Genomic DNA, 46599 nt, shown 5'->3' on the forward strand with positions numbered 1-46599 from the left:
CTTTTTTCGCATCTGAAGCATAGAAAAGTCACCTAACACAGTAGGTGATACATATGTATTTGATAAAACTGGCTTCTGGCGTGTACTACACACGTATTGCCACCCCTGTTTTTCTACAAAACTCCCATGACTATCCAAAGGAAGTTCGCTTCTCTTTGCTTACCAAAACGCGCCGTGAAGCGATTAAATGTAACACTCGGTTAGCCAGTGCTATCTGTTCTCTCTTCGACAGAGCACTAAATGGCATGCTCAACGCCTTGGTCATTTTCTTGCTCACTTTTCATCATCGCGAACGTTCAATTACGATCTGATTGCATTTATTAGATTCCACTCTATTTTGTGAGATCCAAGTCATATAAAAATGACACACTTCCGACTATACCCTTTAGGAACCTCTACAACAAAAGGGATAAATATGGATAGGACCACCATACTTGTATATGACACATTGATGGATCTCACTAAGACCGCGCCAGATGAACACGCTAAAATTCGTCAGAACCTATACGATCAACTTAACTTGCCATTTAACAAGCAACTGACGTTATACGCACAAGTTCTGGCCCCAGCGAGCTCAGGAAAACTTGAAGACAGTAGCGATATTGATAACGCGCTAAGCATTGCAATGAGAGTAATTGAAACACCTGAGCATTAAGTCATTCATCATTTTCGCTTTGCTGTCGCATGATTTAAGCGTTCATTAGCCACATCTCTAAAATCAATATAAGAGTCCATGATGGCTTCATTGACTCTTATCTTATCAAAGCAAAAGCTCGCTTAATCCGTATCGCATTGTGACCCTGTCTGCCATATGCGCCAGTTCCCGATATAAATGATTCTCCGCCGTGTTTACTTAAGTAAGTTAGGAAGCAAAGAATAAGTTGCCCATCAGACAAACATAAGCCCTTACTGCGACAAATGTACCGATAATTTGTCCCTGTCGTTTGCGATGTAAAAAAGCCCGCTAATGAGTCGGCGGGCTTTTTCATTTCTGAGCGACTTAAAAAATCACTGAGTTACTTCTTCATAAGATAACTAGCAACAGCTTGATACGCTGGCAATGACGTTGGATCTATCTTTGAGTTTGCGGCCGAAGGAAAAGATGAGAATCGTACAATAACCATTTCAGCGGTCGGATCGACGTATATTGTCTGCCCATGAACACCACGAGCAGCGAAAGCACCATGCTCGTTGTGCATAACCCACCACATACTGCGATAACTGCCGCCTTCAAGTGTTTTGTACCCAGCCTTTGCAAACGCTTTTTTATCTCCACCGGCCTGTATGTTTGTTACCACCTTTTTGGGGAACAGCTGTTGGCCATTGATTTCTCCACCGTTCAACATCAATAGACCAATTCGTCCTAGGTCACGTAGACCAGCACTAAGACCACCACCCGCGAAAGGAACACCCTTGGCATCCACCGTCATGTACCCATCTTGCTCTGCACCCATTTTTAACCAGATCCGCTCTGACAGTAAGGTCGCCATATCCTTTCCAGTGACTTTGGATATGATCCAACCTAAAGTGTCCGAATTAACGGTTTTGTAGCCGAAAGCCTCACCATGACTAATAGTGTCCTTTTTAACCGTTTTCAGATACTCAAAGTAACCGTTAGGGCCATCATAATCTTTTGCTTTTGGCAACGGGCTCGCAGCCTTTGAATAAACCCAGATATCTGCGTTTGGATCAGCATAGTCCTCACTGTACTTGAGCGAAGTAGTCATATCCATGACTTGCCTTACCGTGGCACTAGCAAACGCACTCCCTTTGAGGTCTGGGACAATCGTCTCGACTTTCGCATTAGGATCCAATTTTCCTTCGACAACAAGAATTTCAGCAAGCAGACCAGTGAGGGACTTGGTCATCGACATCGCGGCGTGCTTTCCCATATCGTTAAGACAGCCAGAATAGGTCTCGTATACAATCTTACCCTTGTGAAGAATGAGCATACCATCAGTATAATTAGCCGATAACGAATCTTTCCAACTCATTGTTTTTTCGCTACCTAATGGTTTGAACTTCACCTCATCGATAGCGCTATCCAGAGCATAGGTCATTGGAACCGGCGCGCCTATTCCGCGACTGACTTCTTTCGTCGGCATCAATTCACGAATATGACAAACAGTCCAACGCATCTTTGGAAAACTGAAAAAGTCTGACTCTGGCTGCATAATGAGCTTATCATCAGGGACTGGAAATCCCTGCATCCAACCAAGCTTGACAGGGTTGGATTCGCTAGCGCTCAGAACAGGCGCCCCCTCCCCACTCGCTGAGATGAATGGGGAAAAAGTAGCGGCCAATGCTGCGAGGGTGGTCGCAGCTTTAGTAGTTGAAGACGACATTAATGAATCCTCCTTTCCAATTTGGGGCATATCCTCCTGCGGCACTTTTTATGCCCTCACCAGGAATTGAGATGCTTAATCCTGCGGTTAGATAAATGTTAGGGGTGACAATACGATTGTATTCAATAAAAAAATCATCCGATAGGTGCGCATTTGTAACGCCAGATACCACGGTTGATAGCCCATCAGAAAAATCTAACCTGGTGGCTTGTCCAAACTGTAACGGACTTCGAAGTACAGCCGCACGTACATGTGCATAACGCAATGTAACAGTATCTCGCATTGTTGGCATGATTCTAAAGCTCAGGTTATGTGACATTACGTTCGAGTTGATAAACACCATTGCGGACTTTGAACCTGTAGCCCAAGTGCTTGGTGAGCCATCGTAATAAAGTGGGTCGAAGCGTTCAATACGAGTGGTGTTTGGGTCATCACCCGAGAAGATCTGATAAGAGTAGCCTAAAGTAGGTTGCCACGAGTCGTCCGATAACGTGTATTCGGACTTGATACGCCCCCCCCAAGCACGAAGGTCAATGCGGTCGTTCCACTCATAGGCGAGGTCTAGCGCTAAACTTAAGTTGCTCAACGCACCGTCGAAACCATCCATTTTCCCATAGAAATTAAGCGCGTTCAGTTTAGCGCGCGCGTTAGGAATAATTATGGGAGCTCCGTTGCCGCCTGGTGCAGCCTTGGGATAAGCCGCGTCAGATTTAAGAACATGAATATAGCTAAGTCCAGCATACTCACCTTGTTCTCCATCCCAACGCAAGTCTAACCCATTGAGTAAGTTTTTAGTGTCATTGGAAGGTAGTTCATTTGGAGCCATGTAGAAGGCCGTTGTTGTGATGCCTCTTCCGGTCAACTTTGCAATAGCGGCTTTTTCCCATGCTTCTCGCGGACCGAACTTCAATGCGCCACGCTCAAAACCATCGGAGCCACCATTGGCTATCAACATTCCCGTCCCAAGTTTGAGTATTCTAGGCCCAAGCGAAACCTCTAAATTCCAATCACTAGAAAAGTTGGTCCGATAACCGAGGTAGAGCTCCTCTGGAGTGACTTTACCTGTGTTGCTTGCATCGAACGCGTCCGTTCCTGCGGTATAAGACCCGACTGCCGAGATCTTTCCGAACCAAGCGGATTCTGATGCGAAACGTCGCTCAAAACTGATGCCGGGCTCAGTATAAACTTCTAACCATTTTTCGTTTGCATTGTATTCCGTGTTTCCAGTTGCCAACTCTGCAAGGTCCCAAAAGAGGTTACGCTCAGCCACTGCGTTCACACCAAATTGAAAGTGCCCACGAACAGTCAACTGTTTAGTGTCAACAAACAACATGGGATCTGACACTGTCGATTCCGTTGCTATCGCAGGCGGACTGAGTAGTATTTCTGTCGCCATCACAAAGAATAAAAGTGGCTGACATACTATTTTGCTCTTACGAAATACAGAGGCATTACGCCAGAAACTTGCGCTATAGGGGTATTGATTATCGAGCATCCAGTGCATTCATTTTCCTTACAAAACAATAATTTGAATTAAGTGAAAAACGATATACCTATGACCTGAAGCGGTTGACTAAATTCTATAAATGGCTCATACGAAAACTATCATGTCCTTTCTTCCATTAGCCCTTACCTCTCAGTATCATATCTAGCGAGTATGAGAAGTCGGTTTACATCCCTTTTTTATCTTACATCTCAAGTAATAGCACAAGAATGATTTATAAGGCAAAGTTATAGCTTATCAGTTAGCCTTACATCAGCGCATTTCGCCCTACCTTAATTACGCTTAAAAAGCGTCCGTGATAACTTTATGGCTTTTTCTTATTGACGCGTTGTGACGTACATTCCGACAAAGCCCAAGAATGCCCTTGTTAGTTGAAGTTGTTTGGTAATCATTGTTATAACTAGGCGTATATAAATCATGGAAGATACACAATGCCTATTCATTTTCAGCAACTTGCAGCAAAAGGGAGTGCCTCTGCGCTCTCGATCGAATCCTGGCTCATCGACACTGGACACTCTTGGGGCATATTCAGCTCAGAGGGAGACATCGGCTCTTTACTCGGTGATTTAATCTGTGGCGAAATCAAACCCGAATCTGGCATACTCGCTATCAAGGGTTTCCGTGTAGCACAGGTTTCGTTATCAGAGCAGCAACGCTTGCTCGAACAAGAAATTGAAAAAGATGACTCTGATTTTTTAGATAGAATTGACCAAGGTAGCAGCGTATACCAGCTCGTTTTTGATGTTTGTCAGGATGAGGCATTGGCTCTCCAACTGCTCGATGAACTTGACCTTGTGCACCTTAAGTCAAGTGGATTTCGCGTGCTATCGACAGGTGAAACACGACGATTAATGCTGGCAAGGGCACTCGCCACCAAACCCAACCTCGTGCTATTAGACAATCCCTTTGCTGGTTTAGATATCGCGCACCGTGCTTCATTGGCTACCTACCTAGAATCTCTGTCCAAATCAGTGCAGATGCTGATCACCTTCTCTCGAGAAACAGACATGCCTGTTTGGATAGATCGCATTGCGCTATTCAACAACGGCAAACTCGACAGCACGATGGACAAAGCAAGTTGGGATAAGCACCCAATTATTGCTCAAATTAAATCTCAGTCTGAAAAACAGAGTGAAGAGATGATAAGCCTGATCCGTCACCACCAGCACTCAACGCATTTTGATAACCCACTATTCAAACTGGAGAACGGCAAAGTCGAGTATATCGATAAAACCATTTTTACCGATCTCAACTGGCGTATCGACAAAGGCAAACACTGGCAAGTAAAAGGACCAAATGGCTGCGGAAAGAGTACCTTACTGGGTCTAATATTTGGTGATCACCCGCAGTGCTACAGCAACAACATTCACATTTTTGGTAAAAAGCGTGGCAGCGGTGAAAGCATTTGGGAGATAAAGCAGCACATCGGCATGGTCTCTTCTGCTTTGCATTTACAATATCGAGTAAATTGCACTGCGCTAGAAGTCATTCTTTCTGGTTTCTATGACTCAATCGGCTTGTACTCGAAACCGAGTAAGAAAGAGATCAATATAGCTAAAGAATGGCTAGCGATTTTACATATGACTCAATACGACAAAACGCCATTTAAACAATTGGAATATGGGCAACAACGCCTACTTTTAATCGCTCGTGCAATCGTCAAGCAACCTACCCTACTGATTCTGGATGAGCCATACCAAGGTTTAGATTACTTAGGCCGTATTTTAGTGAAAAATACACTGGAGTTGATCGCGAAAGAAAACCTGAGTCAGCTCCTCTATGTTTCTCACTATCAAGAAGATGCGTTATCTAGTATTCGTAACTTTTTAGAGTTTAAATATGACAAGGATACAGGGGCTTATAAAGGCTACATTACATCCCAATAAACTGAACATGGCTGACGCCAGATATCGAATCAAACAATGAGATCGCTTGATTCGTTTCTTGTTTTTCTCATTTTCAACCGTTTGCTACCTAGACTAACCGCACGATAACACCTCTGATTAAGCAAACGAGTGCGGTTCGTTTCTAGGGATTCGTTTTCATTTCCCACTTTCTCATTTTATGAGAATATCCTGATTTAATTATTTTCCTTTTCTCAGCAACTAAGAATTATAGTTGTTGCATACTCATTATCACGTTACAACACTCTCATGACGATAAACAAAGCCAACGCTAATCAGGTAAATGAAAAGGCGCTGCAGTTGCTAATGCAAGTTGCGGTTAGCTCATTCCCAGTCTCAGCAAAAACGCTCAGTGAACAACTGAACGTGCCTCTTAGTAGTCTTTATCGGCACTTAAAACTACTAAAAGAGTGGAACCTGATAGAGGAAAGCGTACACGATAAAACCTTTGTCGTCGGCCCGGCGGCTTTACTATTGATGCACAGCTACGAAACTGCGCAACATGGCCTAGATATGGTCGAAACCATTTTGGCTCGATTAGTTCAGCAGACCGGTGAAATGGCAGCCTATATGGTGCCATCAGGTTATCGTGCACTTTGTGTCAGACAAAAAGAGAGTATGCAGGCGCTTCGATGCAGCTATGTCCAAGGACAAAGTCAACCATTGCTTCGTGGTGCCTCATCTAAAGTGATGTTGGCTTTCATGCCTCAAAGCCGTTGTGAGAAAATTTTACGCCATTTTGGCCAAGATCATCGCCTCAGCGATTGGGAGCAGGAGCTCAACATCATAAGAAAAAACGGATACGCGGTTAGTACATCAGAAATCGACCCGGGGGTTTCAGGCATCAGCGCACCAGTCATGAAAGGAAGTAAATTGATTGGAGCGGTCTCAGTGATGGCCCCGGCTCACCGAGTCGAAAAAGACAAACAACGTATTATTTTACATGTGTTGCAGGCAGCAAGGGCGTTGCCACCAGAAAGGTAATTCATCATGTTGAGCTTTTTCAAACGCTACAAACTTCATCGAGAAAAAAAACAGATTCACCACTACCCTTTTTCATTTATGACGGTATGTGAACGCATAACACCGATGACTAATAACGCGTTTGAATTAGCGGACCAGAGCCTAGAAAATGCCAGTGACTGGCTATACCAACAGCATGATCAAAATTGCGCGGCTAACCTAGGCCACTTTTCCCATAAGCAGATCGAGCAAGGATACTTCCAAGAAGCGCTGAGTCTTTCACTCTCGCGCCATTCCATCCCTGTCATATTGTCCAACTGTACCGAAGCTATTCTCTCTATGCTACCGATTGTGGTATCTGACCAAGATGAGATTGGCATCATCAATATCGGGCATAAAATGAACCTTAAGCCAACGCTTGAGCCTTGCCTTGGTTCTGCTTATCACTTTGCCCTATCACGATATCAAAATGTTCGCCTGTTTTTCGCAGGCGTCAGTACACAACACACCAAGCAGTCAACGTTGGAATATGCAGAAGATCAAGGATGTGACTGGGTAACCGATCGTGAGTTTACTTTTCGTCACCGCAATCATTTAAAGCAGCAGATAGCCAACTACCTTGATCACTGTGACAGTGCAATCATTACCATCGATCTTGCCTCGTTACTGGTCAAAAGTAACCTAGATGGAGCCCCTGCTCTCGACTTGCAAATGATGCTTAGAACTATTCGTCTCTGCTTAGTATCCGGGAAGGTAAAAACGATTCAGCTCGTTGGAGATAGTGAGCACCTTGTGTACTCAAAGCAAACCAAGGCGATTTTGGAAGAGCTGTACCAAATGGCGTCGCTGATTGATCATGCCGCTTAACACTTTCTAAATTGAGCAAAAGTCGGCACACTCCGTGCCGACTCCAAAAACACATACTTTAGAACTACTTATAGCCAGATAAATAGACCATAAGTGCGACGCAGATCCATCAGAAACTATTGAACTAAGATCACACTTGAGCTCTAATGCTTTAAGATTATGACTTGAGAACTAAAATGAATAACAATCAAGTCGACAGCGTGGGCTGCAACACAATAATAAAAACCCTCGCCTTGTTCATATTTCACACGCTTGCCGCCATTAAGAACAATCAGAATTAGGATTCTTAATGAAGCTATTACACACTTTCATGGCATTGTCGCCAATCAAATTGATTCTGCACGGGAGCAAGTTCGTTTCCATCTTGATTTAAGCATCGCTGGGAACAATTTACCTTGGCTCAAATATAACTGGGATAAAAACAGCATTGAGGAAGATAACCCGCCGACCGTTGTCACGTTTGGCATTCACCGAGGCAATGACCGAATTATCTATCGAGGTGAACCGAACTTTATAGGTATGACCCGCTAAACTAGAGCCCCTGTAACCAACGCTGCAGAGATGGCATGGCTAGTCCACACTTTGTTGTCGGCTTACCAGATAAAGCGAATGCTTTTCACGGCAATCAATGACCGTCAGAAGTAGCGTTAGGAATACGCCTCTCATTTGTAAGAGGCGTAGATATTTTATGAAAACCGCCTCAGTCCCAATGTGACATAGATAGTGACTCAGCCTCTTCCACGAGTTGTACGCCATCCTCAGCTAAAAGATATCGATTGAGAACTAAATAGATTACGGCACTGCGAACCTTGTTCACATAATCCTCTTTGCTAGGGTAGCGCTGGGCAAGTTCTTCAGATGAAAATGGCTCAAACGTCCCTCCATTAGCAAAGAATATTCCGCCACCTCCCGCATAGGTGAAATCGATTCCTCCATACTTTCCTAGCGGCCCTCCCACACTAGTCAATAAACTCTGTTCGAAGGTCGTGGACATATGAGGTAAACGAATACCTCTGTCTGCGTTTCCATCACCATTTTCATCCGCTGTATAGATATCCCCACCGCTCCAACTCATCGCCGTAGCATCATTTCTTAAATCCAAAAATGACACTGGTGCAGCGTGCACAGGAGATGAGTGCATAAGTCGGCTCTTGGCTGGTGTCACCCCATGTTTAACCTGTAAATACAGGTTCCAAAATGACGCTCTGACAGCAGGAACGACAGAAATAGGGTTTTGCTTAAAATCAAGCCCTAAACCACCAAATAAAATATCAAATGGTAAAAAATTGGCGTCAATGTGAGCGAGACCAGCATAATCATAAATAGTAAGGGACTCGGAAGGCTGCCTTAATGCCCCGCGGCCTAAAGAGAGTTCAATCTCACTTTGAGTGTTAAATGCTACAGTCGGGACATGCTTCTTCGGTGGTTCCGTACAATCTCGGTAAAGCCAAGGAAAGTCGGCGTCTTGAAGTGATCGACAAATGCCTCCGGCAACGCCCAAAAACAGGCCATCAAAGATAGGATCCGACGGTTTGCCATTGAGCTCCATGGTTAACATATCCGCAAGTAATTTCCCAGTTTGAGACCAACCAAAGCCGATGGTCTGATGGATTTTACAAGCACGTATTGAGGGAAGGTGCTTGGTAAGTTTTCCTTTGCGAATCGCTTCAGAAAACGCTTGCAAGACGATATATCCATCTGTGCCTCGCTCCATATAACCGTTTGAAATATGGTCAATAACATTTTTATTCCACTGGATACCGAAATAAGTAAAACTCTGGCCAGTGCTTCTACCAGAGATTATGTCTTCCCCTAGGAACAATTGAGCAAAGTTAAGTGGTGTATAGCCAAGGGGAGTAATAGGGAATTCAAATAGTACGCTATTAACGACATCGATTATGGCCGTGTTATTACACTTTCCCCTAGGCACTAACGCTGTAATAGGAACCGTAAAGTAACCTTGAGAGCCATCGGGACGAACAAAGTCAGACGAAAAATCAGCACTAATTTGGAAATAAGGCTTATCGACCAAATTGGTCTCATTAATATCAATATTTGAAAATGGCGAATTTGCGTAAACTGAAAAAGTGAGTGCATAACACAGACACACTGCGTATTTCATGAGGGTTGATCGTTTCATAGCGGCACTCCTATACTGAGGACGCTCTTTGTTAATGACATAGTTATCACTAACAGTCTAGTTGAGTCATTGGTTGGCGCAATACGCTGACGGCCTACCCTGATGGCATCACTAAACTGCAACCTGAACGATTCACAACCAAAAAAAATGCCCCTCAACTTGAGGGGCATTGTAAATAAACTTTATTTAACGTCGCGACGTGCTTTAAGTCGTTTCACCATCGCTAAACGACGCTCTGCTGAGCCTTGGTCTGTCGCCGACTGGTTTGGATTATTGCGGCGGCCTTGGCGATTCTTAAACGCAGGTTTTGAATTCAACTTGTCAATGTATGACTCACGCTGTTTAGGCTCATAGCCTGCAAGCTCAATGCGACGAATACGCTGTTGGATCAGGTTTTCAACCTGAACTACCGTTAGCTCTTCTTCTCGGTTAACGAAAGAGACCGCATGACCTTGTTTGCCAGCACGACCAGTACGCCCAATGCGGTGAACGTAATCTTCCGCTAGGAATGGCATGTCGTAGTTTACTACGTGAGGTAAGCTTTCAATATCCAGACCACGAGCAGCAACATCTGTTGCCACCATCACGCGTACTTTGCCTGTTTTAAATTCTTCTAGCGCACGACGACGAGCACTTTGCGCGCGGTCACCATGGCACACTACTGCCTTGATTCCATCCAGCTTAAGCTCTTTTACTACGTCGTTCGCCGTTTCTTTGTAGTTCACAAAAACCAACACTTGTTGCCAGTTTTTACGCCCAATCAGTTCAGAAAGTAATTCGGTTTTACGCTCTTGATCCACTGGGTAAAGAACGTGTGCAACCGTGTGTGCAGTGGTGTTTGCACGCTCTACTTCGATACGCTTTGGCTTACGCAGAATATCTTTTGCCAAAAGGTTAAGTTGGCTAGAGGTTGTTGCAGAGAACATCATGATTTGTGGATCTGTATCCACATCTAGCATGATCTTACGAACAGCGTGGATGAAACCCATATCCAAAATACGGTCTGCTTCATCAAAAACTAGGAATTCTAGCTGAGCAACTGACACGTTACCCTGTTCAATGTGTTCTTCCAAACGTCCAGGTGTTGCTACCAAAATATCAACGCCATTTTCTAATGCGGTAACCTGAGAAGACATCTTACGACCACCAAAGATAGCCGCGACAGAGAGATTGGTGTATTGGGTGTACGCCTTAATATTGTCAGCGATTTGTTCCGCTAGTTCACGAGTTGGTGCCAAGATAAGTGCACGCGCGGTTTTGCGAGAAGCACTACGACCACTATCCAACAATTGTTGGATCATTGGTAAAGAAAAGGCTGCGGTTTTACCTGTACCTGTTTGTGCGGTAGCGAAGATATCATGGCCTTTGCGAGCCATTGGAATCGCCTTCTGTTGAATTGGCGTTAACTTCTCATAACCGCATTCTGCCAGTGCTTTAACCACTTCTGGCGCAAAACCTTGAGATGAAAATGACATTGAGCGTATTCCTTAAACAAACCACTTAAATAGCGTTAAAAATTTTAGCCGTGCACTATAACTGAATTTAAGTGATTTATCTCACTTTTTCATCTGTTAGCGCAAAAACTATTGGGACGACAAGAGAGCAACACCAAAGTCTCTCTATTAAGCGCTCTCCCCTCGTCATTCATCACGTTTAGAGAGCATGAGATGCCGGACTAAATCCCGAGCAGTGACTCGGGGCTTCGGCTATTTGATACCGCACAGCTTTAACAAGATACCTTCTAATTGTTCCCAAGGCATAAGTTGTGAGTCAATGACCTCTAATCGAGATTCAAAACCTTCAAGGCTAATCTGATTCACTGATACTACCCCATTGGCAACGTTGAATGCATAGCAGCCTTGGTCTGTATTAACCACCGCTTTGACACGTTCAGCAGTCAAATCAGAAAGCATTAAGAACAGTTGGTCAAAATCGAATTGGTACTCCGCACCAACCAACCAACCACAACTAAAGTAACCTTGGCCTTTATTTTCCTTTCGGATGAACGCTTTACCCGGCGGCAACTGGAACTGTGGTTCTTGCTCTGCATGTTCATGATGATGGGATTCAATATGCGAAGACGCACTACCGTGCACACGTTCAATATCCAACACTTCTATTGGCAAGTCACCATCGTGAATCAATTTGCTGAACACTTTTGCCGGAGATTGTTCGATGATCCAATCGTTAAACACGTCAATATCATGACTAGAACACAAGTCAACTTTACTGCCGATCACCACATCGGAACTGTCTAGCTGATCAACAAAATTTTGGTTTGATAAGTACTTTTCATTACTCAAGTTGCGTGGGTCCACCAGCGCGATCGTAGCTTTTAGATCAACATAAGGAAGGTATTGTTCTGAAGTCAGTGTTGCAACCACCTGTTTTGGGTGACCTAAACCTGTTGGTTCAATAAGCAGGCGATCTGGTTTTTGACGTAGCAATGCAGTAATACCAACTGACATCGGCACACCTGCAGTGCAACACATACAGCCTCCTGGCACTTCTTTGATCAACGCACCTTGGTCTGTCATCAAGGCACCATCAATACCGATTTCACCAAACTCGTTGACCAATACCGCCCAATTTTCATTCTCTGGTTTATTTTTCAGTAAATTGAGAATAGTGGTCGTTTTACCAACGCCTAGAAATCCCGTCAGTATGTTGGTAGGAACTCGATTTGACATGCTTTTCTCCGACACGCTTGCGCATTAATACTCTGCGGAAGTATACGGAGAATGTCGTTTGCTTCAACGCTTTTTCTTACCAGGATCTAAGCCTTTTCGTAGAGCACTTGCTTTCGTTTGTTGATATTGCTCATAGTAACCCAATGCATCCACACTTTTCACACCAGACAAACACACACTGGTGTGAATCACACAGGTAAAAAACGCCACGATGGCAATGAGAATAGGAAACAGCCCAAGCGTATCTTCATATTTCAGGCTAGCAATAGCCAAAGCAAAAACACCGAGCTCTCACTCGGTGTAATCTTATGTTATGGCAAGCAATGATTAGCAAATTTGCCCTGCCATGATGGCAAGGTCTTTTTCATTCTCTAACGTAGCCTGAGCAACCAAACGCAAACCTTCAACAATCACATCTAAAGACATAGTTGGCTGATTTCCCGTCGTATCTTGTTCGGGCAACAATGGGATATGCACAAAGCCATGGCCAATATTTTTATCACGTAAGTAATGCTGAATGCCGTAAAAAACGTGGTTACAAACAAACGTACCTGCTGTGTTTGATACCTGACACGGGATCCCTTGCTCTTGCAACGTTCGCGTGATTGCTTTTATTGGCAACGTCGAGAAATAAGCATCAGGTCCATCCATGACGACGGGTTCATCAATGGGTTGGTTTCCGCCGTTATCCGGAATTCGGAAATCATCCACGTTGATTGCAACACGCTCAGGTGTGATGCCAGCACGACCTGCGGCTTGGCCGATGGTAATCACATAGTCTGGTTGGTGTATCTCAATTGCAGTAATGATGGTATCTAAAGATTCATAACGTGTTACCGGGACTTCACACACAACGATCTCGCCACCATCAATCTTTGCGTTCGCCAGTTTATTCACTGCTTCTAGTGCAGGGTTAATTGACTCACCACCAAAAGGCTCAAAACCCGTAATTAGTATTTTTTTCATCATTATTCTCAAAACGCAAAGGGGGATATAACAAAAACCTTAAAGGTCACAATTGCCTTATTTGGCACAGCCATAAACCGCATCATACCAATACAATACGCAATAACGTTAACCAATTGCATGTGTTCTGAGAGCATCATCTTTACGATGGTGCACAAAGTACATAAATCATTTAGCGTTATTTATCCGCAAGATTATGCCCAAGTAACATCGAGATACTTGCCCTAAAAGAGTGAGTTGAGTATAAAATTGTTTGCGTGATAAGGTTATTGAGGGAGAGGTATTGGTTTATCTTAATAACTTCGTTAGAGTACGCGACCATTATGTATCTACAATCCGAAGAGATGGAATACAATGAACATTGATAACCACATTATCGAAACCCTAGAAGAGCTAGAAGCGTTTCTTCATTTGATAGAGAGCGGCGCACTAGGCCTTGACGGCGTAACTGGCGTTGCTCTTGCTACCAGCAATACCGATGGCCGACCATTTGTTGCGGTACTAGGCGACAAACATCAACTTCTACTTGGTCGCTGGGTTTCCCAACACGTTTACGACAACGGTAAAGATATCATTCGTAACGGTGTGAACAAAAAACATTAATCAATCCAACCACCAAGCTCAATCATCTATTTGAGCTTGGTGGTTATACCCTACCTTTACAACAGTAAATCCATTCCAAACAGCCTATTAATCGGCTTTAGAATCACATTTTTCCAGTTCCGCGTTAAAACGTTGGATAAACGTTCCTGTATCCTCGTACTTAGTAAACACCATAAAACCGTCACCCTGATTAACGAAAAACTCCAAGACGTCCCCCTCAATATTAAGTGTGAGATCACTATTGAATGAGGCATCAAGCATCACGCCATACAACACCGTCGATGGTGTCATATTAAGATAATTCGCCTTTTTCTCTGGATTTAAAGCGTTCTCGTATGCCAATTGTAGTGCTTGTGCGTTTACGTTATCGCCTAGATAGAGCACTCGCCATCCATTATCACGTTTCAGTACAAACGACGGCTGACCAAACTGAGTCTCTATTGCGGACAGTACCGCTGAATTACTCTCAGCAGTTAACTTAACTAAGCCTGAAAAATCCATGACAGACTTACCTTTGTAGAGACGAAAACCTGCGCGAGTTATCCCATCCTTTATGTCTTGCAAAGGTTGACTGTTATACGTCGTAATGCCATAGATAGGAAAAGGGTCGAGATCATCAGGAAACTTGTTGAAATCCGCAAGAGACGTAATTTTTACCAACGGTTGAGAGCACGTGACAATACTGTCAGTCTGGAATATACCCGCAGGACCAATGAAGCCATCATCATAACCTCTATCAAATTCAAACTTCCCCTGATTCATTGAGGTGACTACGCCTTTATCATTTTTTTCTACGACAAAAGCATCGACTTTGAACTTAAGGTTATTTATTGATGCCGCCTCAACAGTGTTACCAGTCAGTTTTATCTCTTCTGCTAATACTTTGCATGAGATCAAACTGGACATAACACCAATAATAAACATGACTCGATTCATCGTTACTGTCCTTAATTCGACTAATTGTATAAAAATGCCTTGCGCCCCATGCGAGCAGGCATGTTTTATGCGTGGATTTCCTAATTATAGTGGTAAACTAAAATTGACCACAGTTTTAGAATTTTCCCAATATAATCGTTCTGATTCATTGGCAGTTAGACCACCGTTATACTTATGTAGCCTGAGTTGGCTGTAATATCCAATAATGTATCTTGTTGAGCCTCAACGAAACTACGACAACCCACTGTTGGCACCCATCCTGTTTTCAGACTTCTAAAGAAACGATCCATCGGTGCATTATCATTACCCCAACAATTTTCTCTGCGAGATAAACTCTGTTTTATTTGAAACGCCACAGTAATTGACGGTTTTTACGGTTGGTATAGTGACTGTATTGATCGCTATGGAACATGACGCCTTTAGGCTTACCACAAGCCTCATACGCCATCAAAAGGGCTTTGCTTGTTAGTCGAGTATCAGGTGATAAAGGCATTGACCAACCAATTTTCGGGCAAAAAGGTCGATAACAACTGCTAAATACATCCAACGATTTCCCGTCCAAATATACGTCACATCAGCCACCCTGCTCTCATTCGGTGCTGTAACCGAAATCGGTCGACCGGTAGTGGGTTGGAAAACTTGAACACTTAGCTAAAGTGCTAGCATGAGGAAATATAAGTCAAATTCAAAGAATTTAGAAAACATGTTCAACCCCTCACTTTGGGGGAAAGGTCAGGTATTGTGAGTTGAACATTGTCATTTCACAGTGAATTAGTTTGGCTAGACTTCCCCTTTGCCTACTAAAAGCACAATCGAACTGGCTGCTATTGTCAAACTGCCTATTTTAAACCAAAATAACACTGTATATATAAACAGTGCCATTTATGAACGTTATTCCTATTTCTGCCAGTGCCGGTATCACCGGTTTCGAATCTCCTGCTGCTGAGTACCGCCAGCTATCTCTCGATCTCGATGAGTTATTGATCGAGCATCCAAGTGCGACTTTTCTAGGGCGTGCCAGTGGTGACTCGATGCAAGGCGTCGGTATTTTTGATGGTGATATCTTGATCGTGGATCGCCATGTAGCACTCAATAATATGGATGTCATCGTGGCGAACTTAAACGGTGAGTTTGTCTGCAAACTGCTTGATATAAAGCATCGCCAGTTACTTTCAGCTAATCCGGTTCATGCGCCGGTTCTGGTGCAAGATTGCGATACCTTTTCGGTTGAGGGTGTGGTGATTCGTTCTATTCGTTGCCACCGAGCAAGCCACTTATTAAGGCAAGAGTGATGTTCGCCCTAGTCGATGCCAATGCGTTCTATTGCAGTGCAGAGCAAGTCTTTCGACCTGAATGGCGTGGTAAGCCGTTAATCGTGCTATCTAATAATGATGGCTGTATCGTGGCGGCTAACCGTCAGGCAAAAGAGGCCGGTGTCGAGAAGTTCAAACCCTACTTTCAAATGAAATCTCTCTGCGAGCAGCGTGGTGTGGTGGCGTTGTCTTCTAATTATGAGCTTTATGCAGATCTCTCTTCAAAAATGATGGAGGTCATTGGGCGCTTTGCACCAGAGCAACATGTCTACTCAATTGATGAATCCTTTTTATCATTTCATCGCTGTGCTCCTGCGATCTCTTGTTTACGTGAACACGGGAAGTTATTGCGTAAAGCGGTTTGGCGAGAATGTCGATTACCTGTTTGTGTCGGTATGGGGCCAACGTTGACGCTGGCTAAAATCGCTAACCATGCCGCTAAAAAGATTGCCGGTTATGGTGGCGTATGTGTACTGGACAGCAAAGCCGAACGAGAAAAGGTGTTAGCGCAGCTCTCTGTTAATGATGTTTGGGGGATTGGTAAAAAGCTTACGCTGCATTTAAAGCACCTTGGTATAACAACGGCATTGCAGTTGGCCAACTACCCTGCCCCTTTAGCGCGAAAGGTGTTTAATGTGGAGTTAGAGCGTACGGTGCGTGAGCTAAATGGCCAAGTATGCAAACAATGGGATGAAGCAAGAGCAGATAAAAAGCAGATTTTCTCCACGCGCAGTTTTGGTGAGCGGATCATTGATGAAATCGCGTTACGTGAAGCGCTGTGTCAGCATGCCGGAATTGCGTCACGCAAGGCAAGGCAACAAGGTTCTCTGTGTAAGGTGTTGGTCTGTTTTGCTTCTAGTTCACCGTTTGATGATGTTCCCTACAGTAAACGCATGATCCATCGTTTCCCCTACCCAACTGCAGATGTGACGCAAATTTCTAAGGTCGTATCGGAGTTCGCTAACCAGTTATTCTCTGAGGGTGTGCGTTTTTATAAAGTGGGCGTTGGGTTGTTGGATTTGCTTGATGGGCGCCAAGAGCAAGCAGACCTGTTTAACCCTACCCCAAACAATGCACCACTGATGTCGATATTTGATGGCTTAAATCAGCGTTATGGGCAGAACACGGTGTTTTTAGGCGCCCAAGGGATTGAGCAGAAATGGCAAATGCGGCGTCAGTTTTTAACGCCGCAGTACACTACGCGCTGGGCGGATTTGCCCAAGGTTCAGTGTTGAGGTATTTCAGAAAACTCTTTGACAGAACCACTTCGGGAACTTTGCTAATTTAGCACCACATCAAATAGCTCAAGTATGGAAAATTCTTAATTGGTGTGTCCAACACTAGTGGTGCGGATCAGAAGCGCCCCCGTAAAGGTTCTGGACATAAACGTTTTATAGATTTTACTAAATTAGTGCTTAACGGATTACCAGAGGTATAGCAAAGCCTCTAATGAGCAGGTCGAAATCAATCATCCACTACATTTGTTATGTTTGAAAATTTGAAACCAACAGCAAAAGCGAACCATGACTTTTTATTGTTATACCATTTCTCACTTTCACTCACGACATCTGCTCCTCCAACAAAACCAAACTCAAAGTCTCTCTTCACAGTCCCAAGAAGAGCTATTTCAGAGGAAAAGTCAGCAAAGTTAGAAGATAGCCCACCTATATCGCTCTAGTTGGTCTATCTTTTGTTAGTGGAATGCTTCCTAACAAAACACAAGGAGATGCCAACAATGATTACCCCTCCGAACACCAACCATACCTATCCGCGATCTTTTAGCCATATTGGCATTTCCGTTCCTGATTTAGATGCGGCAGTAAAATTTTATACTGAGGTTCTAGGCTGGTATCTGATCATGAAACCCACCGAGATTCTTGAAGATGACTCGGCGATAGGTGAAATGTGTACCGATGTATTTGGTGCAGGATGGGAACGGTTTAGAATTGCTCACTTGTCTACTGGTGACCGGGTGGGTGTGGAGATCTTCGAATTTAAAGATCAAGAAAGCCCAGAAGATAACTTTGAGTATTGGAAAACTGGTATCTTTCATTTTTGTGTGCAAGACCCTGATGTAGAGGGACTCGCAGAAAAGATTGTCGCGGCCGGCGGCAAAAAGCGTATGAAAGCACCCCGCTATTATTATCCAGGAGAAAAGCCATATCGCATGATCTATATGGAAGATCCCTTTGGCAACATTCTCGAAATCTATAGCCACAGTTATGAGTTGCACTATTCTGCGGGCGCATATTAGAAGAGCGCCCATCCACTAAACGAAACAGTCACACTAGACAAAGTCGCTTAGGCGGCTTTGTTTGTGTATGCAGCTAAGCGAAAACATTGCCGATATGCTCGTACAGCCCACTTAGCAATTCAAGCATCTGTGCAAATTCTGCATAACTGATAGCCAAGTGTGGTTGTTAATCCGCCCCCGTTAAATTAGTAAAATTCATGGATTCTTTTTATGTTTATTTAAGCGATTACTATGAATCCAGTTAGAGAATTTTTTCAGGTTTTAACCGTTATTTTTCCGTTGACGCTAATCGTGTAGTGGCACAGTGAATTTGGTCACATAGTTGGATTAGGAAAAGTAAGTCAGATGAAGCTTTGGTGGTGGATGTGCTGAATCAGTCGAAACAAGGAATGGGGCAAAACCTTCTTAGAGTAATCACTTAAATTGGAAAAGTACGGATAACTTTTGGTATCGGAAAATCGCTTAGTGTAAGAGTCCAGTTTGGCTGGAGCAGATCATTGTTGAGCGCAGTCTCTCCCCTGTCACGGATTTGGATTCTTATCTGTTTTAAATGGAGCGTAAGACTTGAGTACGGTTATATGTTGAATGCCAATTTAAGAGAGTCATGGGCGATGTTGAAACGTGACCAAATTGAAGGTGACACTGCCTTTGAGCTATTTTACGTTCTAGCAGAATAATTGTGTGAGAAGGATGGCCCTGTTACGTCTTTAGCAAAATTTGCTACAGAACCCACAGAATCATTTACAGGGACTAGTAAAGACGAGGCGCTTCGTTTAGACAGCGCCTCTTTGCGATGGTTTAGTTGTGAGATATCATTTCGTTGAAGTATTCAACTTGCTCTTGCATAGAAAGGCTTTCAGTGTTTGAGCCTAGCGTCCAAATAAAGAAACCGCCGTATCCTTGAGCTTTCTGCCATTTTGCTCGTTCAATATTATTTGCACGGGTTTCAACAAAACGGCCATCTGGCCCCCATTGGCTATTGATTGTTGCACCAAGCACGATTTTTGATGGGTCACCAACGTGTTTGGCATAGTTTGCCATAGCTACATCGTACTTGAAGTTTTTACCCGCGTCGTATGCCATTACGTTGAAGAAATCAACGCTATCTTTCGTATTTTGAAGTAGTGATATAACTTCACCATGGTGGCTAGAACGATCTGTCTCGATGAATGAACAGTTTTTTATAACGCTTGGATTTGCGCACTCAACAGGGTCGGCACCTACATGGTAAGTTGTCAAAGAGACAAGCTTACTCTTACCGACTTTGGCACGAATCAAATCAATCAACGCTTCTAAGTTACGGTTCTCTTGTTCTGTAAGGCGTGCGGCTTTTTCGTAGTCGAAATCGATGCCATCAATACTTACATAGCCAGCAAGTTGATACTTGCTGTAATCACACTCACCAGACCAGTTCGTCGCAAGACATTCTCCAACCATCTCTTCTGGTTTAAGGTTTTTCTTATACACTGGATAAGGCTTGTTCATCATTTTAACAAGCCCATTGGCAATCGACTCGCGTGCAGCTGGAGAGTCCATATAAGCCCACATACTTTCATGCGTTTGACCACCAAATGCAACCATCATGGATTTATTGGGGTGGCTATGCTTTAGTTCTGTCCATGACTGGTAGCCTGGAGCCATCCAAGAGTCGTTGTAACTTGGTTCAATCATTCCATCCGTTACTTGGATATTACCGTTCGAGTCCCATTTACCAAAAGACAAGAAGTATGCATCACCTTGAGAGTTTTGCAGTTCTTCAATATTTGTCAGTCCCCACGACGTCAAATAAGTAATTGAGCGGTCTGGATTATCACGTAAACCTGTTTCTGGTTTCGCTTCCTGTACTTCAATCGTCGACACTGGGCTTGCTAGAGTGTCACCTTCAGTATTGATGGCAATAGCCTCAATGGTGTGGATACCTTCTTGTGCACCTACCCACTCATATTCGTATGGTGTTTTATTCAGTGTGACTAGCTCCGTTCCATTTACTTTGAAAGTCACTGACTGAATCGCTCCAATGAAGCTTTCTGCGTCAGCGGCAAGTTTAATGCTACGTCCCTGCGTGAATTTTGAACCATCAACTGGAGAAGTCAGTCCAACCACAAGATCTTGGTCGGTAATCGCTAATGTAATTGGTGCAGTTGCCGCTGATGCACCTTTGTCATCATAAGCTGCTGTTACTAATTCATAAGCACCTTCAGCCTGACCTGGAACTGTCAGTTTATATTGATTGCCTGATGTTGGTTGCGTAGCTGTTGCGACAACCTTACCGTTAAGCAGAGCTTCTACTTTTACGACTTCGCCATCTTCATCAACCGCATTGATAATGACATCAAAAGATTTATTCGGAGATAGGCGATTACCGTTGGAAGGCGTTTCTAAACCAATTTCAGGTAACGCGTTTGGATCACATTGCCCCTCTGATTGCCAAGCATCTTTCCAAGCATCAGGGTAGCTAGGATGTCCAGTTCCTGGAGCCCATACTGGGTTACCACACCAGCCAAATACCGTGCACGAGAAGACTTCGCCAACATTTGAAACGCGATCGCCAACTTGGTAACTGATTCCGTCTTGGTATGGTGAGACATCACCACAACTGCTGCTCGATTCCGTAACCGTAATTTGTACACTTGTCGTGTTCGTCAGCTTCTGGTCATCGGTGGCGATGGCGTTTAGTGTCACGGAGCCTGCTTGAGACGGTTGCCAATCACAAGCAAAATGCTCAGCTTGCTTAGCGTCAAATTCACAAATTTGAACGTTGTTAGCTTCGATAACAACAGAGGTTAGGTCATCATCAATATCGAACGCATCAACAGAGATAGATACTGTTTCTGTTTTATTAAAAGTAGCGCCATTTTCTGGTGTAATGAAACGAACTTCTGGTGCTGAGAAATCGTGATCAGATTCCACTTCAACCGTGACAGATTGCTGTTTGAGTTGTTGGTTTTTCTCATCAAACACAAGCACGTTGATGGTTGCAAAACCGAGTTCATTTGGTGTCCAAGATTGCGAGTAATCTGTTTTATCTTGCTCGACATTTTGCTCGGCAATTTTACTGCCATCGACCCAAAATTCGATTTTTGACGCGCTTTCACCAGCAACAGAAATCGTAATATCGGTTGCTTCATTGGATACCAATTTTTGTCCATCAATAGGAGAAAGAATTGATAAGTCTAATTCTGGCTCTGGTGTTGGCGGTTGTCCACCACCTGAGCCATTGAATTTAATCGAGTTTTCAAACGATTGGAAATCTGGAAGTTGGCTATTTAGTCCAAAGGAGAAACTGAAAGATCCATCACGAGGAAGAGTATTTTTAACCCATGCACCGTCATCAAAATTATAGGTGATAGTGTGATAAACACCTTCAGATGTGAATTCATGTTCAATCGTCCAGCTCGGATATGAGAGCGCGGAAGATACAAAACTAACATCGTTGATAGCATTAGGAAGTAGAAACTCAACGGTAGACTCTTTCATATCAATAGCTTGATTTGAAGTATTTTGAATTTCAACGCTATAAGTGCTCCACCACTGACTTTCATTTGCTGAAGTGTCAATATTTACATTTTCAGCAGCAATAGCTGAGGCCATAGGGCTTAAAGTAAACCCAGCAACAAGGAGCATTGCTGCGCCTAATGTTTTATTCATGGAATATCCTTTTTTATTGGTATTGTTGGTATTTCTTTTGGTTAGTATTAAACACTTGGTGGGGGGCAGCTAATGAACATACTATTGAGCATAGTGTTTCAATGTCTAATAAGTAATTAATTTTAAAGAGTATAATGCAAAGTTAAAGCAGGATAACTCCTACAAAATGCTGTTGTGTGAGTTTCCTGCAAAAAAATGTTAGGAATCAATCAGGTTTGGTGTATCGAAGCTGAAGGCATAGTAGGCCTTCTTGAAATTTGATGGGATAGTTACTCCCGCGCAACGAACCAAAAGTGTTCGTGGGTATTTGTCACCGCGTTTACTTATTCGCCCAAGTCGAGGTTGTTCTGCCCACTTCCCCCAACCAGAGGCAGCCTAAACTGGGCACTATGAAGTGTTAAAAGAAAAATCAGAAGATGCTCATCGAATTGATGCTGCGTCTAATGATCAAATTCTCTTTATAGCAGCCTAGCTTTCAAATTTTCACGGACAAACGTACGCTTTACTTCTCTCACTAAATGGATAAAAAACTTGATTTTCGGCGTCTTTGAGGCTTCCCCACAAATGAGTGTGGGGGGGGGGTTAACCATGAATGCTAATTGTCGTAAGCTTGTAAGATTAGTTTTAGTATTGCAAACCGTAGCGCTGTCTGTTTGCTAAGTTGACCACTCCTAGCTCGGAATGGGGCAAAACCTTGTCAGTGGCTTTGCTAATTTAGCTTTGACGAATTATCAGGGGTATGGCAAACCAATCTAGTCTCCCCAGCAGAGTTGGGAGGGTATCAATGTCTAATTATCAAATTCAATAGCGTTGATGTATGAATAATTGATACATACCAAAGTGAGTCTCGTTTTGGCGTTATATACTGTGACGACTATCAATATAACCCTGACCGATCTAACAAGTATCAGCTATGCAGCGACGAACGTCACCGTTGCGACAAGGAGTGTTGGCCGATGAAAAGACCACTTATTGCACTACTACTTTTTTCAGTTAGTTGCACACTACAAGCAGGCTATTGCACCACCAGTAATTGGGACAAAGGAGTGGATCTGTATAAAAAGTATGAGAACGCCTACAACGCTGTTATCGATCCACATAATCAACAAATCGATATTTACAATGAGTTCGACTTCGTTGGCCATATCATCACTAGCCCAATTACCGATGGCCAGCTCTACGACTCACTCCAGAAGCAGCTCCAATTGGTTCAACAACATCAGCAATCCTTGTTCGAGCTACAAAAACAGATAAAACGAACGGAAACAGGGCTCGATAAAGCTCGTCAGTTATGGGAAAAACTGGCTGACTATTGCTACGACGAAGACAAGTATGATGACTACAAGTCTGGTCGTAATAATATGCGAATGGCAAAAGAAACTAAGGACAAAGCGAATAACATAAAAGCAAGCCTTGATAGAATGCAGAAGAAATACCAAAAAGAGATTGAGACGCTCAAAGCCATTCAACTCAACGAAAAACTCAAAGGCGAAGCACTGACTTGCAACGAAGCATGGCAGAAAACCAATCACGTGGTAGTAGACGACACTCGCTCAATTTTCTTTCAGAACTTTCTTGTCTCTCAGCACCACTCAGACCGAGATCACTCTTTCACTACTCGACCTTTCGCTATCAGCGAGTATTTCCCCGTGAGTGAAACGTTTCCCATCCACCCTTACTATGACACCGAGAAAACACAGTTACGCCAAATAAAAAAGGTCAATAAACAGATTCAAGCCATGGACAAATTTGTCTACGGGCTGAGCCAACTCGAAACAAAAGAGAGTGAGTTTTTGCACAACTTAAGCCATGACGACGTCAAACAGCTCACATACTGGCTCTCTCAGAATGCTGATGCCCTTCCTAGTGCCGTCACAAAAAAAAATTTTAGTGGCGAGCAAAAACTATCAGACAGCCAAATTACAACGGTTAAAGCCTTGGCAAACCGCTCTCTAAGCGAGCTTTTGGCGGTACGCCATAAATTTGATGTTTTCATCGATCGAGATAAGCAAAACAACAAACGGGCTTTTATCCGTTTCAACCATAGTTGTAAGCCCGGTCAAGCTTGGGAAGGCATTGCTAGTCAAGTCAACGGTCAGCCTATTTCACTTCGTTATGAGTGTCTGAAATCAGCTTACAGTGACAGCACCAGCCTCTATGCGATCCCAGAGGATGCCCAAGGGATGGAGACGCTCGTCAAAGAGTTTAAGAAAAAGGTATGGGTGGAAGTTGAACTAAGTGTCGATAATAAGCCCCATCTCACCAAGTTTTGGGCGAATGGGTTTAGCAAAGCATGGCAGTCGTTGTAATGAGCAGCAATTGCGTAAAACACTTAAAGAGCAAGCGTGGATCGATCGCTACGGCTATGAAAATACCAAATGTTGGTAGTCTACCTTAGTCTTTTGTTATGTGGTTCTTGGGGCAAACATGATGATCGCCATTCCAAGCATAGCGACTGAAACACCCACAATGTCCCATAAACTCGGACGAATGCCATCTACTACCCATAGCCACAGGATTGCCACAAAAATATAGACACCACCGTAAGCGGCATAAACCCTACCTGCTGCTGTCGGATGTAAAGACAATAACCATGCAAATAAAGCAAGGCAGAAAGCTGCTGGTACTAACAACCAAACAGATTTGTCTTCTTTCAACCAAAGATAAGGCAAGTAGCAGCCCAATATTTCTGCAATTGCTGTTACAAAGAAAAGCCCTAATATTTTGATTTCTAACAACTTAGACTCCTATCTTTGTTGCAACCGTAGACACTATACCTAACCAGGATTTCGAGCTAATGCGGCTGTAGCTCGGAATTGGACATAAGTTTGCCAGCGACTTTACTAAATTAGTAATAGGTGAATAACTACAAATATTGAAAGTCGCTCAGTTTTGTATCTAGTCTTGATGGTGTGTAACCCTCCCCAAAAAGCAAGCCACCATCGATAAATGGTTATCGCACTGAGTATTTTTCTAACATGGTTCCGCTGTAACTCTACGCGATGTGGTTCAATTGATTTGGGAACAATCTTTTCACATTTCCGCCCTAAGAAACGAAGAATGTTTAGCCGAAAGGTAATCTCCGTGGCAATTTTCTCAGGAAATGCAGAAATATCTTGGTAAGTCAGCTCCTCTTGGCTACTAGCGTCAATGACTACCTTGTTTGCGTCAGGTTTTGGTTCGGGGAGTACTGACTTCCTATGAAAACTTGAGAATGATTTCTTAGGCACAACAACCCCTTAAATTGAGACTCAATTGATAGTGTTGTGTCTAAAGTTGTTTGGAGTAGGTTTCGAGCAGGAGTGTCAAACGCATTTTCAAGCGCTATCAGGGTAGCAGTAGAAAGGGAAGGTAGAGAAGACATAATATTGCCTCCTCACGATTTTGTCGTAAACTTACCTAAGTTTAGACCATGAAAAGGCAATATCAATTTATGGTTGTTTTTACAAAATTTTCCGAAAAGTAATCGACTTACTCTTTACCGAATACGTTGTTTTCTTGCTCTTGAACGCGGATAAATGTCGTTCTCTTCGTTAGCTCTTTAAGCTTTGCTGCACCTACGTATGTACACGTTGAACGTACGCCGCCAAGGATGTCTTGGATAGTGCCGTGAACGCTGCCACGGTATGGCAATAGTACGGTTTTACCTTCAGCTGCGCGGTACTTAGCAACACCGCCAGAGTGCTTATCCATCGCTGACTGAGAAGACATGCCGTAAAATTTCATGAACTGTTCGCCGTCTTTCTCGATGATTTCGCCGCCTGACTCTTCGTGGCCAGCAAGCATACCACCAAGCATAACGAAGTCAGCGCCGCCACCGAACGCTTTAGAAACGTCACCAGCACAAGAACAGCCACCGTCACCGATGATCATGCCACCTAGGCCGTGCGCTGCATCGCCACACTCAATGATTGCAGAAAGTTGCGGGTAACCAACACCTGTCTTAACTCGTGTGGTACATACCGAGCCTGGGCCAATGCCTACTTTAACGATGTCCGCACCTGCTAGGATTAGCTCTTCACACATATCACCCGTTACAACGTTACCTGCAGAAATCACTTTATCTGGGAATGCAGCACGCACGCGTTGTACGTACTCTACTAGGTGCTCAGAGTAACCGTTTGCGATATCGATACAGATGAAAATAAGCTCATCAGAAAGCGTCATGATGTCTTTCGTTTTTTGGAAGTCCGCATCAGACGTACCAGTAGACACCATTACGTTGTTGAGTGTTGTTTTATCCGCAGATTTCGCAAACTCAGCCCAGTCATCGACTGTGTAGTGTTTGTGAACCGCAGTCATTACACCATGCTCTGCTAATGCTTTCGCCATTGCAAAGCTACCAACCGAATCCATGTTCGCCGCAATTACTGGAACGCCGGACCATTGACGACCACTGTGCTTGAATGTAAAATCGCGGGTTAAATTTACTTGAGAACGACTTTTTAAGGTAGAACGTTTCGGGCGAAACAGTACATCTTTGAAGCCTAACTTAAGTTCTTGTTCGATACGCATTGTGTAATTCCTTGATTCATAAAATTATGTGTCATATCAGAGTGCGTAGTGGAATCGTTGGCAGACGAGTTCACTGTTCTTCGGACACAAAAAAACCGGAGCGTTGGCAGACGCTCCGGTTTTCAGCATTATAGGTCGTGATTTCTTTCCTACAAGTCTGATATTTGCATTTTTTTTGTGATACCATCTTGTAAAGTTCATATTAAAAACTGCAACTTACCTGATAACTATCATCTTCATTCTATAATTCAATAAGTTATCTATCAGAAACTCACAATCGATTGCGCAAACCTTTGCGTCAAAGTTTCCACACGATCTTCCCTAACCTCAGAATAACGAGCAAAAAACACGCAGTCGAGCGCAAATCAGTAAAAATGCCTGCTATTTTCAGTGCGATAAATTTGCGACAAGAGTCACATTCCAGCAACTAAAATTCAAAGAAAGCACAAGCGGGAGTCTCTGCCGCACAGTGAATATGCTCACCTTTTAGCATTCCGAGTGAATCGCTTGCCTCAGCGTGGCGACAACATCACTGGCAATTAAACCTTGCTCTCCAAATTGTTGTGCATTGATATCCGCAGCATAACTGTGTATGACCACACCTAAACGAGCGGCAAGCACGCTCGATAGCCCTTTCGCCAATAAAGCGCCAATCACCCCCGACAATACATCCCCCATGCCGCCACTGGCCATTCCTGGATTTCCAGCCAGACAGACATACATTCGCACTCCATCATAAATCAACGTACCAGCACCTTTAAGCACGACAACGCCGCCATAACGCTCCTGTAATTGCTTTGTTGCTTTAAAACGATCGCGTTCTACATCCGTCGTGGTTACCCCTAAAAGGCGAGCTGCCTCGCCCGGGTGAGGGGTAATAATACGAAATTCATCTATCGCGACGTCAGTTGCTCCTCCGTCCGTCAACATCGCAAGAAGGTTAAGTGCGTCAGCGTCTACGACCTTCGGCTTATATTGTTGTGAGAGCATTTGATAAGAATTTATCGCCCATTCATCCATACCGAAACCGGGCCCAAACACCAGCACATCCGCCCAACGAATGCGCTGGGTAAGTTCGTTTTCCATTTCTTGTAACGCTTCCAAGGTAATACTCTGACTCATTACTTCGGGGCAACTTACTTGCAGCGGAATAAGGGAATCAGGATGAGAAATCGCGGCCGCTAAACCAGCGCCGCAACGAAGAGCAGCAGAAGCACAGAGCCGAATAGAACCGGACATCCCTTGATTCCCTCCAACACAAAGTACTTTTCCGTTATCCCCTTTATGCTCGGCGGCTTTTCTCCGGGGGAGCAGTCGACTGATAATCTGGTGATCAATACCTAAAGCACTTTCCTCTTGCACCGACTCAAATGCAACGTTGACGCCTAAGCCAGAAAAATGCAACTCACCGACATGTTCTCTTGCCTGTGCGGTACACAAACCTTGCTTAACACCAATAAAAGTGACCGTGTGATCAGCGCGAATCGCACCACCAAGCACAACACCTGTGTCTGCACTTAAACCTGAAGGAATATCGACAGCGATTACAGGGCAGTGTATTTGATTGATTTGCTCTATATAGCGCTGAATGTCTTGCCTTACCTCGCCACTTAAGCCTGTGCCGAGCATCGCATCTACAATAACATCCGCTTCAAGCAAAGCCGTATGCCAATCGTCCCAACTGCTGTTTTTACCATCCACGGATTGCCAATCTTCAAACGCTCTTAACGCATCTCCGGTCAAGGCTGTGGGATCACCCAGTTGAAATACGTTTACATTTAGCTGAGCTTGTTTTGCTATTGTGGCAAATACGTACCCATCCCCACCATTATTACCTTTACCGCAAACCACCAGCACATTTCTCGCGCGGGGATATAAATGAAGAAATCGCTCGTAAACCGCCATGCCTGCACGTAGCATGAGGCTGTACATAGAAACGCCGGCAATTTGAGCCGCAACGACTTCCCCATTCTTAACTTGTTCTGCGGTATAGAGCTTTAGAGCGTGATTAAAGTCCATTTAGACATTCTGTATTTGAAGGCACACAGAATAAGTATAGAAAAAAGCCAAGACAGTGCTTGGCTATACATCCCAGATGTTCGAGCGATTATGATTGAGAGATGATCGCTTCCGCTGTCGCGTCTTGGATAGATAGAAACAAGGAGTTTATTTTACCTGTTGGAGAGCGCATCGGGTTCAACGTAACATTCTGATACATAAACTCAGCTTGCTGGGTGACAGGACGTACATTACGGCAACAAAACAGATAAGGACGCTGACGCCAAGTAATAAAACTCCGACAACCTAAGTCATAAACAGGTTTGGTTTTTAGCTTGAACCATTCTTGTGGGATCTCCGGAAAAATATCGAAGATCGAACGCCCTATCGCTTCATGAGATTGTAAACCACTATGGTGGGTCATAAAGCCGTTCCACACTTGTACGTTGTAATCTTTATCAATCACTACAAGTCCCATATCGACATTCTGCACCATGTCGACCATCCAATGGAACTGTTCGAATTCTGCAGGCAAATTCAGCATTAGAAATCCTCCATCAAGTACGACAATTTATTGTCGAGCAACGGCAATGATTCATCGACAAACATAAACAGAAGATCACAACGGATCGAGGTGCCTTCAATGTTGTAGCTCACTTCAAATGTCATGGTACGGCTAAATGCCCCCGTCGTGGACTCTATAATGGAATCAATCGAAATATGCTGACCGAGTAATACTGGCGGGCTCTGGAAGAAACGCACTTCAGATTGCTCCCCTAGCCCATTTAGGAACGAGCCAACTAGGATGTTGGAAATATCCATCAACAGCTCAAGCTCTTCTAACTCTTCACTGTCTGCTGGTACCTTCATCAGCTTTTTTAAATCCGCAACGCTAGAGTCACTCAAAATGACAAGCGCTTCGCCTGCAATGCCCTCCCCACAAAAGCCTTGGCACACACCTGAGACGTTATCGTAAGAGGCCAAATCGCGCAACGCCATATGGAGTTCACTCACTTCAAAAATGTTCACGTTTGGCAGCGGCAATTGCACGAACACATCGAAGTGACGCGCCAAGGCATCCGCCGCACGACCGATCGAGACGTTGGCGACTTCCATATAAATATCGCGACGACGCAATATTGGCAATTCAATGATAGTCGGCGTAATCACTTGAGGACGGGATTCAGGTTGAACCAGTTCTTTTAACGCTGACTTAAGCTCATCTTGTGCGATGGGCTTTTGAATAAACGCTTTTGCACCAAGTGCGAACACTCTCTCTTTTGCTTTCGGCTGTATATCACCAGAAACGACGACAACAGGGGTCTGTATTCCTAGTCGCTGCATGTTTTCTAACGTTTCGAAACCGTCCATCTCTGGCATGGTGAGGTCAAGAAACATCAGCTTAAATTCTTTCTGCGCGAGTTCTTCAAGCGCATTTTTGCCATGAATAGCAAATGTCACATCTGCATTCAATGTTGCAGGCAGGGCTCTCGCCATTTGCTTACGAGCTAAGGCTGAATCATCACAGATAAGTACAGGGAAAGACATTCAACCACCTTCAATTATTCAACACTCTGAGCAGAAGCTCACCAGATAGTTACCATATATAATACGAAAAAAGCAACGAGGAATTCATATTTATTAGTCGCTTATCGAGCGATACGCAATATGGTTGACTGAGTGAATATAGTAAACTGTTATTTATTTAATCCGCCGTATATTTATTTGCCCGAATAGCCAGACTGATCAAATAAAATCAACTTACTTTAGGCAGTGCGTAAGTCGTGTAGTAAGGGGAATTAATAAAAATGAAAAAGCACCCTGTAAAGGGTGCCTTATTATCTTAAAAAGAAGCAGTGACCTCTATGGCACACCATGGCCTTTAGAAGCAACCCAAACTCGGTACCATTGCTCGCGTGTCAACTCAAACTCCAATGCATTCACCGCTGCATGAACGCGCTCTATTTTACCCGAACCAATGATTGGAATTGGCTTCGATGGTAAACGACGCACCCAAGCGTAAATGACTTGATCAATACTGTCAGCACCCATTTCTTGACGAATCGCTTCTAATTCATTACGAACGCGAACTGCTTGTTCCGTTTCACCGGTAAAGATGCCCCCTCCGCCAAGACATGACCACGCCATTGGACGAGTTCGCTGCATCTGCATTTGGTCGAGTGTTCCATCGTGCGCCACGGCGAAGTTCAGTGGGCTGATTTCCACTTGGTTGGTGACTAATGGTTTGTTCAAACGAGATTGCAGCAATTCAAATTGGCGTGGCGTAAAGTTAGACACACCAAAATGTTTTACTTTGCCGACTTTATGCAACTCAGCAAACGCTTCTGCAACCTCATCTGCCTCCATCAAAGCATCAGGACGATGGATCAGCAGCACATCTATTTCATCCACGTTCAGACGCTCTAACGAATTATTCACCGATTGGTAAATGTGCGCTGCACTGGTGTCATAGTGATTGATTTTACGCTCTGGGGTTTTGTCACCACACAAGTTGATATCGCACTTAGTGACAATCTGAATTTGCGAACGAACACTCTTGTCTAATGCTAATGCTTCGCCAAATAACGTTTCACATTCGTAGTTTCCGTAAATGTCCGCGTGATCAACCGTTGTAATACCTAACTCAATATGTTGCTTGAGGAAAGATAAACGCTCTTGCGCACTCATCCCCCAATCAACTGCACGCCAATATCCTTGAACCAGTTCAGAAAATTCTGGGCCGTTCGGTGCAGTCACGATTTTTGCAACCATGGGTTTTCTCCTTTTCTTAATCTGCAACCATCCTAGTCTTGTTTTGAGGCTGTCTCAACAGGTAAACTTTCGCAATTCGAACTGGAGTACGAAATATGTCATTTGCGGAACGTTTAGCCACGTTAATTGGACAAGAAAGTATCAGCGGATTTGCACGTCGTGTCGACGTTTCTGAAGCATTGATCCGAAAATACTTAAGAGGCAGTGAACCGAGCTTAACAAAAGCCAACCAAATCGCGATGCGTGCCAATTGCTCATTAGAATGGTTAGCCACAGGTTGTGGCTATTTGTATCGCCAAGCAGAAGTCGTCGATATCGAGGCGTATAAAATCGCTTACCAACACGTAATGAATAATTCGATTTCACAGAGTGAAGAGGCGAAACATCGTAAGCTCATTGCAGGCTATCAATACCTAAGAACTCATAAAAAATCAGATGGATTCTTGGACGAATCGGCGATGGTGACCTTCCTTGCACTACACAACGAAACTAAAAGCGAATAATCTTTAGTTCAATCATTTCACCATCACTGAGCAACCTAACTTTGACTCTCGGTAAGGGAGAGTCAAACTCGTCTGCCAATCGCCAATCAAGGTGTCGCTCTGCATCTTGTGGATAGCGATTGATAAATAAGCTCAGATCTTTATCAACCTGTGTCGGAGATTCCTCTTTTAACGCATTTACTACATCGAACTGTTCTTTTTCTATCACCATATTGCTCAGTACGAGCCCATCCTTTCTTAGATTTAAGATCAACTCACTGAGGGTTTGCGCTTGGTAATCGGTCAAAAAAGACAAATGTATTTCATCTTGTCGCAACGTAAGCTCACCATATAAGTGCTGCTGATAATACTTAAAGTCATCCAAGCAGTAAGCATTAACACCCGCTTGGGAATCACATTGATACCAATCTACACTCTGCTGTAACTTTTGTTGAAACTGAACAAGTGGCATATTAGACAACATTGCCAGCCACCAAACATTTTGCCCGTGGGCCTCCGATGAAAACAGTCCAGCGATGAATGTCGAACCGAGCAATAGAGAAACTGAAAATCCGTGCATGACGCTTTTTATTAACGTGAGTGAAGTGAGTATCTTTACGTCTATACTGTGACAGCGCAAGCACAAACATCAGATTTGACGCATTTAAAAGGCGCACATTTGCGTGCGCCTCAGCCTCGTAACTCAATCGTGAGTATGCGAATTGGGAAGTCTATAGATGCATCCCAAACAAACAACGAGGAATTTCTGTAGGGTTTGAATCCATCCAAATTGTGTGTGAAACCTCACATCCCTCCTATAAACAGTTATGTTGCGTTACATCTAAAGCATGGTTCATTTTGCTCAAAAAACAAGTTTTACCTATAAAAAAATATTGCATAAAATTAAACCAGCGGCCTAAGAGAGTTACGACTCAGTTGATGGATAAAAAATCAATAGTGGAAAGCTACATTGCACCTTTATTGATTAGGTCTAACCTCTGCGAGGCGTATAATTTCTTTCGTTCCTTCCACTGGCGTTTAGGAGAATCTATTAATGACCAAGCACGAGAGAATAGTGAAATCTGTATTAGCCCGCGTACCAAAAAAAGATGTAATTAATCAGTTTGTCTCTCGAGGGGCAACGCCATTTTCCGTCCTGTTTATGGCCACTATCATCGGTACTTTGGCAGGTTTGGTCGGTACATACTTTCAAATCGCAGTGAACTTCGTCTCTGAAACTCGCACTGATTGGTTAAAGAGCGAAATTGGCAACGTGCTACCTCTTTGGCTGGCTGCCATTATAATCAGTGCAGTCCTTGCTTTTGTCGGCTACTACCTAGTACACCGCTTTGCCCCTGAAGCAGCCGGGTCAGGCATCCCAGAAATTGAAGGCGCGATGGATAACATTCGCCCAGTTCGTTGGTGGCGTGTCATTCCCGTAAAATTTTTCGGCGGTGTGGGAGCATTAGGCTCAGGCATGGTGCTTGGCCGTGAAGGCCCTACCGTTCAAATGGGTGGTGCTGTCTCTCGCATGGTCACCGATATCTTCCGAGTAAAGGATGACGATACGCGTCACTCACTACTGGCTTCTGGTGCCGCTGGGGGCTTAGCCGCTGCGTTTAACGCACCGCTCTCGGGCATTATGTTTGTGATTGAGGAGATGCGTCCTCAGTTCCGTTACTCATTAATATCAATTCACGCGGTGATCATTTCTTCCATCATGGCGACTATCGTTTTCCGTGCAATCAATGGCCAAAGTGCGGAAATCACCATGCCGCAATACCAATCACCAGAGCTTCAATCACTATGGCTATTCCTGCTGCTTGGCTCTCTATTTGGTGTATTTGGCGTTCTATTTAACAAACTGATCACCGTTGCTCAAGACAGCTTTGTCGCACTACACAAAAATGATCGTAAGCGTTATTTACTCACTGGTGCAACCCTCGGGGGCGTGTTTGGCTTGCTACTGCTTTACCTTCCTCAACTAACCGGGGGCGGTATCGCTCTCATCCCTGATATCACCAATGGCAATTACTCCATTTCTCTATTGGTGCTACTGTTTGTTGGGCGTGTGGTCACTACCCTACTTTGCTTTGGCTCTGGTGCACCTGGTGGCATTTTCGCGCCAATGTTGGCATTAGGTACTCTGTTTGGTTACGCATTTGGTGCAAGTGCTGATGTTTTGCTACCCTCCCTTGCCATCGATCCCGGTGTGTTTGCGATTGCAGGTATGGGGGCGTTATTTGCCGCAACCGTACGTGCCCCAATCACTGGTATTCTGCTCGTGATTGAGATGACCAATAACTACTACCTAATTTTGCCACTCATTATTACCTGCTTGGGCGCGGTCATTGTGGCACAGTTACTTGGTGGACAACCGATTTACAGTCAACTACTGCAACGTACGCTTAAAAATGAAAAATTACGCCAGCAAGATCTCCCTGATAATCAGGCTTAAGTTAATAGTGGCACCAAATTATCTTTGATAAATAAAGCCAGTTTGGTGCTAGTTAGCGTAATTTTTTGCATCACCCTACAAATATTCGCCATCAACCTCACAAAATTCCCATTCCCTGATATTTACCGATATAGAATAAGGGTAACCATTCATTAATCTTGCTAGTATTCTGCCCATTATAGAGTAATCCACCCAAATACTGTAGATTGGCATTGAGCAACGACTTTGGGTCAGCATCGAGCAGTAGAAATTCGGAGTAGGTTTGAACTGGAGAAGACTTGTGCAATTTTATAGTGTCCCGCCATCTCAAGCGGCGTTGGCACTAGGCATGATAGGACTTGGCCAAGCATGGGCACTTTATATTCCTGAAGTTGGTGAGCCAATAAGACCGTTTCTCGCAGCCATTGGAGCGATTCTTCTTGCCCCAGTTCTGATCAAATACGCGACCAATCCTCGCCTATTTTTAGCTGATATCCGCCATCCTTTAAGTGGTAGTTTAATGGCTCCAATGAGTATGGCCTTGCTGGTTTTGTGTGACTACCTTGCCGCCGTTGCCCCTATTATTGCGTACCCATTGTGGTTTGTAGCGATACTGCTCCATTTTACGATGATGATGCTGTTCTTCGGCTTCCAGATCGTGAACTTTAAGATGTCGAACATTGTGCCAAGTTGGTTTTTATATCCGGTAGGATTAATCAGCAGCTCGCTGGCGGGTTCTCAGTTCGGCCATAATGTGTTTTCTGAAACCCTAGCGATGATGTGTATTGGCATCTACTTCTTTATGCTGCCACTCGTTTTGTATCGTTTGGTTTTCTTTGGCTCTTTACCTCGCAAAGCACGCCCGACTCTGGCGATCATGGCGGCTCCAGTGAACTTATCTCTCGCCGCCTATTTGGTTAACTTTGGCGAACCAGACCCAATTTTGACGGGCGCACTAGCTGGCATTGCGATTACGATGACGCTGCTGATTTACTTGTGTTATTTCCGATTACTACGTCTCAACTTCCAGCCTTCTATCGCGGCGGTTACCTTTCCATCCGTGATCAGTGCGATTGCCATGCATCGTTTAACCTCGTTCTTTTCGGAGTCTCACCCACATTGGCATTGGCTGCATGACTTTGGCTTTTTGGAGCTAAGTATTGCAACGATCTTGGTGGTGTGGGTATCGGTTGGTTACGTGAAAATGTATTGGCCAGAAATCGTTCATACACCCTCAAAACAAACCTAAAAAAAGGGCCGTAAATGAGGCCCCTTTGGTATCCAAATAAAGTTGATTTCCCGGTAAATCTGGCTCTATTCGAAGAACTTGGTTTTATCCGATAAATTTAGCCATGAAGTTACTAATGTTGGTCATGCTTGATGCTGCCATCACCATTACAATCGCAATACCTGTCAGCATCAGATAGGCTGGATGCTTGTAGTCACCAACAATGTCTTTTCTGCGCGTTGCCACCAACACCATGCCCAATACGATGGGTAGAATAATGCTATTAACAAGACCTGCTAGCATCAGAAGAAGAATTGGCATATCCATTATTACTGTGCCAAGCGACGTAATGATAATAAAGCCGACACACCATGCTTTTTCATTACGAGCGACGATTGGGAATAGTGTTTTAATTAGAGAAATTGCCATGTACGAGTTACCCACTACTGAGGTAATCGATGCGACGAACAACACTAAGCCAAAGATAAAATAGCCCACATCACCAGCCCCTTGACGGAAGGCATCTGCTGCTGGGTTCGATGAATCTAGCGTTGCACCTGTTGCGATGACGCCAAACACCGCCAAGAAAAGTAAGATTCGAATCACAATCGCAATGGAGATACCAGCCCATGCTGCGGTTTTAATGGCTGGGATATTCTCTTTACCTTGCAAGCCAATATCGACCAAACGCTGCGCACCTGTGTAGTAGCCACCGACAGCACCACCAACAATCGTCAGTGTTGGAAGCAGCAGGCTACCAATGTCCGTTGGCATCACAGCAGCACTTAGGGTTTCACCCATTGGTGGTAAGCTTGTCATCGCAACGTAAGCGATCAAGATGATCATAAACAAACCAAGGTAACGAGCCATTTGGTCCATGCGCTTTGACGCGTTGTGCACCACAAACAATAAACAGCCAACAACACCCGTGAACATTGCGCCCCATGTGGTGTCGACACCAGTTAGCACGTTAATACCAAGAGCTGAGCCACTTACGTTACCAAAGTTAAACGCGACCGCACCAAGCGCGAGTAGAATACCAACAGCATAACCCATACCCGGTGCGACTTTATTGGCGATATCTTGAATACGCATACCTGATACACCAACGATACGCCATAAGTTCATCACAATGCCAAACGTGATAAACATCGATGCGAACACTGGGAATGCCATGTCAATTTTGTAGATATTGGTGAAAACCGCCGTTTGGGTCAAAAAGCCCGGACCTACTGAGGTCGTCGCCATCAAGAATGCAACGCTTAGGATAGCTTTCTTTTGCCAGCTATTTTCAGATGCTTGAGTAGAAGCGGGAGTTACCGAATTGATGGTAGTTTGTGTGGTCATGCCAAGTCTCAATTTTGTTGTCTTTCTATAATTAAAAAAAGAAAGACAACTGACCGAGATCAGCTGAATTTGAGGGGTTACATGGTGAAAACAGATAGGTTTAACACCTCGCAACCGTTTTCTGGGCGCGGATATTAAAGAGATATTATGTAAGTGTCAATACAGAGTTCGATAAATGATTTTTGTCGTATCCAGTTTAATTTGTCATTTAATTTCAAATAGATAAAAAGAGGATGACAATTGTCATCCTCTTAGAAATTTACTTTTCAGCTCCACACAAGCCGCAATGATTAACGCAAGCCGTGTAAAAACTCGGCACGAGTGGCAGGGTTACTCTTAAAGATGCCACCTAACGCCGTCGTAGTCGTTTCACTGGTTGCATCCATCACGCCACGTGATTTCACGCAATAATGAGTGGCATCAATCGTTACCGCTACATCATCCGATTCTAATAACGTTTGAAGTGCGACTAAGATTTGCTGAGTCATGCGTTCTTGTACTTGAGGGCGCTGTGCGAAGAAACGTACGATACGGTTGATTTTTGATAGACCAATGATTTTACCACGCGGAATGTAAGCGACTGCCGCTTTACCATCAATGGTCACAAGGTGGTGTTCACAAGTACTGGTTACGGTGATGTCTTTCACACGAACCATCTCACTGACATTCATCTTGTTCTCGATCACGGTGATTTTAGGAAAGTTCGCGTAATCCAGACCAGAGAAGATCTCATCAACGTACATTTTCGCGATGCGGTGCGGCGTTTCTTCTAAGCTATCGTCGGTAAGGTCAAGTTGAAGGAGGCCTAAGATCTCACGCATGTGGTATTCGATCTTTTCCTTCTTTTCTTCACGGCTTACGCTATTAGGACGCATTGGCGTTTCCAAACCACGTTGCTCTAGCGCTTCTTTTACTAACTTTGCTGACTCGCTAAGACCCGACATTCCACTTCCTCTTTTGTTACTGCTGCTAAACGCCCTAAAATTTAATTCAAATTTCATTCACGCGACTAGCTTTACGCTGCCCAGTTTCGTGTCTGACAATAAGGTGCATAACAGGAGGTTACTGAGCTGATTATGTTGAGTTCCGCAGGTGATTTACCCCTTTCGGATGGCTGACAAGGATACTTGGATTTTTGAATAATTACACCCATATTTTATCGGTGGACATTCTTACTCGATCGGCTTTTTATGGTAGAGTTGCCACAAAACAAAAGAACACAGGATTTTCTCAATGGGCTGCTGCGACGCACCTGGCTTGATGCCAATTGAAGACGCGATGGATAAGATGCTATCGCGAATCAAACCTATCCAAACCACGCTTGCTCTACCCCTTGCTGACGCACTCGGTTTTGTACTGGCTGAAGACATTCTTTCTCCAATCCATGTACCGCCTTTCGATAACTCAGCAATGGACGGTTATGCTATCCGCATTCAAGATCTTGAGTTATCTTCGGTGTTGCCACTGGCGGGTAAATCTTTTGCAGGTCAACCGTTTGATGGTGAATGGCCGCAAGGCACTTGTGTTCGCATCATGACTGGCGCAAAAATCCCACAAGGGTGCGACGCGGTTATCATGCAAGAAAACACGGAAGTGACGGATGCTGGCATCCAGTTCAATCAGACTGACGTGAAGCCACAAAACAACATTCGCCCAACAGGTGATGACATCAAGCAAGGCGATATCGTCTTGGCCAAAGGCACACGTTTAACGCCTCGTGATATTCCCATGATCGCCTCTCTTGGCGTAAGCCATGTGATTGTGGTTCGTAAACCAAAGGTGGCGTTCTTCTCTACGGGTGATGAACTGAAATCATTGGGAGAGCCTCTGGAAGAAGGACAAATCTACGACAGCAACCGCTACGGCATTAAGCCACTTATCGAAAACTTCGGTTGTGAAGCGATTGATCTTGGTATCATCCCTGACTGCCCTGAAACACTCAAAGCGACATTCGAACAGGCTCAAACACTGGCAGACGTTGTGGTCACTTCTGGCGGCGTGAGTGTCGGTGAAGCGGATTACACCAAAGACATCTTAGAAGAGCTTGGTGAAATCGGTTTCTGGAAACTGGCGATCAAACCAGGTAAACCCTTTGCTTTCGGTAAGTTGAGTACAGCTTGGTTCTGCGGCCTTCCAGGTAACCCAGTTTCTGCCGTGCTGACCATGTATGTTCTCGTTCAACCTATGCTGGCAAAACTAGCAGGCCATACTGAGTGGAAAGCCCCGGAATCGATTCCTGCTATCACCAAAACTGCATTTAAGAAATCACCAGGTCGTACCGATTATCAACGTGGTGTCTACAAACTTGAAGACGGTAAATTTGTGGTAGAAACCACTGGTAACCAAAGCTCGGGCGCATTCCGCTCAATGAGCTTGGCAAACTGTTTTGTTGTGTTGGAGCGAGAGCGCGGCAGCGTTGACGTTGGCGAAACGGTTCAAATTCAGCTGTTCAACTCAACGCTATACTAGGAAGCTGCTGTGGATATTCTTTCCGATCAGGAAATGCTACGTTACAACCGTCAGATCATTTTGCGCCAGTTCGATTTTGACGGCCAAGAAGCGCTAAAACAGAGTTCGGTTTTGATCCTTGGTGCAGGTGGTTTGGGATGTGCTTCTAGCCAATACTTAGCCACCGCTGGTGTTGGCCAAATCACGCTGATTGATGATGATATTGTTGAGCTGTCGAACTTGCAGCGCCAGGTACTCCATCACGATGCCGATATTGGTCGCAAGAAAGTCGAATCAGCCGCGGATGCGCTACGAGAGCTTAACCCTCACATTACGATAAAGACCATTGCTAAGCGTCTTGATGATGCCGAACTGCAATCATTGATTGAGCAACACACGATCGTCGTTGATGCTTCTGATAACGTCGATACTCGCAATCAACTTAACCGCTTATGCTTTGCGACGAAAACGCCACTAATTTCCGGCGCTGCCATTCGTATGGAGGGGCAAGTGTGTGTATTCACTTACGATGACCCTACCCAACCATGCTACCAATGCTTAAGTGCTCTGTTTGGTAGTGGTGCCTTAAGCTGTGTGGAGGCAGGCGTGATGGCACCAGTGGTTGGTATTGTGGGCGCGGTACAAGCGATGGAAACCATCAAGGTTATCGCCAACTATGGCCAACCGAAAAAAGGCAAGATCTTGATTCTGGATGCGTTAAGTATGTCTTGGCGTGAAATGAATTTGATGAAGATGCCGAATTGTCCAGTGTGTCATTCCTAATTAACGCTCGAACTTAAGGCTTCACACAAGTGAACACTTAACGTTATTAAATAAAAATCCCAACCTCAATTGGTTGGGATTTTTTCTTGCGACTTAATCGTAAGCGTATTGACCATGACGGCTAGAGGTACCCATTATCTAACGTTAAACTAGGAAACGTCTGGCTCTTAAACATATAGTCCATCGTATCGCTAAACAGCATTGTCACTCTCAGCGCTTGATGTTGAATAAACAGCACTAAAAAAGATGTTTAGATAGCCTAAGCCCTGTATTAACCTAAAATCATATCGTTCTTTTTGAACATACTAATTTTTTGTTGTAAAACATAAATATTGCCAATGTATGGAACTCGACCTTGGACAACCCAAAAACCTATATTTTAGTTTTTTTAGGTACAGTAATTGTGCTTGCTTTTATCCTTTTGCTTACCTCCTCGAACGATCAAACTCATACCGTATCTGCGAGGGTAATAAGTAATACCCTTACACAATCGCTCGATGGGCAAAGACGCTATCTAACCATTGAGTCCGAAAATATCGGTCAACAACGAGTGTCGGTTCCAACTTCTATCACGTGTCCTGAGGGCTCAATGGCGACCTTTAGTCAAATGACAGATTCTCGCCTCAAGCAGCCGCTCACGTTTTTAAAATGCGAATGACCCACCCAATTTATCCGTTAACCATTTTATACCTTATTAAGGAAGGAGTTAGCTATGCCAGCGTTAATTAACGTCCATGAACTGAAAGGCCTGCTCGGTCAGCCTAATGTAAAACTCCTTGATGCTAGTATTACCTTCCAGATCCCTTCTGAAAGCGAAAAAATCAAAGATAAATGGATCCCAGGCACCCTACGTTTTGATTACGACAACGACTTTTGCCTACCTAACTCCAATCTGCCCCACATGATGCCGACGGAACAAGGCTTTAATAGCAGTGCTCAACAACTTGGATTGAATAACGAAGATTTGATCGTGGTATACGACAATTCCGGTACTCTGGCTGCACCTCGTGCATGGTGGATGTTCAAAGCGATGGGGCATAACAATGTGAGAGTGCTCAACGGAGGGTTACCAGCATGGATAGCCGCTGGATTTCCTATTGTCGATAAGTTGGAACAACCGCACCAGGTAGGTGGCTTCTCGGGACGCTTATCTGATACCGCATTTCTCGATGCTCAATCCGTATTGGCTCACTCTAAAAACCGAAGTGCCAATATTGTTGATGCCAGATCGAAAGCCCGCTTTTTCGGTGAGGTGCCTGAGCCTAGAGAAGGTCTACGCAGTGGGCATATTCCTCATGCGGTGTGCTTGCCATTTCAAGAGTTGTTAACCAACAACCACATTAAGCCAACATCAGAGTTACAGCCGATCGTGAGTGCATTACCCATTGATAAAGGGCAGCCGACTATTTTCAGCTGTGGCTCTGGTGTCACGGCTTGTATCGTTTTGCTTGCGGCTTATGTGTGCGGCTACCACAACCTGTCTGTCTACGATGGCTCATGGACAGAATGGGGGGCGGATACTTCATTACCCCTTGAATGCTAGCAGCAAAAATAAAGCCGTCGTGGTATGCGACGGCTTAACTTAGTGAATGTTACTCGCTACTTCTGCATTTCTTGGTACATCACTTCAACCAACTCCCCTTTCGGATCGCCTGAAAGTTCCCAAGTAAATATTCCGCCTAGGTTCGCTTGCTTTGCCCAATCGGCTTTCGCTTTGATGAAAACGTCTGCGCCCATGCCCCACTAGCTGCGATCCGTCACATGCAAGTCGGTGGTGTGTCCGGTTTCTTGGCCCTAGCCTCCTAGGAAGTCATACGTCATGGCAAACATATTGGTTAAGTAGGGCTGAGCCGCTTTCCAATCGATGCCTGCGGCTTTTGGACCAACACCCACCGCAGTCGATAACTCGTACTCTCGCTTGATTTGCTTAGCCAGCACATCTAAGTCACCACGTAAGGTTTTTACTAGGTAAGTAAACGCATCACGTTCTAGCACCTTTTGCTCATCAGAAAGCTTGGTATCCGGGTTCCAAGGCGACGTAGTTAAACCGCCACCACCCGGGTATTCCCAATCCAAATCTATGCCATCAAAGAAATCTTACTTTGCAATCAACTCGACAGCCGTTTTAGACAACTGATCCATTGCTTGCTGGTTTTTAGCCATCGCGTGGAAAGGTTCGGACATCGTCCAACCACCAAACGACGGGAGAATTTTCAGATCAGGGTGTTGCTTCTTCAGTTCGGCTAATTGTGCGAAATGTCCCTTGTATGGCACGTCCACAGAAACCGGCCCAAAGTTTTTTTCAAGTGCCGCCTCGGCATCGACCAAAATCGCCGTATACGGTTCTTTACCTTCACAGTGCTTTGCAACGAGCTTTTGAATATTTTCCGAGGCACCAGTGTGAGGACCACACATACTTAAAAATGCGTAGATAATGTGAGTCAGGCTATCAGCCGAAATGTCTTTGACCGTGTAGGGGTTGTCTGCATTTACGTACTGCCAATCGGCAAAATAGCCTGCCACGACTTTTTGCTCAGCTTCTGCAATAGCGGCAGCCCCGTAAATAATGCAGCTGCGAGAAGTGTCTTTTTCATCATTTCCTCCAGAGTAATCAACTACAAATTACCCCTGAGGATTATTTTTAACTTGGAAAAGAAATTAGGCTGTGGGTCATTTATAAATCCTCACAGCCAAATTACACTAGTTGTATATTATTTGTGCTAAACCTCTGATGTACTGTTGCTGTGCATCTGCTCATCCAAGTTAAGAACCGTCAGTGCGTTACTCACACTGGTTGCAATCACATCGATGGCTCCGGTTCTTAAAGCACCAAGTAGCGCCAATGGTTTACTGTTTTCTGCCGCAATCGCAATAACTTCTGCAATTGGTCGAAATTCTTCAATGCCTAAGCCGATGACTCGGTCACTCATCACTGTGTTTGCAACGTTACCGTGAATATCAAAGAAATCGTAGCCTGCGAAGTCTCCTACCACCCCTTGCATCAAACGTGATTGCACGACTTCATCTGGTGTAAACCAACCCAAGTCGACCATGTAACTGTTTTCGCTCATGTCACCGATACCAACGAGTGCCACGTCAGCTTTACGTGCTAAGTCGAGCGTTTGTTTTACTGTCGCGTTTTGCATAAATGCAATTTTCTGCTCTCGATTCTCTGCATAAGCGGGGGCGTATAAGGTTTCAGAGGTACCGCCGTATTTCTTCGCGAACTGTCGGCAAATGTGGTCAGCATTAAACATACCGCCACGAGGGTGAATACCACCAATGCCACAGACAAACTTACAGTCACGCGGGGTAATTACACCAATATGGTGAGCGACAGAAGAGACATTACGCCCTTGCCCAACCGTGACTACCATGCCGTTTTTCAGCGTGCTGGTTAGGTAATTAGAAACCAAACCCGAAACCTGTAAACGCTGCGCTTCTTCATTGGGTTGATCTAAAGCGACCAAAGCGCGTTTAACACCAAAGCGTTCAATCAAACGCTGCTCAATCTTGGCGCTGAATACTGGGTGGTATTTTACTGTAATTTCCACAATGCCTTCATCTCGTGCTTGCTTCAGCATTCGGCCTACTTTGGCTCGTGAAATTGCAAATTTTTTCGATATCTCTTCCTGAGTCGCACCATCTTGGTAGTAGGCAACGGAGATCTCCGTTAACAAATCCGTATTTTCAACGGAGATATCTTGATTAGAACTGCTCATGTTTACTCTCACCGTTTAGTGGATTGGCATTATATGCAATAAGTGAGCATCTGCTCATTGACTTAGCATATGTTAGCCGACAATGTATGCGCTACATTTGCTCACCGCAATAACTTTTTCTCAGTTGCATTTTTTCATTTAAGAATGCGTGTTCAAGCCTTGAGCAATAAGGGCAAACGTTTATACCGGTCTACTTCTGAACGCGCAATAAAAAAACGTTGATGAACGTCACTATACTTCGCTTTCACCGATTGACTTTCGACATGGATAGGATAAATATGAACACATCATTTACTCAACTGTCGAGCAAATGCTCATAACAATTGTTCGATAACGAAATTTTCCGTAGTTGGCTGAGCAGATGCCTCGTCCATTATGATGAGACGATTCGCCGACACGCTTGCAAATGCACAAGCTGTGGTGCTGAACCCACACTTAAGCCCATTTATATAGGATGACCGATTATGAGCAACAAGTTAGCGCAACTTCGTAAACTAACGACTGTAGTAGCGGACACTGGTGAGATTGACGCAATCAAAAAATACCAACCAGAAGATGCAACAACGAACCCATCTCTTATCCTGAAAGCAGCTCAAATCGAAGAGTACGCACCTCTGATCGATGCTTCAATTGAATACGCAAAATCGCAAAGCAATGATAAAAGTCAACAAGTACAAGACACTTGTGACATGCTTGCGGTAAACATCGGTAAAGAAATCCTAAAAACGATTCCAGGTCGTATCTCTACAGAAGTAGATGCTCGTTTGTCTTACGACATGGAAGGCAGCGTAGCGAAAGCACGCCAGTTAGTGAAAATGTACAACGATGCGGGCATCACTAACGATCGTATCCTTATCAAGCTGGCTTCTACATGGGAAGGCATCCGCGCTGCTGAGATCCTAGAAAAAGAAGGCATCAACTGTAACCTAACCCTTCTATTCTCTTTCGCTCAGGCTCGTGCTTGTGCAGAAGCTGGTGTATTCCTAATCTCGCCATTCGTAGGCCGCATTATGGACTGGTACAAAGCGAAAGAAGGTCGTGATTTCGAAGCTCAAGAAGATCCTGGTGTTCTATCTGTGACAAGCATCTACAACTACTACAAAGAATACGGCTACAAAACCGTAGTAATGGGTGCAAGCTTCCGTAACATCGGCGAGATCCTTGAACTTGCAGGCTGTGACCGTCTAACTATCGCTCCAGCTCTACTTGCTGAACTAGAAGCCGCTGAAGGTGAAGTCGTTGAGAAACTCGTTGACTCTAACGGTGCGAAAGAGCGTCCTGCAGCGATGACTCATGCTGAGTTCCTATGGGATCACAACCAAGACCCAATGGCGGTTGAGAAGCTGGCTGAAGGTATCCGTAACTTCGCAGTAGACCAAGGCAAACTTGAAGCAATGATCGAAGCTAAGCTTTAATTGCTTACCAAAAGCGAGTAGCCAGTCTACTCGCTTTTAGCATCAGCGTTTTATTCAAAAAATTCTATTTGAACTTGTTCCGACGAGTTCCCTCTATTTAAATCAAATATCGAGAAGTAACTACTATGGATCGCTCTCTTCTTACACGAAAGTACCTTGCAAATGCAATCCGTGCACTAAGCATGGACGGTGTTCAACAAGCTAACTCTGGCCACCCAGGCGCACCTATGGGTATGGCTGATATCGCTGAAGTTCTTTGGCGTTCTCACCTAAACCACAACCCTGCTAACCCAGAGTGGGCAGACCGAGACCGTTTCGTACTGTCTAACGGCCACGGCTCTATGCTGATTTACTCTCTACTGCACCTGAGCGGTTACGAGCTGTCTATCGATGATCTTAAGAACTTCCGTCAGCTTCACTCTAAGACTCCTGGTCACCCAGAGTATGGCTACGCACCAGGTATCGAGACCACGACTGGTCCTCTAGGTCAAGGCATCACTAACGCTGTTGGTATGGCTATGGCTGAGAAAGCGTTAGCCGCTCAGTTTAACAAAGAAGGCCACGATATCGTTGACCACTTCACTTACGTGTTCATGGGCGACGGCTGCCTGATGGAAGGTATCTCGCACGAGGCATGTTCTCTTGCAGGTACACTAGGTCTAGGCAAACTGATTGCATTTTGGGATGACAATGGCATCTCTATCGACGGTCACGTTGAAGGCTGGTTCTCCGACGATACACCTAAGCGTTTTGAAGCGTACGGCTGGCACGTAATTCCAGCAGTAGACGGTCACGATTCAGAAGCAATCAACGCGGCTATCATCGCAGCTAAAGCCGACCCTCGCCCTACGCTTATCTGTACTAAAACTATCATTGGTTTTGGTTCACCAAACAAATCAGGTTCACACGATTGTCACGGTGCTCCACTAGGTGCTGAAGAAATTGTAGCAACACGTAAAGAATTAGGTTGGGAGCACGGTCCTTTTGAAATTCCGCAGGAAATCTACGCCGAATGGTCAGCGATCAAGACAGGCGCAACTAAGGAAGCTGCGTGGAACGAGAAATTTGCAGTTTATGAAGCAGCGTACCCTGAGCTGGCAGCTGAATTTAAACGCCGCGTAAACGGTGACCTACCTGCACAGTGGGAGGAGAAAGCAAGCCAAATCATTGCCGATCTTCAAGCTAACCCTGCAAACATCGCATCACGTAAAGCGTCTCAAAACGCACTAGAAGCGTTTGGTCAAATGCTTCCAGAATTCATGGGTGGCTCTGCTGACCTAGCGCCTTCTAACCTAACCATGTGGTCTGGTTCTAAGTCT

General features: G+C 44.5%; 38 protein-coding genes and 3 pseudogenes. 20 read left to right on the forward strand and 21 right to left on the reverse strand.

The window, feature by feature from the left end; all coding sequences use genetic code 11:
* The first annotated feature begins 53 nt into the window (after positions 1-53).
* Positions 54-311, forward strand: a complete 258-nt coding sequence (locus ACVA54_RS12395) for a DUF6538 domain-containing protein (RefSeq protein WP_446649651.1) — start codon at positions 54-56, stop codon at positions 309-311.
* 104 nt (positions 312-415) lie between these two features.
* Positions 416-655 (forward strand): PAS factor family protein, encoded by a 240-nt coding sequence (locus ACVA54_RS12400; protein WP_099080687.1) that lies wholly within the window; start codon positions 416-418, stop codon positions 653-655.
* A 361-nt stretch (positions 656-1016) separates the two neighbouring features.
* On the opposite strand, the gene ACVA54_RS12405 is transcribed toward ACVA54_RS12400, so the two are convergent.
* A complete protein-coding gene (locus tag ACVA54_RS12405; protein WP_099080686.1) occupies positions 1017-2345 on the reverse strand; it encodes a serine hydrolase domain-containing protein in 1329 nt (442 codons plus the stop codon).
* Positions 2326-3849 (reverse strand): hypothetical protein, encoded by a 1524-nt coding sequence (locus ACVA54_RS12410; RefSeq protein WP_446644537.1) that lies wholly within the window; start codon positions 3847-3849, stop codon positions 2326-2328. Before ACVA54_RS12410 ends, ACVA54_RS12405 begins: the two co-directional genes overlap by 20 nt.
* A gap of 431 nt (positions 3850-4280) precedes the next feature.
* On the opposite strand from ACVA54_RS12410, the gene ACVA54_RS12415 reads away from it, so the two are divergent.
* The 4 genes and pseudogenes from ACVA54_RS12415 to ACVA54_RS12430 all read left to right on the forward strand — a co-directional run.
* Complete coding sequence (locus ACVA54_RS12415) at positions 4281-5735, forward strand: ATP-binding cassette domain-containing protein (RefSeq protein ID WP_446649652.1); 1455 nt, start codon at positions 4281-4283, stop codon at positions 5733-5735.
* Positions 5736-6002: 267 nt separating this feature from the next.
* Positions 6003-6737, forward strand: coding sequence for an IclR family transcriptional regulator (locus ACVA54_RS12420; RefSeq protein ID WP_099080684.1), 735 nt, complete (start codon positions 6003-6005; stop codon positions 6735-6737).
* A gap of 6 nt (positions 6738-6743) precedes the next feature.
* On the forward strand, positions 6744-7583 hold the full coding sequence (locus ACVA54_RS12425; protein ID WP_446643054.1) for an arginase: 840 nt from the start codon (positions 6744-6746) through the stop codon (positions 7581-7583).
* Positions 7584-7892: 309 nt separating this feature from the next.
* Positions 7893-8114: pseudogene (locus ACVA54_RS12430) on the forward strand (DUF6701 domain-containing protein); the annotation flags it as partial.
* Positions 8115-8283: 169 nt separating this feature from the next.
* Here the strand turns inward: ACVA54_RS12430 and ACVA54_RS12435 are convergent.
* From ACVA54_RS12435 to pcp, 5 genes are all read right to left on the reverse strand, one after another.
* The gene (locus ACVA54_RS12435; protein WP_446643055.1) at positions 8284-9723 is read right to left on the reverse strand and encodes an alpha/beta hydrolase domain-containing protein; all 1440 of its coding nucleotides are present in this window, start codon (positions 9721-9723) and stop codon (positions 8284-8286) included.
* A 182-nt stretch (positions 9724-9905) separates the two neighbouring features.
* Positions 9906-11198 carry a DEAD/DEAH box helicase gene (locus tag ACVA54_RS12440; RefSeq protein WP_099080680.1) on the reverse strand — a complete coding sequence of 431 codons (1293 nt, stop codon included), beginning with the start codon at positions 11196-11198 and terminating at the stop codon, positions 9906-9908.
* A gap of 231 nt (positions 11199-11429) precedes the next feature.
* Positions 11430-12413, reverse strand: coding sequence for a CobW family GTP-binding protein (locus ACVA54_RS12445; protein ID WP_446609180.1), 984 nt, complete (start codon positions 12411-12413; stop codon positions 11430-11432).
* 63 nt (positions 12414-12476) lie between these two features.
* Entirely contained in the window at positions 12477-12686 is a 210-nt protein-coding gene (locus ACVA54_RS12450; RefSeq protein ID WP_099080678.1) for a hypothetical protein, read from the reverse strand.
* A 54-nt stretch (positions 12687-12740) separates the two neighbouring features.
* Entirely contained in the window at positions 12741-13379 is a 639-nt protein-coding gene (pcp, locus tag ACVA54_RS12455; RefSeq protein ID WP_119463959.1) for a pyroglutamyl-peptidase I, read from the reverse strand.
* 354 nt (positions 13380-13733) lie between these two features.
* Between pcp and ACVA54_RS12460 the strand changes: the two genes are divergently transcribed.
* On the forward strand, positions 13734-13982 hold the full coding sequence (locus tag ACVA54_RS12460) for a hypothetical protein (RefSeq protein WP_099080676.1): 249 nt from the start codon (positions 13734-13736) through the stop codon (positions 13980-13982).
* A gap of 87 nt (positions 13983-14069) precedes the next feature.
* On the opposite strand, the gene ACVA54_RS12465 is transcribed toward ACVA54_RS12460, so the two are convergent.
* Together ACVA54_RS12465 and ACVA54_RS12470 are read right to left on the reverse strand one after the other, a co-directional pair.
* Positions 14070-14918 (reverse strand): hypothetical protein, encoded by an 849-nt coding sequence (locus ACVA54_RS12465; protein WP_119463961.1) that lies wholly within the window; start codon positions 14916-14918, stop codon positions 14070-14072.
* Between the two features lie 84 nt (positions 14919-15002).
* Positions 15003-15536, reverse strand: a pseudogene (locus tag ACVA54_RS12470) (DDE-type integrase/transposase/recombinase); the annotation flags it as partial.
* A gap of 266 nt (positions 15537-15802) precedes the next feature.
* On the opposite strand from ACVA54_RS12470, the gene ACVA54_RS12475 reads away from it, so the two are divergent.
* The 3 genes from ACVA54_RS12475 (at position 15803) to ACVA54_RS12485 (ending at position 18485) form a co-directional block, all read left to right on the forward strand.
* A complete protein-coding gene (locus tag ACVA54_RS12475; protein ID WP_119463962.1) occupies positions 15803-16210 on the forward strand; it encodes a LexA family protein in 408 nt (135 codons plus the stop codon).
* Positions 16210-17466 (forward strand): Y-family DNA polymerase, encoded by a 1257-nt coding sequence (locus ACVA54_RS12480; RefSeq protein ID WP_446649653.1) that lies wholly within the window; start codon positions 16210-16212, stop codon positions 17464-17466. Before ACVA54_RS12475 ends, ACVA54_RS12480 begins: the two co-directional genes overlap by 1 nt.
* 500 nt (positions 17467-17966) lie before the next feature.
* Entirely contained in the window at positions 17967-18485 is a 519-nt protein-coding gene (locus ACVA54_RS12485) for a lactoylglutathione lyase family protein (protein ID WP_446581889.1), read from the forward strand.
* A gap of 798 nt (positions 18486-19283) precedes the next feature.
* Here ACVA54_RS12485 and ACVA54_RS12490 read toward each other — a convergent pair.
* Positions 19284-22133 (reverse strand): Ig-like domain-containing protein, encoded by a 2850-nt coding sequence (locus ACVA54_RS12490; protein WP_446649654.1) that lies wholly within the window; start codon positions 22131-22133, stop codon positions 19284-19286.
* 956 nt (positions 22134-23089) lie between these two features.
* On the opposite strand from ACVA54_RS12490, the gene ACVA54_RS12495 reads away from it, so the two are divergent.
* A complete protein-coding gene (locus tag ACVA54_RS12495; RefSeq protein ID WP_446649655.1) occupies positions 23090-24442 on the forward strand; it encodes a hypothetical protein in 1353 nt (450 codons plus the stop codon).
* A gap of 96 nt (positions 24443-24538) precedes the next feature.
* Here ACVA54_RS12495 and ACVA54_RS12500 read toward each other — a convergent pair whose 3' ends face one another.
* The 6 genes from ACVA54_RS12500 to ACVA54_RS12525 form a co-directional block, all read right to left on the reverse strand.
* On the reverse strand, positions 24539-24871 hold the full coding sequence (locus ACVA54_RS12500) for a YnfA family protein (RefSeq protein WP_065577358.1): 333 nt from the start codon (positions 24869-24871) through the stop codon (positions 24539-24541).
* Between the two features lie 733 nt (positions 24872-25604).
* A complete protein-coding gene (locus ACVA54_RS12505) occupies positions 25605-26648 on the reverse strand; it encodes a GMP reductase (protein ID WP_446649656.1) in 1044 nt (347 codons plus the stop codon).
* Positions 26649-27134: 486 nt separating this feature from the next.
* A complete protein-coding gene (locus ACVA54_RS12510) occupies positions 27135-28667 on the reverse strand; it encodes an NAD(P)H-hydrate dehydratase (RefSeq protein ID WP_119464617.1) in 1533 nt (510 codons plus the stop codon).
* A gap of 88 nt (positions 28668-28755) precedes the next feature.
* A complete protein-coding gene (locus tag ACVA54_RS12515) occupies positions 28756-29190 on the reverse strand; it encodes a PAS domain-containing protein (RefSeq protein WP_099081159.1) in 435 nt (144 codons plus the stop codon).
* Entirely contained in the window at positions 29190-30194 is a 1005-nt protein-coding gene (locus tag ACVA54_RS12520; RefSeq protein ID WP_099081158.1) for a response regulator, read from the reverse strand. The genes ACVA54_RS12515 and ACVA54_RS12520 overlap by 1 nt, the downstream gene beginning before the upstream one ends.
* Positions 30195-30509: 315 nt before the next feature.
* Positions 30510-31418 carry an aldo/keto reductase gene (locus tag ACVA54_RS12525; RefSeq protein WP_119464616.1) on the reverse strand — a complete coding sequence of 303 codons (909 nt, stop codon included), beginning with the start codon at positions 31416-31418 and terminating at the stop codon, positions 30510-30512.
* A 95-nt stretch (positions 31419-31513) separates the two neighbouring features.
* On the opposite strand from ACVA54_RS12525, the gene ACVA54_RS12530 reads away from it, so the two are divergent.
* Positions 31514-31921: a helix-turn-helix domain-containing protein gene (locus ACVA54_RS12530; protein ID WP_099081156.1), complete on the forward strand. Its 408-nt coding sequence runs from the start codon at positions 31514-31516 to the stop codon at positions 31919-31921.
* Here the strand turns inward: ACVA54_RS12530 and ACVA54_RS12535 are convergent.
* A complete protein-coding gene (locus ACVA54_RS12535; protein ID WP_446649657.1) occupies positions 31908-32384 on the reverse strand; it encodes a hypothetical protein in 477 nt (158 codons plus the stop codon). The genes ACVA54_RS12530 and ACVA54_RS12535 overlap by 14 nt on opposite strands.
* Positions 32385-32954: 570 nt before the next feature.
* Between ACVA54_RS12535 and clcA the strand changes: the two genes are divergently transcribed.
* A complete protein-coding gene (clcA, locus tag ACVA54_RS12540; protein ID WP_446649658.1) occupies positions 32955-34358 on the forward strand; it encodes a H(+)/Cl(-) exchange transporter ClcA in 1404 nt (467 codons plus the stop codon).
* A 262-nt stretch (positions 34359-34620) separates the two neighbouring features.
* Positions 34621-35586 carry a TDT family transporter gene (locus ACVA54_RS12545; RefSeq protein ID WP_446609003.1) on the forward strand — a complete coding sequence of 322 codons (966 nt, stop codon included), beginning with the start codon at positions 34621-34623 and terminating at the stop codon, positions 35584-35586.
* 84 nt (positions 35587-35670) lie between these two features.
* Here ACVA54_RS12545 and ACVA54_RS12550 read toward each other — a convergent pair whose 3' ends face one another.
* On the reverse strand, positions 35671-36912 hold the full coding sequence (locus tag ACVA54_RS12550) for an NRAMP family divalent metal transporter (protein ID WP_119464614.1): 1242 nt from the start codon (positions 36910-36912) through the stop codon (positions 35671-35673).
* A gap of 290 nt (positions 36913-37202) precedes the next feature.
* Entirely contained in the window at positions 37203-37856 is a 654-nt protein-coding gene (folE, locus tag ACVA54_RS12555) for a GTP cyclohydrolase I FolE (protein ID WP_099081151.1), read from the reverse strand.
* Positions 37857-38145: 289 nt separating this feature from the next.
* Here folE and moeA point away from each other — a divergent pair, with 289 nt between their 5' ends.
* The 4 genes from moeA (at position 38146) to ACVA54_RS12575 (ending at position 41686) form a co-directional block, all read left to right on the forward strand.
* On the forward strand, positions 38146-39381 hold the full coding sequence (moeA, locus tag ACVA54_RS12560; RefSeq protein ID WP_446649659.1) for a molybdopterin molybdotransferase MoeA: 1236 nt from the start codon (positions 38146-38148) through the stop codon (positions 39379-39381).
* Between the two features lie 9 nt (positions 39382-39390).
* Positions 39391-40143, forward strand: a complete 753-nt coding sequence (gene moeB, locus ACVA54_RS12565; RefSeq protein ID WP_099081149.1) for a molybdopterin-synthase adenylyltransferase MoeB — start codon at positions 39391-39393, stop codon at positions 40141-40143.
* Between the two features lie 355 nt (positions 40144-40498).
* Positions 40499-40801 carry a hypothetical protein gene (locus ACVA54_RS12570; RefSeq protein ID WP_446642724.1) on the forward strand — a complete coding sequence of 101 codons (303 nt, stop codon included), beginning with the start codon at positions 40499-40501 and terminating at the stop codon, positions 40799-40801.
* A 54-nt stretch (positions 40802-40855) separates the two neighbouring features.
* On the forward strand, positions 40856-41686 hold the full coding sequence (locus ACVA54_RS12575; RefSeq protein ID WP_099081147.1) for a sulfurtransferase: 831 nt from the start codon (positions 40856-40858) through the stop codon (positions 41684-41686).
* A 56-nt stretch (positions 41687-41742) separates the two neighbouring features.
* On the opposite strand, the pseudogene ACVA54_RS12580 reads toward ACVA54_RS12575, so the two are convergent.
* Together ACVA54_RS12580 and ACVA54_RS12585 are read right to left on the reverse strand one after the other, a co-directional pair.
* Positions 41743-42737: pseudogene (locus ACVA54_RS12580) on the reverse strand (glycosyl hydrolase family 18 protein).
* 126 nt (positions 42738-42863) lie between these two features.
* The gene (locus ACVA54_RS12585; RefSeq protein ID WP_446632674.1) at positions 42864-43865 is read right to left on the reverse strand and encodes a sugar-binding transcriptional regulator; all 1002 of its coding nucleotides are present in this window, start codon (positions 43863-43865) and stop codon (positions 42864-42866) included.
* A 464-nt stretch (positions 43866-44329) separates the two neighbouring features.
* Here ACVA54_RS12585 and tal point away from each other — a divergent pair, with 464 nt between their 5' ends.
* Together tal and ACVA54_RS12595 are read left to right on the forward strand one after the other, a co-directional pair.
* On the forward strand, positions 44330-45280 hold the full coding sequence (gene tal, locus ACVA54_RS12590; RefSeq protein ID WP_099081143.1) for a transaldolase: 951 nt from the start codon (positions 44330-44332) through the stop codon (positions 45278-45280).
* A gap of 125 nt (positions 45281-45405) precedes the next feature.
* On the forward strand, positions 45406-46599 hold a 1194-nt coding region (locus ACVA54_RS12595; protein ID WP_446649660.1), incomplete at its 3' end, for a transketolase family protein.

The organism is Vibrio sp. PNB23_22_6, assembly GCF_052877535.1.

What these genes read in the sequence shown, in the direction of transcription:
- ACVA54_RS12395 (WP_446649651.1), top strand. Translation starts at nt 54, where the DNA reads ATGTATTTGATAAAACTGGCTTCTGGCGTGTACTACACACGTATTGCC.
- ACVA54_RS12400 (WP_099080687.1), top strand. Translation starts at nt 416, where the DNA reads ATGGATAGGACCACCATACTTGTATATGACACATTGATGGATCTCACT.
- ACVA54_RS12405 (WP_099080686.1), bottom strand. Translation starts at nt 2,345, where the DNA reads ATGTCGTCTTCAACTACTAAAGCTGCGACCACCCTCGCAGCATTGGCC.
- ACVA54_RS12410 (WP_446644537.1), bottom strand. Translation starts at nt 3,849, where the DNA reads ATGCACTGGATGCTCGATAATCAATACCCCTATAGCGCAAGTTTCTGG.
- ACVA54_RS12415 (WP_446649652.1), top strand. Translation starts at nt 4,281, where the DNA reads ATGCCTATTCATTTTCAGCAACTTGCAGCAAAAGGGAGTGCCTCTGCG.
- ACVA54_RS12420 (WP_099080684.1), top strand. Translation starts at nt 6,003, where the DNA reads ATGACGATAAACAAAGCCAACGCTAATCAGGTAAATGAAAAGGCGCTG.
- ACVA54_RS12425 (WP_446643054.1), top strand. Translation starts at nt 6,744, where the DNA reads ATGTTGAGCTTTTTCAAACGCTACAAACTTCATCGAGAAAAAAAACAG.
- ACVA54_RS12435 (WP_446643055.1), bottom strand. Translation starts at nt 9,723, where the DNA reads ATGAAACGATCAACCCTCATGAAATACGCAGTGTGTCTGTGTTATGCA.
- ACVA54_RS12440 (WP_099080680.1), bottom strand. Translation starts at nt 11,198, where the DNA reads ATGTCATTTTCATCTCAAGGTTTTGCGCCAGAAGTGGTTAAAGCACTG.
- ACVA54_RS12445 (WP_446609180.1), bottom strand. Translation starts at nt 12,413, where the DNA reads ATGTCAAATCGAGTTCCTACCAACATACTGACGGGATTTCTAGGCGTT.
- pcp (WP_119463959.1), bottom strand. Translation starts at nt 13,379, where the DNA reads ATGAAAAAAATACTAATTACGGGTTTTGAGCCTTTTGGTGGTGAGTCA.
- ACVA54_RS12460 (WP_099080676.1), top strand. Translation starts at nt 13,734, where the DNA reads ATGAACATTGATAACCACATTATCGAAACCCTAGAAGAGCTAGAAGCG.
- ACVA54_RS12465 (WP_119463961.1), bottom strand. Translation starts at nt 14,918, where the DNA reads ATGAATCGAGTCATGTTTATTATTGGTGTTATGTCCAGTTTGATCTCA.
- ACVA54_RS12475 (WP_119463962.1), top strand. Translation starts at nt 15,803, where the DNA reads ATGAACGTTATTCCTATTTCTGCCAGTGCCGGTATCACCGGTTTCGAA.
- ACVA54_RS12480 (WP_446649653.1), top strand. Translation starts at nt 16,210, where the DNA reads ATGTTCGCCCTAGTCGATGCCAATGCGTTCTATTGCAGTGCAGAGCAA.
- ACVA54_RS12485 (WP_446581889.1), top strand. Translation starts at nt 17,967, where the DNA reads ATGATTACCCCTCCGAACACCAACCATACCTATCCGCGATCTTTTAGC.
- ACVA54_RS12490 (WP_446649654.1), bottom strand. Translation starts at nt 22,133, where the DNA reads ATGAATAAAACATTAGGCGCAGCAATGCTCCTTGTTGCTGGGTTTACT.
- ACVA54_RS12495 (WP_446649655.1), top strand. Translation starts at nt 23,090, where the DNA reads ATGAAAAGACCACTTATTGCACTACTACTTTTTTCAGTTAGTTGCACA.
- ACVA54_RS12505 (WP_446649656.1), bottom strand. Translation starts at nt 26,648, where the DNA reads ATGCGTATCGAACAAGAACTTAAGTTAGGCTTCAAAGATGTACTGTTT.
- ACVA54_RS12510 (WP_119464617.1), bottom strand. Translation starts at nt 28,667, where the DNA reads ATGGACTTTAATCACGCTCTAAAGCTCTATACCGCAGAACAAGTTAAG.
- ACVA54_RS12515 (WP_099081159.1), bottom strand. Translation starts at nt 29,190, where the DNA reads ATGCTGAATTTGCCTGCAGAATTCGAACAGTTCCATTGGATGGTCGAC.
- ACVA54_RS12520 (WP_099081158.1), bottom strand. Translation starts at nt 30,194, where the DNA reads ATGTCTTTCCCTGTACTTATCTGTGATGATTCAGCCTTAGCTCGTAAG.
- ACVA54_RS12525 (WP_119464616.1), bottom strand. Translation starts at nt 31,418, where the DNA reads ATGGTTGCAAAAATCGTGACTGCACCGAACGGCCCAGAATTTTCTGAA.
- ACVA54_RS12530 (WP_099081156.1), top strand. Translation starts at nt 31,514, where the DNA reads ATGTCATTTGCGGAACGTTTAGCCACGTTAATTGGACAAGAAAGTATC.
- ACVA54_RS12535 (WP_446649657.1), bottom strand. Translation starts at nt 32,384, where the DNA reads ATGTTGTCTAATATGCCACTTGTTCAGTTTCAACAAAAGTTACAGCAG.
- clcA (WP_446649658.1), top strand. Translation starts at nt 32,955, where the DNA reads ATGACCAAGCACGAGAGAATAGTGAAATCTGTATTAGCCCGCGTACCA.
- ACVA54_RS12550 (WP_119464614.1), bottom strand. Translation starts at nt 36,912, where the DNA reads ATGACCACACAAACTACCATCAATTCGGTAACTCCCGCTTCTACTCAA.
- folE (WP_099081151.1), bottom strand. Translation starts at nt 37,856, where the DNA reads ATGTCGGGTCTTAGCGAGTCAGCAAAGTTAGTAAAAGAAGCGCTAGAG.
- moeA (WP_446649659.1), top strand. Translation starts at nt 38,146, where the DNA reads ATGGGCTGCTGCGACGCACCTGGCTTGATGCCAATTGAAGACGCGATG.
- ACVA54_RS12575 (WP_099081147.1), top strand. Translation starts at nt 40,856, where the DNA reads ATGCCAGCGTTAATTAACGTCCATGAACTGAAAGGCCTGCTCGGTCAG.
- ACVA54_RS12585 (WP_446632674.1), bottom strand. Translation starts at nt 43,865, where the DNA reads ATGAGCAGTTCTAATCAAGATATCTCCGTTGAAAATACGGATTTGTTA.
- tal (WP_099081143.1), top strand. Translation starts at nt 44,330, where the DNA reads ATGAGCAACAAGTTAGCGCAACTTCGTAAACTAACGACTGTAGTAGCG.